Below are 50,614 nucleotides of genomic sequence, written 5' to 3' on the forward strand. Positions count from 1 at the left end.
GTAATAATTTTTTAAGGATCGCCTCTTTACGTTCTGGTGAATACCGAGCCATATCGTTCTCTTTTGCCGCACCCTGTCTTTAAACATAATGATTATTTAGGGGTGACAACAATCCTGACACAGGGGGAAGAGGGAAATAATGAAAGTCGAAATTGAAAGAACCGAAGATGGAGAGGCTTTTTCAGAATACCTGATGCATATCTTGTTGACCTAAAATGGCAAGATGGCGATGTCATTGACTGGATTGATAATAAAGATGGTAGCTGGACCTTACGAAAGTCCTCGGTAGCAAGTCCTTTGGATTAGCCATGTCCCGAAGTGAGCTACAACGAGGATGATACTTTAATACTCGGTTGTAGCTCATTTCAGACTTAGTAGTCGCAATTAGTATGAATCTTTATTTTTGGTAACGTTTAATCTTAAACGGTTGGAGCAGGGTTAATTGACAGTTTAGTATGAAACTTTATTCCTTTCCTACAACCGAGCAGAGTTAGTCGATTTGCCAAAGTCTGTACAGTCACCGTATTCAAGGGCGCAGCCTTGTCGTAGGCACGGAATACCTATTCCTTCCATTTACTCGTTTATTAGCATTACAAGCCAGAACAAGCACTGCACTAAAAGGTGCTTTGACGCGACGATAGTCACCTAATATCATCCTGGCGAATTTTTCATCGAAAGCCTTTTGCAGTATGATGTAGAATTATCTCACATCACACCATAGGCGCCAGCTTGGTAAGGTTATATGTCAGTCGCACAGCTTGTTGCTAAACGTGTTTCACGGCTTAAAAAAGGCACACCGTTCACCATAGAGAATTTTTATTCTTTAGGCTCGGTGACGTCTGTGCAAAAAGCATTTAGCCGACTTGCTAAGGAAGGCACCGTTGAACGCGTTGCTAAAGGAATATATAGCCGGCCTGTCCGCATTGCTGGACTACCCAATATCACTTTTGCAGCGGAAGCTGAAGCCGTGGCAAGAGCTTGGGCCAAGACCCACCATTATAAAATCGCGCCTCAGAGCTTACAGTCAGCCTATCGACTTGGCCTGCAAACCCAAGCACCAATGAAAACGATCCTATGGACGACCGGCCCTAGTCGCGAGTTCAGAATTGGAAATCAAGTCGCGACAGTCAAACACACGAGTGAAGCGAAACTCCGCTGGCCTGAAAGGCCCGAAGGAGAATTGTTTCGTGGCTTACTGGCTATCTCAGAATCGGCAAAACACGCACCAGTACACGAAATCTTGACTGCCATTAAACGACTCAAACTGACGCCAGTTGAAGCCTGCAATGTACTGCAAAAAGTTGCGTCTATCCCCGAAATGACTAACTGGCGGGCCGCCCTTGAAAGTGCATCCGAGCTACAAAAAGCCCATGAATATTTTTGATAAATAAGCCCAAAAGCAACACGCCGAACTCACCGCCCTGTTTAACGCTGCTTCCCTGCAACATCCACATGGACTTCCAGCTTGTTATTTAGAAAAAGATGTTTGGGTCACAGAGATCCTTTGCTTGCTCTTTGATGAAAAGCTGTTGGGTGATTGTTCCGTTGCGTTTAAGGGCGGTACCGCGCTCAGCAAGTGTTGGAATGCGATTAATCGTTTCTCTGAAGATATAGACCTTTCGATCCATTGAGCGGATCTCTCAGGGCTTACTGAAGAGCAAGCAGCAGCCTAGCAAGCGAGTATCGCTAATAAAAGCCAAGCTAGCAAGTTTCGTAAACAACAAGGTGAAAAGCTGCGAGGCTGGACAGCTGATCTACTCGACAGGTTAAACCAACGTCTTGCTGTGTACAAAATCGAAGGCCTGTATGCTGAATTTGAGTTGGACAAAGATGATAGAGCTTCAGGTGAGAAAATTGACATTCATTTCCCTCGAACCACCCTGAGCGGTAATGATTATCAACTCGACCATATTCTGTTGGAGTTCGGTGGTCGCAACCGTGGCAAACCAACCAAAGGAATCCAAGTTGAGACTTATATCGCTAACATCCCTGGTCTTGAGTCCCTGGGCTTACCTAAAGCGACGGTTATGGTCTACCACTAGGAGTACATTCTTTGGGAAAAGCTCACCGCTCTGTATCAGTTCTCAACCCAAGAACATGATCCGACCCTGCGCGGCTAGCCCGCCAATGGTACGATGTTGATTGCATTTTGACGGCACAATTTGCTGATCCTTACGACTCTCAGCAAGCTATGGACGATGTCATCACTATGAAACAAGCCCGCTGGCTGTGGGAGAGTAATAAAGTCTCTTACCAAAATGGCAGCGCTCACATAGGTACGCTGCCATTTCTAAATCCCTTATGCCCCATTGTAAGTTTGCAAAGGTTTATATGGATATTCGTAGTAAAATTACACTTATCACTAGAGTTATTTTGGGATTTCTTATTTGTCAGACTATGGGTAGATTTTATGTCAATGTATGGGTATATGATTTAGCTAAGTAGTTGTTCTTAGGCACTCTGCTATGTCATGGTATGGTTTCAGCGACAGTAATTTAGCAGGGCCTATTATTGGGCTGATGTCGCTATAATCTGATGTATTTCACTTTATTCTATGTATTTTATTTGTGATTTGCTTTCAGCAGAAACCTTTGCTGAAAGCATGCTTTGACATTCTCTATCCGAACCCTTGTCTTCATTGTGGAATTACTTCTTACCGTATGAGTATCGACTCTGATACTATTTCTATCTAAACCTAGATATGAACTTATCAGTCCAAAACATGATAGAACTCGATTCTCCAACGCTAATCATCGCACAAGCTATTGTTCAATGGCTGCTTGCAATATTACTGATGGCTGAGAGGGGAATGGATAAAGGGACAAAATACTGGGTTATTGCACTGTTTATTCACGGGATTGCTAATTTACTGCTGTTTTCTCGTCCTTATTTACCTCCCGTTGTTGCGGTTATTTTTTATAATTTTTGCGTCACTACTGCGTTTTCATTCAGTTATCTGGCGTTTGCTCGCTTAGTGGGTAAACAAGCGCCGCTTTGGCTCGTTTTATTCCCCATATTCGTGATGATCCTGACTATGTCTATTTATATTGATGACATAGCCATGCGAGTTATTTTTGCAAGTATTATTACGGGTACTCAATTGATCTTAATGGCATTTGTTTTAACGAGAGGCAACTGGTCTGGAAGTGAAAAGCTAAAGGGCTGGTTGATGTATTCTACTGGCTTATTTGGGGTAGGCTTTATCGTAAGAGCCTTATTTTGTTATGTAAAACCAGAATTATTTATTCATTTAGTCGCCAAAAGTTCTTTTCAGAGTGGTTTAGTGATTGCTGGAATGATTTATATCATTTTCAGCACGGTTGTCATTCTGTTAGTTAGATTGGATAGATTAAACAAAGAGTTATCCACATTAGCTTCGCAGGATAGTTTGACGGGTTTATTTAACCGAAGGGCTTTTATGCATAATGCGACGAGTATCATCGCCAGTGAAAACTTTCCCGTTAGTGTGCTTATGTTAGATCTTGATAATTTTAAGAAAATTAATGACGTACACGGACATAATGTCGGCGATACTGTGCTTAAGCTTTGTGCTGATGCTTTGCAAGATGGACTAAAGCAATATGGCATTATTGGCCGTTTCGGTGGCGAAGAGTTCGCCGCCATTTTACCCAGAGCAGATAGCGAACAAGCATTAGCTGTATCCGAAAAACTTCGATTAGCTATTGAAACAATTAATGTAAATCCAGATATACGGTTATCAATTAGTATTGGTGTGGCGACGTCTAGTAGTGTTTCGAGTATTGAGCCTTTGCTTATTCGGGCCGATAAGGCTTTGTATGAGGCTAAATCTAAAGGTCGCAATCAGGTAATTCATGCAGATCTGTTAGCACTTAATTAGTTTTTTATTCAATGGCTTATTTATTCTGTTATTTCATGTATTCAGCCTTTATACGACCAAGTTACTTGGGAACAAGCTAAAAGTGGTTTGAAACATTGTTTACTTCTATCTTTAAATCATAACGTTATAAAAGATCTAACAAAAAAACGGCGAGCACTGAGGCCCGCCGTTTGAGTTAACCGTTAATGGTTCGTATTAGTTAGTTTTAGGCTCGAAGCTAAAGGCTTGACCCGCAAGCGCTGCTTCAAACATCAAACCGCCTTTCGCTGCAGTAAATACCGCCATGCCGTTAATGTACGAGCCACTGGCCGAGCGATTTCCTCCCGATTGGCCTGCGCCTGCTGAGTTGCCTGTGGTTCCCGCTTGAGCGCTTGCGCCCATGTTGATGGCAACCGCCGAGGCTTGGGCATCAAACTCGAAACTGCCGCTTGTGAAGGCTTCATAGGCTTTAGCATCTTTAAAGAAGATGATCTCGCTGTAGGCTTGTCCACCTAATTGAAAACCGATGGATAATTGAGTCAGGCTCGAATCACCCATATAAACACCGCCTTGATAGACTCGGCCCTTGCCATAGGCAGCGCCAATGCCTATGCCGCCTTTACCCACAGTCGGGAATAACGCATAGCCATAGGCTGTGTCGAAAAACTTACTGGTTTCTTTCGCTTTTTGGAAATTGACTACCGCCTGATCATAGCTTTCATCCGCATGTGCAGTGGGCGCCGCAAATAGGCTCACGATAAGGCATGTCGATGCCGCAATGGCAGTTAAAAATGATTTCATGGTAACGCCTCTTCAAGTCTTCGGTTGCTCCAGACTAGCCTTTATCGACACAAATGACAGCCAAAAGTGACATATGTGTCAGCTTAGGTTCAGTGTTCGGCTTAATGCTTGGAGTGATATTGGTGGTGATGATTGGAGTATGGTTTCGCTAATTAGTTCTTAGGTGGTGAAGAAGCTTGGGGATTTTCTGCGTCGTCCTGCTGAATTTGATGCAAGAATTCATACTCCTCAGGAGTGAGCACATTTTCAATCGCGATTGGGCGTGGTTGTGATTGGGGTTTCGCCATGCGACCTTTTAGATAGGCTGAGCGGGTGATTTGTTTCAGGCCGTATACGGCCAACATATACATGCTCAGCAGTAAGGTGAGTCTAGGTAACGCATGGGATAGCAATGACAAGTTATCACCTAGATAGAAGGGTAAAATCACCACAAATACGCGGATCAACCAGTTCAACAACATGGCCAAGGTCAAACCTATCAGCCAACGAAATCGAATGGTACCGAGCGCCTCTTGGGTGAGTGTGACATCAGTTTGATTGCGTTTATGCCGACGAAACAGTACCCACAACGCGACAAAGTAACAACAGGTTTGTACCGATAGCAGTGCGGGTAGTATGGCGCCCCATTGGCTAATGCTAATTTCCTTCAGCATTTGGGCTAAAGGTTGCCACTCCCCGTTGGGGTGTGCGCTTAATCTTAGGGCGATATCTAAAATGGCGAAAACTAAGGTGAATGCCGACGGCCAGTAATGTTTTGAAAACCCTAGCGGTTTATGGGGCGGAACTAAACTGCGTTTGCAATAGAGATAGAGCAAAGGCATAAGCAAAAAATAGATAGGGTTAATCAGGTTGAATAGAATATGGATCGGAATTGGACTGTTATCGCGGTTCAATAAACCCGTTAGGAAGTACAGGGCGATGAGACTTAAGAAAGCTGCGAGGAGTTTTTGGTTACCGTCTGGGTGATAAAAATAGCGAATATAAATAGCTAACGCGAGGCAATGTACGCCTCCGAATAACGACAACCACCAGTAAGCTTGAGCGAAAAAAGTATTAAAATCGTTCATATGCGATACCTCGAGCCCTGTTATATCAGGGAAATCGGCTCGGTAAAAGTATCGCTGTTAGTTTTTCTGCTGGCTTGCTATGCGCCGATGACGATTTGAAGCCGCCTCGGGCACAGCGCTGGGAACGGGAATGCGTTCCGCAAGTAAGTGTTTGATTGCACGAATGGGATGCGGTAACAGCATCCGAGGACCGGAGAAGATCATGATCTCTTTAACGATTTGTTTCTGCGCTGGTTTGTAGCAATGTACAGGGCATTTATTACAGGTGGGTTTGCTTTGTCCGTAGGGGCAGCGATCTAGGCGCGTTGCGGCATAATCCAATAACTCAATGCAATCTGCACATAGGCCTGTCGCGCCTTGGCCTTGGTGTTTCGCCTTGCAATAAATCGTCACCATAGCGGCAATGGTCTGGTGCTCGTACAGGAGTTTGCCCGTAAGCAGTGTGGCTGTGCCCATTGGAATACCTTAGCTTGTCACTCGGATATCCCATCATAGGCAGTGAAATTGGCGCTGACAAAACGAAAGCGCCAATTTATGAAGGTGCGCACAAAATGGGGCTTTAAATAATCCAACCATCTTAATCCACACCTAAAAGTAAACCTTAGATATGCATCACTTTGTCGGCAGCCAGTGTCCAGCGAGTTAAATCTTGCAGCGTACCTATGTGCGCGCCTTCGATAATCATTTCCGCCGTGACGCCTCGCGCTTGAGCGCAGGTCTTACAAAGCAGGATAGGCACTTGCTGCGCTGAGAGGATCTCGAACATCTGTTGTAGGTTATAGCTTAAGTCGGGTGTGGTTTGATTTTTGAGTGCGCCAAACACGGCATCAGACATGAGAAAGAGTTTAAGATCGACGGCTTGTTCATCCTGATCCTTCAGTGCTAATGCGATGCGTAGGCTGTTAAATAGCTTTTCTGTCCCGTAGGGGCTAGCGTGGGCCACGATGAGAATACTTTGCATCAGGTTTTCCTTATATTTGTCGTAAACTGGGCGATTGGGGTGATAAGGCAACGCGGTTCCGTCAGTCTAGCGCAATTGGCTATAACTATTTGAGCGCAAGATCGTATAAAAAGGCATAAATACTTGATTTACACCGACACAATGGACTTTAATAGCGGTTAATCTCTGCTCAATTTTTAGCTAGACTCGGTTGCCATGGACACTGTCCTAATGGATTTTGGCAAACCAATTGACACGGCTTCTGACGAGAAGCGGCCATCAAAGGTGAACAAGAATGAAGATCATAGTCGTATTTATACTAATTGCTGTCGGGGTGTTTTTATTTCTTCGCGCGCAGCGATTGGCGAAAGAAGAACAAGAGGCGATGAAACCTAAATCGACCACGGTAAAACCTGTTGTTCCTACCGAAGAGGCACCTATTTCCTCCGCTGCTGAACCCGAGCGCGTAGAGCCTGAACCAGTTGAGCAGGCAGAAGACACTCGCGTGGTGGAAGTTGAGCCTGTCATCGAAGTAGAAGCCGAATTGATGCCCCGTGAGACGAATGAGCCGGCGAACATTTCGGTGGAACTAGACACAGATATCATCGAAGTCGATATTCCTGCGGCCCATAATGAAGAGGCGGTGATCATTTTAGGCACCACGCCAACAGATGAACAAGCTGACGTTAAGACTGAGGCTGAGCCAGCATCGAGCACGCGTTCAGAGGTCGGTGCGCCAGGGGCTTGGGCGAATGTAACCTTAGTTCGTGCCTTTGAAGAATATCAAGGGGCAACGTCAGCCAGTGCTCGCTATACCGCGCTGCAAAATATGGTCGCAGAGTGCTACAAGCAGCGTAAATCGGCGGATTATCTTAACTATGGCGCTCAGTTAGCTGAAGAATATGTCGCACTGTTCCAAGCGGCTAGCGCCGAGCAAGGCAAAGATACTGAGCTTAAGTCTTCCGGTTTCTTGCATTTAGCCACCTTGCTAAATGATACCCAAGCCTTCGATGCCGCCATTGTCATTTGTCGTAAAGCATTAGAGCTTGGGCTGAGCGATGGCACTGTCACTGGCTTTGAGGGCCGGATCAATCGGATTGAGAAAGCACAGGCTAAAGCAACTACGGCTTAACACTTTGGTTGGGAGCGCTTAGCGGGTAAACCCTTAAACGAAAAGCGGTTATTTCCCTCGTCTAAGCAGTGTAGAATCCCTGCTAACTGGATGCGCAAAAGGCGAACTAAGGTTCGCTTTTTTTATGGGCTTGATAGGGGAAAAATGAAACTAAGCTACGCCTTACCGAATGTCTTATTCGGGCTTGGATTATTGCTACTCAGTGGCTGTACTAAAACCCCAGAATGGACCCTATTTTATTATCCCGATGTGAGTGCCATTCCGGTGACGCCTTTGCAGGCCGAGGATATTAATGGCTACTACGACACCCTAGCGCAATGCCAGAGCAAGGCCCACGGCATGCAGCGTCTAAGCAGCTCTGGTGTGAGTGGCTTTGGCCTTGGTGTGTATCAATGTGGGCACCTATGTGAGTTCGACGATAAGTCGGTGCTGGTTTGCAAGACCATGAGCCAATAGGTGGACAAGATGAAGTTTAAACAGGATTTTTTTACGCAGTTACCTGAGTTTTACTCGCAAGTTTACCCGCAAGGGATTACTAAGCCTGAATGGCTGGCATGGAGTAATGACGCTGCGCAATTGATTGGCTTAAGCCAACCCACAAATGAGCTGTTATTGGGCTTGTCTGGCAATGCCGCCGTCGATGGCGCAACTTATTATGCTCAAGTGTATAGCGGCCACCAATTTGGCGGTTACACGCCGCGCTTAGGGGATGGACGCTCGATCATTTTAGGTGAAGCGATTGGCCCAAATGGCGCATGGGATGTCGCCCTTAAAGGCGGCGGTCCGACGCCTTATTCGCGCCGTGGTGATGGTCGAGCTATGATGCGCTCTGCCGTGCGTGAGTTTTTAGTCTCTGAAGCGTTGCATCATTTGCACGTGCCGACGACCCGCGCTTTGGCCGTGATTGGCTCTGACTTACCCGTATGGCGTGAGAGCCAAGAAACCGCAGCTATTACCGTGCGTTTAGCCCGTAGCCATATTCGTTTCGGTCATTTCGAGTTTTTCTGCCACAGTGAGCGCGGCCGTGCCGATAAGCTGATTCAATTACTCAACTTCACTATTACTCAGCATTATCCCCATTTGAGTTGTGATGCCGAAGGTTATAAAGCGTGGTTTTTACAGGTAGTGCAAGATACCGCCAAGATGATTGCCCACTGGCAAGCGGTCGGTTTTGCCCATGGCGTGATGAATACAGACAATATGTCGATTCTGGGTGACAGTTTTGACTTCGGCCCCTTTGCGTTCCTCGATACGTTCCAAGAGGATTTTATCTGTAATCATTCGGATCCCGAAGGTCGTTATGCCTTTGGTCAACAGCCGGGCGTTGGTTTGTGGAACTTGCAACGCTTAGCGCAGGCGCTCACACCTGTGATCCCATCCGATGACTTAATTGCCATTCTTAATCAATACCAAGAGGCGCTAGTGCAGCCTTATTTGCGCTTGATGCGGGCGAAATTAGGTCTCTCTGCAGTTGATGTTCCGTCGGCGGAGCAGGACAAACAGGATCTCGACCTCATAGGTCGATTCACTGTGCTGATGGAGAAAAATCAGCTTGATTACACTCAGACTTGGCGCCAATTAGGCAAGTTAGATCCGACCAGCAAACACAGTGCGCTACGGGATGACTTTATTGATGTAAGTCAGTTTGATATTTGGTATCAAGCCTACCAACAACGATTGGGCGCAGTAGCGGATATTCCCGCGTGGCAAACTGAGCGCAATAGTGTGAATCCCAAATATATTTTGCGTAACTATTTAGCCCAAGAGGCGATAATCGCGGTGGAAGAGGGTAATCTTGCGCCGCTGCATTTGCTGCAAAAAATCTTAACTCAGCCCTTTGCCGAACACGCAGAGCATGAAGACTTGGCCAAGCGTCCACCGGATTGGGGCCAAGGTTTGATCATGTCATGTAGTAGTTGATTGGATAACAAGCATGAAATTACCAAGCACGCACCTAAAAGCCATTAGCTTAAATACCATTCGCTTAGATAGAAGCGCCTTAAGTTTAGCGGTCAGTGCGGATATCGATTTTGATCGTTTCGCCGACTTTGCCGAACCTTTAGCCGCGGCGCTCGATTGCACTGTGCGCGAGCGTCAGTGGGGCGCCGACAGGCATCAATGGTTATTAGAATTTGAAGGCAGCCAGTTATGGCTCAATTATGAGTTTTACGGCAACATTTGCTGGCTCTCGACCGAACGAGAAGCCGATTTTGAGGTGCTGGAATACTTAGCCACTTTGCTACAACCTCACCTAAGAGTGAACTGAATATGAGTCAGAATATGACGCCATCAACCACGAGTTCTAGCGGCGCTGAGTTCCATTTTCAAGCCCTAACGCCGGATTTGATCTTAGATGCGATCGAAAGTCTGGGCGTGTACCCGGAAACAGGCTTGCTCGCGCTAAACAGCTACGAGAACCGCGTGTATCAGTTCCGCAGCGATGAAGGGCTGCGTTATGTGGTGAAATTCTATCGCCCCGACCGTTGGAGCGACGCGCAGATCCAAGAGGAACATGATTATGCGCTCGCACTCGCGGCAGAAGATATCCCGATTGCCGTGCCTGTGATCATCGAAGGTCATACGTTACACAAGTACCAAGGCTATCGATTTACCCTGTTCCCTTCCTTGGGTGGCCGCGCCTTTGAAGTCGATAATTTAGAACAGCTGGAATTAGTTGGCCGATTCATCGGTCGTATACATCAGTACGCGGCGCAAACTGTATTTGCTGAACGTGAACCGCTGAATCCGCAGATTCTAGGCGCCGAGCCGCTCGCGTGGTTAAAGCAATCTAATCTAGTGCCTAACAGCCTACGCTTGCCGTTTTTTACCGTCGTTGAGCAAGTGTTGGCTAAGGCGAATGCGATTTGGGATCGCCAAGATTTTGCGGCCATTCGTTTGCATGGCGATTTACACCCAGGCAATATTTTGTGGACGCCAGATGGTCCCGGATTCGTCGATTTAGACGATGCTCGCATGGGGCCGGCGATTCAAGATTTATGGATGATGTTAACGGGTGATAGAGCGCAGCAGTTGATGCAGCTCGAGATATTACTCGAAGCCTATGAAGAGTTTTGTGAGTTTGATACCAGACAGTTAGCCTTGATTGAACCGCTGCGGGCGCTGCGTATGGTGCACTACAACGCGTGGATTGGTCGTCGCTGGGACGATCCTGCTTTCCCGATGAACTTCCCGTGGTTTGGGGATGAAAAGTATTGGGAACAGCAGATCTTGGCATTTAAGGAGCAACTTTTTGCCCTTGGCGAGCCACCACTGAGCCTAGTGCCTTATTAGTATTGAGCAAAATATGATGTCACAGACGTATCTTGTGACATTAGATTGAACTCTTAAGCTTGAGTTACACTCAAAAAATGGAATATGTTAGTCTCCAGCCAATTTATCAAAAATGATTTAAGGAATGTTCATGAAAAAAGTATTACTTATGGCCGCGGCTTTGTTACTGGCGCCACTGGCTGTATCGGCTGTGGAATACCAAGAAGGTGTGCATTACACAGTGATTAACGATGGCCCAGCAACCGCTAAGCCAGAGATCACCGAGTTTTTCTCTTTCTATTGCCCACACTGCTTTAATTTCTCTAAAACGGTAGTGCCAAAAATTCTCGCCGAAAAGCCTGAAGGCGTAGCGTTTAACCAAGCACACGTTGATTTTATTGGTAAAGAAATGGGCGTTGAAATGTCACGCGCATTCGCAGTTGCGCATCAGTTAAACGTCGATGATAAAATGGATGCGGCGTTATTCTCTGCCATTCATGAGAAAAAAGAACACTTCACTAGCCTTGCCGATATTCGCGCTCTTTTCGTGGCTAATGGTGTTGATGGTAAAACCTTCGATGCGGCCGCTGAGTCTTTCATGGTGAAGGCGCAAATGGCGAAAATGAAGCGTGATACTGAAAACGCTAAGCTGACTGGCGTACCTGCTCTAGTCGTTAACGGTAAGTATCGTGTTGAAACCGGTGCGATTAAATCCTACGACGAACTGTTAGATATCGCTTTCTACCTAGCGAAAAAATAGTTCGGGTGACCTTATCACACCGCTGTCATGTGAGCGGTTGATAATACTGCACGTACAGCGTTTTAAAGGGAGCCTTAAGGCTCCTTTTTTATTGCGGCAAAGAACAACAGTAAGGTGAAACGAGCAGAGACAGCTGCTGTAAGGCATACGGTAGGCTGTTAGAGAGGTTAGTCGTTTGAACTCATTGAATAAAGACGAGGTAAAAAATGGGCAAAAAAAACCGTACTTCTTATAACGGAAAGTACGGACTTGAGCCAGAGGACTCATTTTTACCCTGAGTAACGCTGCTAATTTAACAGAGCGTCAAAAAATTGGCAAGTGACATTATTGTGGCGCTTTGTTTTTTTGGTTTGCAGCATGGCATATTGGTAAGTTAACTAAATCAGATGATTAACAGTGTTGGGCAATCAAATATGAAAAAAAGCCCCCGAAAGATGAACTCAAGTGGTAAAGCTTCTGTCAAACAACTGTAATCAATAACAACAAGAATGCTTGTAGGTGGTCATATGAGAGTTTTTCCTGTCTACGCACCTAAGCTTATCGTTAAGCACGCGCGTATTTTTCTCACTGGTGTTATTTGGGTTAAAGACTTAGGACGATTGGAATTTGAGAAGGGGCGGTTTTTACTGCCAAGAAAAAGCCTGCCAAAAGTGAAGCAGGCTATTTTAGAATTGAACGAACTGATCGAAGCGCAGCATCATCAAACAAATGCTGTTTAGATTTCGCTGTTTAACAAGCCAACAAGGCCAGTAACTTTTTCGTTCCAAGAAGTGAGTTCTTCTTGTAGTTGCTGGTTTTGCGCATTCAATTGTTGATTGTGCTCACTCAGCGTAGACGCTTTTTGCTTCTCTTCTTCAAGCTCCATTTTTAGAAGCTCGATCGTTTCGAGTGCAGCCTGGATTTTGGTTTCCAGTTTGGACAGTAATTCAAGGCTCATCTGGAGAGTCCTATGGTTTCTGGATGGGACTGTGATTCTAGCAGTGCCTAGAACTTAAGGAATAGCGATTCTTATCGTTTGGTTAAAAAACACCCTATTACTGGGTTCTAAATTAAGTTTTTTTGCATTTGTTATTAACTCGTTAGTATTCTTGGTTTTATTTTTTATCGGAATGGTCCATGTCGCCTAGTCTGCTCGCCATACTCCCGTTACTGTTGACCTTAACCTTAGCCCTGTTTTTACGCCGCACGCTGGTGGCGTTAGGCGTTGGTATCTTCTCTGGCGCCCTATTGATCGCCCAATTTGACCCGCTGCAAACTGGGCGGTATTTGCTTGATATCGGTGTTAAACAATTTTATGCCCAAGGCGCGTGGCAAGCGTGGCACCTCAACGTGCTATTGGCCATGTTGCTGCTAGGTAGCATGACGCAATTGTTAGCACGTGGCGGCGCCGTGGGTCAGTTTGGCGATTGGCTATATAGCCGTATCCGCACTGAGCGTCAGGCGCGTCTGGGAGTGGTGTTCCTCGGTTGGTTAGTGTTCATTGATGGGATTTTCAGTTGCCTGGCCGTCGGTCATGTTTGTCAGCCACTGAGCCAGCGTTATGGCATTCGCCATGAGCAGCTCGCTTATTTGGTTGATTCCAATGCTTCGCCTTTATGCGCGCTATTGCCTTTCTCCAGTTGGGGCCCCTATGTGATGGCGCTTATCGCGGGGATCAGCTTTTTGCCCATGTCGCCGCTGGAAGCCTTCATCGATGTGGCCTTATTTAACTTTTACGCCATAGTGACCTTAGGTTTGTCCGTGCTTGTCGCTTGGTATGGCGTGGGTTTTCGCTCTTTTGTCGCCGCTACCGTGGTGGAATCTTCTAGTACAGTCGAGGCCAAGGGCAATCCTTGGCTACTCGCTATTCCTATGCTGACTCTGTTATTGGCTTCGGTGGGATTAACTTTGTGGTCTGGTGCCCAGCAGGTCTCTTCTTGGGATGTGTCGCTCTGGCTGGCTAAGGCCGATATTGGCGCCTCTATGCGCGATGCTTGTTTGTTGGCGACCTTGGTCACTCTGATTATGTTGGGCTTGTCTGGGCGACGCTTAACGGCTTTAGTGGGGGATTTGAGCCACGGTGTGCGCATGATCGCCTTCGCCATTGCGATCTTGCTCTGCACTTGGATGATTGGCGCTGTTATCCAAGATCTTGGCGTGGCGAAATTGTTGGCCGCTTGGGCTAAATCTTATCTTTCTCCACACTTGCTGGTGGCGGGAATGTTTTTACTCTGCGCGATAATGGCTTTTGCGACGGGTTCAAGCTGGGGCACATTTGCGATTATGATCCCGATTGGCGCTGAGATTGCCCATAATTTAGATCCTCATCTGTTATTGCCAGTATTGAGCGCTGTGATGGCGGGGTCAGTTTTTGGCGATCACTGCTCGCCCATTTCAGATACCAGCGTGCTCAGTGCGACCAGTTCAGGTTGCGCTCCCCATGACCACGTGGTGACTCAGTTGCCCTTTGCGTTAATCGCGGCGTGTTCGGCCTTGGTTGGATTCCAATTAGTGAATTTAGAAGTGGCGACGCCGTTAGTGTGGTTGGCCGTGGTGAGCTGTGGTCTCGGTTTATTTGCCTTGATGGCGCGCTTCTATTCGCCTTGGCCTAAGTTAGCGGCGCAGACATAACGCCTGTTTATCGTTAAAATGGCCTATTCAGTTTGAGTTAAACCAATTATTTAAATGTACTGATTTAAGAGATGATCAATATGAGCATTACCCGTTTAGACGTTGGCACCCGCATGAGCAGCATAGTCATTCACCAAGGTACTGTGTATCTGTGTGGTCAAGTGGCCAAGGATAAGTATCAAGATATCACTGAACAAACCGTCACTATGCTTGAAGAAGTCGATACCTTGTTGGCGCAGGCGGGGAGTTCGCGTGAGCATGTATTGTCAGCGACTATCTATCTGAAAGACATGGGTGATTACGATGCGATGAATGCCGTATGGGATGCTTGGGTGCCTAAAGGCCATGCGCCAGCCCGCGCTTGCGTGCAAGCTGCTATTGCTGAGCCGGAATATTTGGTTGAAGTGTCTGTAATAGCGGCGGTCGCTGTTTAAGCGCGGAGCTATTTTTCGTCCAGTATAGAATCCTGTCACCGAGTGTCATGACTCGGTGAAGCTTTTCCGCAATACACCTCGCTATCTAAACCTGCATTATTCAGCACGTTCACTCCCTTCTAGCGAAACCCTTCAGCTTTAACCTAATAAGTATTCCATTAAATGTGCAGGCACAAGCGGGGGATGATCCACATATTGGATTGAGAGTGCCGCGGCGATCGTATCCATATTCTGTTGTGCTAAGCCCTGTTCGATAATGGCAAACGCCCAAGGAGCCTCGGTTTTAAGTTTAAGGAAATAAGGCGTGGCGACAAATTGTGCGAGTGAGTAAGCCGCGCCACCTAAACCATGACCCCAACCCTCGCTGACCTGAAAGGGTCTATCAAGATGCGCCGTATCAAACTCAATCAGCTGGGGATATTGGCCATTATGCCCACCGGTCCAGTGACCGATTTCAACTGCTAACATTATCTTTGCCATGTGTTGTCCTTGCTAACCTTGTTTAGTGGCAATCTGCATCCTGCCAAATTCAGCATTCACATCGACAGGCGTGATGGCGACGATATGGTCGAGCCTAAGGGATTGTTTATTTTGTTGTAGCTGGATAATCAGCCACTCGGTTTTGTCGGCCCTTGTCTGCGTGGTGATGGCTTGGCCTTGGCACTGCGTGCCATCAATCAACTCAATCTTGAGCTGATAACCGCGCAGGCAGGCAAGTTCGAGGTAATCGTAGTGCTCGCAGGGGATCATCTTATAGTCAGACATAGGTTTATCTCATCGGGAGTTCGACCCCATTGTGGCAAAAATACTTGCCATTGGCATTATGTGTGACCCAATGCGGATTGTTTTATCTTGTATCTAAGGCAGTGTGAAAGGCTGAGCCAAGCATGTTAGCGAGTTTTTTATTGCTTAGACCTTTATACCCAAGCTACCTGAAGATACGAGTTTCAGAGCGCATAGGGTGCTTCAATTCAAGGCGCATCAATGACAGAATGTCGGTCACCTTTTGAATTGATGCAACACGGAAGTGGAGTTCCCTAGGCGCTCCGTCCCGGCGGGTTTTAATGCACTTTATGCTGTGTTGGTTATTTTTAACTTAGCCCACTAGGTCCGCAAATAACCGCAATCGCCATGGATGGCGTGAATGCCATTTATGCAGGAGCAATAAAGGGCCTTGCCTAAAGTGCGTTACCATTCCGTTAACATCAGCCGCTGAATCCTGCATCTTCAGATTGTTTGGGTATAGATATGCGCGCCCCTCTTGACTTTATTCCTGTCGCTCCCTAGTCTGCTTGTTCAGTAATCAAGGTGGTATGCGATGGAAATAACTTACAATTTAAAACCTGCGTCCGAGCGCCGTACTGAGCAATTCAAGCCCGAGGGGAATGTGGGCTTTGGTAGCCTCAGAACCGATCATATGTTTTTGATGGATTATCATGACGGACAATGGTGCGATCCGCGCATCGTTCCTTATGGTCCATTTGAAATGGCACCGGGTGCAATGGCGTTGCATTATGGCCAGTCGATCTTCGAAGGCGCGAAAGCCTTTATGCACGAAGATGGCGAGATTTATACTTTCCGTATTAATAAGAATGCCGAGCGGATGAATCGCTCCGCCGATATCGTCTGTATTCCTAATATCGATGAACAAGTGCAGATGGATGCGATCAATGCGTTGATCGATGTCGATCGCCTGTGGTTCCCGATGCAAGAAGGTGCGTGTCTGTATATTCGCCCCTTTATTTTTGCGACCGAAGACCGTCTCTCTGTTAGCCCAAGCACGCGTTATACCTTCTGTGTGGTATTAAGCCCAAGTGGTGCTTATTACGCAGCGGGTGTCAACAAAGGCATACGCTTACTGATCAGCAAAACTTTCCATCGCGCGGTATCGGGCGGCACTGGCGCCTCAAAAGCGGCGGGTAACTATGCGGCTTCGTTGCGTGCGGGTAAAGCCGCGGCAGCCTTTGGTGCATCGCAAGTGTTATATCTCGACTCGACCAATCAACAGATTGAAGAAGCGGGCGCGATGAACCATTTCCACATCTTAAAAGATGGCACTGTGATTATTCCTACCTTCACAGATACCATTCTTAAGTCGATCACCTCGCAATCCATCATGGAATTGGGTGAGATGCTCGGATGTGAAGTGCGCCAAGAGACTGTCATGCTTGATCAATTTATCGCCGATATCGAATCGGGTGAAATTATCGAGGCGGGTGGTTTTGGTACGGCAGCCGTGGTTTCAGCCGTGGGCTCCTACATTTTTGAAGATGGCCACATAGTCACAGTTGGTAATGGTGAAGTGGGCGAGCATATTCAGCGCATCTACAAACTGTATACCGAAATCCAAAAGGGCCACATTCAAGGTCCTGAAGGCTGGGTTAAGCGTGTTGAACGTTTAGCAAAGTAAGGAATTTGTGGTGATGTTTAAAGGCTCCTAGGAGCCTTTTTTATTGGCTGAATTTTGCGATGACATTGGTAGACTTCGCCTCAAATCAAATCAAAGTGGCTGTGGTTTAGAGTGATTCTTGAGTAAAGTTAAAAAGTCCGCGGCACTTAAGGGTTTACTGAGTAAGAAACCTTGTACTTGATCGCAACCTTGCATCGCCAAGAAGTTGAGTTGTTCTTGGGTCTCTACGCCTTCGGCGACGACATTCAGTTCTAAGCTGTGAGCGAGGGCAATAATGGCGCTGGTGATGGCGGCATCGTCGGGATCGTTGGTGATGTCTCTGACAAATTCTCTATCGATTTTGAGTGTGTCTATCGGGAAGCGTTTGAGATAGCTTAGGCTCGAATAACCCGTACCAAAATCATCCACGGCTATGGTCAATCCTAGGGCCTTGAGTTTAGATAGGATGCTGACCGATTCCTGCGGATTGCCCATGATCATTGATTCAGTAAGCTCAAGCTCAAGGGATTGAGCCGGGAGACCTGATACGGCTAAAGCAACTTCGATGGTGGAGATAATGTCCGCTTTCAGTTGGCGAGCCGATAGGTTGACGGCGACAGTGATACCATTGAATCCTAGGCTATTCCATTCGGCTAATTGCTGGCAGGCGTGGTTGATCACCCAGTGGCCAATTTGGGTGATGATGCCAGTTTCTTCCGCCAGCGGAATAAACTCGACGGGGGAGATGGGGCCAAGTTCAGTGTGATGCCAACGTAAAAGCGCTTCTATCCCAGTCAGCGAGCCATCTTTTAAACAGAACTTAGGCTGATAAACTAAGCTCAACTCGTTGCGCTGAATCGCCTGTTTTAACCCACTTTCGAGTTGCACATGGCGTGTGGCAATTTCATTTAACTTAGAGGTGTAAAACTGGAAGTTATTCCTGCCTGACGATTTTGCGTGGTACATGGCAGTATCGGCAAATTTAATCAGCGAGTCGGCGTTGTCGGCATCGTTTGGATAGAGACTGATACCGATGGAGGTCGAAATGGTCAGCGTTTTATCGTCCAATAAGAAGGGCGTTTGGAATGCTCTGAGCACTTTTTCTGAGATCAAAGTAGCGGCTTTGGTTTTGGCCACTCCTTCTAAAATAATGGTAAATTCGTCACCGCCTAAGCGTGCAACCGTATCGCCATCGCGCACTGCATTTTGTAGTCTTCTGGCAACGGCTTTGAGCAGTAAATCGCCGACATGGTGACCCATGGAGTCGTTGATATGTTTAAAGCGGTCGAGATCTAAAAACAGTAAGGCGACGATATTATTCGCTCTGTGCGCTTGGGTTATCGCGTGATTAAGCCTGTCTTGGAACAAGGTTCGGTTGGGTAGGCCAGTTAACGTGTCGAAACTGGCGAGGAAACGCAGATCTTCTTCGGCTTTTTTTCGCTCTGTAATGTCGGTAAATACCGCAACGAAGTGGCTGGTTTCACCTTTAATGTCGATAACTTGGTTGATCTCTAGCCAGACTAGAATTGCCTGCCGTTGTTTATTGCGGATCCACAGTTCCCCAACCCAATGTTTATGACGCAGCAGCTGCTGTTCAATGGTATTGAACAATTCACGCTGTTGGCGGCCAAAGGCTAAGTGAGTAAAATGTCTGTCGCTGATTTGGCGTTCTGTGTAGCCTGTTATCGTGCAAAATGCAGGGTTTACTGAGCGAATGCGATAGTCTAGGCCCGCTACGACAACGGCTTCATTCATGCTGTTGAGCACTTGTGAGGACAAGACCAACTCGTTCTCAATCAGCTTACGAGAGGTGATGTTACGGTTAGTCCCTGTCATGCGGATCGGGTTATCTAAACTATCTTTTTCAACCACTTTGCCACGATCTAAAATCCATACCCAATTACCCGGTGAGCGTTCGACACGGTACTCGGCTTCGAAGAAAGGTGAGCGGCCTTGAAGATGCTCGTTTAGCTCAAGTTTGAATCTCTCTCTGTCTTCTGAGTGCATGCTCTCATGGGCAATATTGCTGCTATTCCAATGGGGAATCGAAGCATCCATATTGGTACGATAGACTCGATTTTCGGGTATGTTCCAGTCCCACATGCCATCGCCAGATGCCCACAGTGCCAGCTTTAGTCGCTCCTCAGAGGCGCGGATACTGGTTTCAAATTCACTTTGTATGTGACGTTTCTTTTTACGCCAGCGAATAATCCAAACCAGTAAGCCTAATGTGAGTAAGAAATAAAGGGCGTAGGCGAAATGAGTGCGATAGAAGGGCGCTTGTACATGAAGATCGACAGAAAGGGCGTAGTCACCTTGAGTGTTATATTGCAGCCCATGGCGAACATGCAGTTGGTAGTGACCAGGGTTAATATTGGTAAAGGTAATTTCATTACCTGTGGGGAGCTCATGCCACTCGTTATCAAATCCCTCAAGAAAATAGCTGAAGCGGTTTTTACCCGTGTAGCTGAAATCCAATGAGGTCACCTCAAAACTGATCAGCTGATCGCTATAGTCCATTACTATGCTAGGTGGATGGCTCAAATCGAGAATAGTGTGGTCTTTTCCTGCAATGCTATAGCCTGTGAGCGCGACTTTAACATCGGGTCGTTGATCCGGAATCAACTTGGGATTAAAACGATTGATACCATTAATGCCACCAAACCAGAGATCGCCATCGCTGTCTTGCAGTTTTACACCACCGTTAAACTCCAGCGCCTGTAATCCCTCTTGCTCGTTGAAAATGATGACACGATTGGTTTTAGGATTTAGTTTGCCTATGCCCGCATTACTGCTAAACCAAATATTATGTTGTTGGTCTTCTAATAAGGCGTAGATAGTATCGCTTGGTAATCCCTGATCGCGGGTGTAATGGGTAAAGCCTGCATTGGCATCTTGAGAAGGTAATATACTGATGCCACCATGGGTGGCGAACCACACCTCGCCCGCCTGAGTCACTAAAATATCGCGGACACGGTTATTGATTAAGCTTTTCTTATTAGCAGCTTGATGGAAGTAAGATTTCCCTATACCCGTCTGCATGTCCAGTTTCAACAAACCATCGAGTGTACCAATCCATAGCGTATCTTTATGTGCTCTTAGGATTAAAAGTTGGTTTTGTGCTGGAGAGAAATGGTCAATATTCGCCAATGAGATAAAAGTGAACTCATCGTTATCTATAGCCTTGCGATAGAGGGCGTGAGTCGTTGCTACCCAGAGATGGCCTTGATCATCAATTTCTAGATTACGAATATAATTGGCTTCAGAGCCTTGGTCCGTACTTGCAGTGACCTTGAGTAATTGGAATTCTCCCTCTGGCGATAGCCGACCAAGTCCATAGTTAGTCGCAAACCAGAGCACGCCTGCTTTGTCTTGATCAATATCTCGCAGGGTGAGATTTAAATTGCGTTGATGCATCCCTAAGGCGTTCGCAAATCGCTCCGTAAAGTGCTCATATTGCCCGTTCGTTAACATGCGCTTAAGCCCTGCGCCTTCAGTACCTATCCAGAGGGCATCATCTTTACTGCGGAACAAGGTGCGAATATTGTTACTCTGTTGCGACAGATCTGGAGTGTATTCGAAAATATGCTGAAAATACTGGCGGCGGGTATTTATTTTATCTAAGCCCGAATAACTGGCGCCTAACCATAAATTACCAAAGGGATCTTGTAGCAAACTCAGTATGTTGTTTTCACTGATACTGTTGGTGCGCTTAGGATCATACCTGTGGTAAGTCGCATTAAATGCTTTGTTGTTTCTCTCCAGTTGAATAAGACCCGCTTCAGGCCCGACGACCCAAAAATCACCCTGTTCAGTTTGGATAAAATCCTTGATATAAGGCACGTTATCGTCGGTCTGCCAAAGGATTTCGCCCTGTTGCGAGGCTAAGTTGTAGTGCCATAGTTGTCCACCGAGCGCTAAGCTGATCGAGTAGGCCGAGTTCGCTTTAATTTGATAGGCCGTGACATTTTGCGGCACGTTCAAGCGGGTGATGGTATTTGCACTGACAGCAAAGGTGCCGCTATCTTGGGTTCCAGCTAACAGATAAGTGTTTTCAACATTGGCTAGGCTTGTGATATGGGGTTCGACACTATTACCTAAACTTACTTGGGTAATACGTTTAGTTTTGATCGATAGGGAAAATAGTCCTGCTTTAGTACCAATCCAGAGTGTATTACCCACTATGCTGAGTTTGGTGGTGCGGGGCTCGGTTAAGCCTTGTTCTCGGCCAAAGTGTTCAAAGGTTCCAGTGCTCAAATCGAGTCGATTGACTCCTTGGCTGAACGTGGAAACCCAGATGTAGCCTTCTGAATCTTGAATAATGTCAGAGACATAGCTATCAGAAATACTCCTCTGATCATTGGGTGAGTGGGGGAAAATATTGAAGCTGTGGCCGTTATAAGCATGCAAACCATCTTGAGTGCCAATCCATAACATACCTGCATTATCCATAAACAGGCTAGTAATCGTATTTTGGGTAAGGCCATCTTCACTGCGAATATGTTCAAATTTGAGCTGTGTAGAAGCCGCGCTCAATGGTTGAGCTAATCCATTGCACGAGATCCCCCACAAACTTAGGATAAAAAGCGTACTTAGCATTAGCTTGTGGATTAGTTGACTCAAATTTTCCCCTACCAAAAACGGACCCATCCTGATTAGGTTTCTATTTAGTTTAGTTCTTAGCCTAGACCTTACATGCCATTTTGTTGTAAAAATTTAGCTTAAATAACTGACTTGGTTTAAAAACAACCAAAATCGATGGGCGCGATTCTATCACCGATCATGCGATAGCTTAAATATACTGTTTCAGTGTCTTTGTGCTGATTATGCCGAGTTTGTTTTCTGGCGTTTTTGCTAAAGGAGCTTAGCATTGTTTCTGGTATGTCAACATATCATGCTAAGACAAATACGGGTGAAGAAGATTAACATGATGGGCGAGAATAGAAAAAGACCTTGCCGGAAGGGGGAAAAGCAAGGTCTTTGGTTGAACGGTTTTACTTAGATAAAGTTACGCAGCGGGCACTCGCACAAAACCTTCCATCAGTACGCGGGCGCTGCGGCTCATAATGGCTTTAACAACTGTCCATTCGCCGTTGACCATTGACGCCTCAGCCCCAACACGCAGCGTGCCTGAGGGATGACCAAAACGCACCGCATCTATTTTGTCCTTAGTGTCGCCGCCAGCGGCTAAGTTAACTAAGGTGCCGGGGATCGCTGCTGCTGTGCCAATTGCCACTGCTGCTGTGCCCATCATGGCGTGGTGCAGTTTGCCCATCGACAGTGCGCGCACGAGCAAGTCGATATCATCGGTATTGACGGTTTTACCGCTCGATGACACATAGGCTTTGGGTTTAGCAACAAAGGCAACCTTAGGCGTGTGTTGGCGTGCAACAGCTTCATCAATATGCGAAATCAACCCCATACGCACGGCGCCATAGGCGCGAATGGTTTCAAATTTGGCAAGGGCGGCATTGTCGCTATTAATATCATCCTGTAGCTCAGTGCCTGTGTAGCCTAAGTCTTCTGCGTTGATAAAAATGGTGGGAATGCCCGCGTTGATCATAGTAGCGTTAAAGCTGCCAATCCCCGGCACGTCTAGCACATCGACGACATTGCCCGTAGGGAACATGCTGCCACCGTCTCCATCCTCGTCAGCAGCCGGATTCATAAACTCGATTTGTACTTCGGCGGCGGGAAAGGTTACACCATCGAGCTCAAAATCACCGGTTTCTTGCACTTCACCGTTGGTGATAGGCACATGGGCGATAATGGTTTTGCTTATGTTGGCTTGCCAAATTCGCACTGTGCAGATGCCATTTTGTGGAATACGGGCAGAGTCAATTAAGCCATTGCTGATCGCGAAAGCACCGACGGCGGCGGTTAAGTTGCCACAGTTACCGCTCCAATCGACAAAGGGTTTGTCGATAGCCACTTGGCCAAAGAGGTAATCCACATCGTGATCGGCCTGAGTGCTTTTGGATAAAATCACGGTTTTACTGGTGCTCGAGGTGGCGCCGCCCATGCCATCGATTTGCTTGCCGTAAGCGTCTGGGCTGCCAATCACCCGCAGCAGCAGGGCATTACGGGCGGGGCCGGCCACTTGTGCCGCTGCGGGCAAATCCAGCAAGCGGAAAAACACGCCCTTACTGGTGCCGCCACGCATATAGGTTGCGGCGACTTTGATTTGGGGCGGGAAAAGATGATTACTCATGCTATTAACTCCAAAGGGAATAGCGATACAGGTTAGTGTCGATATCAAAGGTGGCGATTCACGTGTGGAGTCGCCACCTGTTTAAAGCGAGTTTTACTTCAGATTCGACTCTAAAAAGTCCTGAGCAAAACGCTGCAATACGCCGCCCGCCTCGTAGATTGACACTTCTTCGGCGGTATCGAGACGACAGGTGACGGGCACTTCGATGAGCTCACCGTTTTTACGGCTGATAACGACAGTCAAATCCGCTCGTGGCGCTGGCGTGCCTAGGACATCGAACACTTCTGTGCCATCTATTCCATAAGTTGCACGATTGTCACCGGCTTTAAATTCCAGCGGCAACACGCCCATACCGACTAAGTTAGTGCGATGAATGCGCTCGAAACCTTCGGCAACAATGGCCTCAACGCCCGCTAAACGCACGCCTTTGGCAGCCCAGTCGCGGGACGAACCTTGGCCGTAATCAGCGCCCGCTATGATGATCAGCGGCTGCTTACGTTCCATATAGGTTTCAATCGCTTCCCACATACGGGTCACTTGACCTTCTGGCTCGATACGCGTCAGTGAGCCTTGTTGCACTTTGCCATCAACCAGCGCCATTTCGTTTTTAAGCTTAGGATTGGCAAAGGTTGCGCGCTGGGCGGTTAAGTGATCCCCCCTGTGGGTGGCGTAGGAATTAAAGTCTTCCTCCGGCAAGCCCATTTTGTGCAGGTATTCGCCTGCGGCGCTGTCCATCATAATGGCGTTCGACGGCGATAAATGGTCTGTGGTGATGTTGTCACCCAGCACCGCCAGTGGTCGCATACCCTTGAGTGCGCGCTCTCCGGCCAATGCGCCTTCCCAGTAAGGTGGGCGACGAATATATGTAGATTGCGGACGCCAATCGTACAGCGGGCTTATTTGCTCACCGTAATCGACGGCTAAATCGAACATAGGCTCGTACACTTTGCGGAACTGTTCAGGTTTAACGCTTTTGGCAATCACGGCATCGATTTCTTCATCCGATGGCCAAATGTCGATAAGTTTGACTGGGTTACCGTCTTTATCTAATCCCAGCACATCCTTTTCGATATCGAAACGTATGGTGCCAGCAATCGCATAGGCCACCACCAATGGCGGCGATGCTAAGAAGGCTTGTTTAGCATAGGGATGAATACGGCCATCGAAGTTTCGGTTACCGGATAATACGGCAGTGGCGTACAAGTCGCGGTCGATGACTTCTTTTTGAATAACAGGATCCAGTGCGCCGCTCATGCCGTTACAGGTAGTACAGGCAAAGCCGACGATCCCAAAGCCAAGTTGCTCAAGCTCAGGTAATAAATTGGCCTCTTCTAAATAGAGTTGTACCGCTTTGGAGCCGGGGGCCAGTGAGGTTTTGACCCAAGGTTTACGGCTTAAGCCTTTGGCGTTGGCGTTGCGGGCAATCAGGCCGGCGGCAATTACGTTACGTGGATTACTGGTGTTAGTGCAGCTAGTGATGGCGGCGATGATCACTGCGCCATCTGGCATTAGGCCCGGCTCGTTTTCGACTACGCCGCTAATGCCGCGTGCGGCCAATTCTGATGTTGGCACCCGTGCATGTGGATTAGACGGTCCAGCAATGGTGCGCACCACTGACGAGAGGTCAAAGTGTAATACGCGTGGATATTCGGCCTGTTTTAAGTCATCGCTCCACAAACCTGCAGTTTTAGCATAGGTTTCAACCAGTTTGACTTGCTCGGCTTCGCGGCCGGTTAAAGTCAAATAATCCAGCGTTTGTTGATCGATATAGAACATGGCGGCGGTGGCGCCAAATTCAGGCGTCATGTTCGAAATGGTGGCGCGATCGCCCAGTGTCAGCGCCGCGGCGCCTTCGCCGAAGAACTCTAAGTAAGAAGACACAACTTTTTGTGCGCGTAAAAATTCGGTCAGCGCCAGTACGATATCGGTCGCTGTGATGCCAGCTTGCGGCCTGCCCGTGAGCTCGACACCGATAATGTCTGGTAGGCGCATGTAAGAGGCGCGGCCCAGCATGACACTTTCTGCTTCTAGTCCGCCGACACCAATGGCGATAACGCCCAGTGCATCAACGTGTGGGGTGTGGCTGTCGGTGCCGACTAAGGTATCGGGGAAGGCAACACCGTCGCGTGCATGCACTACAGGTGACATACGTTCTAAGTTAATTTGGTGCATGATGCCATTACCCTGAGGGATAACATCGATGTTTTTAAAGGCTTTTTGTGTCCAATTAATAAAGTGGAACCTGTCTTCATTGCGTCTGTCTTCGATAGCGCGGTTTTTCGCAAAAGCGTCTTTATCAAAACCGCCAAATTCCACCGCAAGTGAATGATCGACAATTAATTGAGTTGGCACCACTGGGTTCACTTTGGCGGGATCGCCCCCTTTAGCCGCAATCGCATCACGCAGACCCGCAAGGTCAACGAGGGCGGTTTGCCCCAAAATATCGTGGCACACCACGCGGGCAGGAAACCAAGGAAAATCCAGTTCTTGCTTAGATTCGATAATCTGTTTTAGCGAGTCGGTTAAAACGGCCGGATCGCAGCGACGGACTAAGTTTTCCGCCAGCACGCGCGAGGTATAAGGCAGCTTGGCGTAGCTGCCTGGCGCAATGGCTTCCACGGCTTCGCGGGTATCGAAGTAATCGAGTTTGGTGCCTGGTAAGGGCTTGCGATATTGGGTGTTCATAACAGTGCTCATAACATCATCCATTTCGGAAAATGAAGTTGGCGCGAGCATCACGTTGAGTGAAATCTCGCGCCAAGTGGGGTCAGTTTTGCTTAACGGTTGGCAATCGGTACCACTTTGCGCGGGGCAACACCCACATAATCGGCACTCGGGCGGATGATGCGGTTGTTAGAGCGTTGCTCCATCACGTGCGCCGCCCAGCCTGTTACCCGTGAACACACGAAGATAGGCGTAAACAATTTAGTCGGAATATCCATGTAGTGGTACGCGCTGGCGTGGAAAAAATCTGCATTACAGAAGAGCTTTTTCTGTTCCCACATCAGGGCTTCGCAGGCAACCGATACTCGATATAGGCGGTCGTCACCGTTGGCTGCCGCCAGTTTTTCTGACCATTCTTTGATGATGGCATTACGTGGATCGCTGTCGCGGTAAATCGCATGGCCGAAGCCCATGATTTTATCTTTACGCTCGAGTTTACCCATTAAGATGTCGCGCGCATCGGCTTCATCTTTCATGTCTTGAATGAGTTCCATCGCCGCTTCGTTTGCGCCGCCATGCAGCGGGCCGCGCAGTGAACCAATGGCACCAGTGACGCATGAATGCATGTCTGACAGGGTGGAAGCACAGACGCGAGCGGTAAAGGTTGATGCGTTAAACTCATGTTCTGCATAAAGAATCAAGGATACGTCCATCACTTTTGCATGCAGCTCAGACGGCGCTTTACCGTGTAATAAATGCAGAAAGTGCGCGCCAATTTGGTCGTCATCGGTTTCAGTGTCGATACGTACACCGTCGTGACTAAAGCGATACCAGTAACAGATGATTGATGGAAAGGCGGCTAATAGGCGATCGGTGATTTCACTCTGTTCGCTAAAGTTGTGCTCGGCTTCTAAATTGCCCAGCATAGAGCAACCAGTACGCATCACATCCATAGGATGAGTGTCAGCAGGAATGCGCTCTAACACTTCTTTTAAGGCTTGTGGCAGACCGCGAAGACCTTTGAGTTTGGCTTTGTAAGCATCTAATTGTGCTTGAGTGGGCAACTCGCCGTAAAGAATGAGATAGGCGACTTCTTCGAAGGTGGCGTTTTCACCGAGATCTTTCACATCATAACCGCGGTACGTGAGGCCCGAGCCTGACACGCCCACTGTGCTTAATGCGGTTTCGCCTGCGCTTTGGCCACGTAGTCCTGCGCCGCTTAACTTTTTACCTTCTGACATAATGTAATCCTTCCGTTAACGCTATTTGATTATTGCCAGCGCCGAGCACTGGTGTTTATTGGTTAAGGCTGCTGATGTAGGGCGGCAGCTTGTCGGTTATTTATCTTGGCTAAACAGTTGATCTAACTTGTCTTCAAAGGCGTGGTAGCCTAAGTACTTATACAAGTCTTTACGGGTCTGCATAGTGTCGAGCACGTTACGTTGATGGCCATCATTCATCAGCGCTTGCATCACGTTCAGTGCCGCTTGGTTGGCTGCACGGAAAGTACCGAGTGGATAAAGCACCATGTCGGCGCCCGCCTCGGCGAGTTCTTCTTTATTGAACAATTGGGTTTGGCCAAATTCAGTCATGTTGGCCAAAATCGGTGCTTTGACTTGCGCTTTAAAGTGGCGATATTGGTCTAGCTCAGTTAAGGCTTCGGCGAAGATCATGTCAGCGCCGGCGGCAATATACGCTTTTGCACGTTCGATACCCGCTTCTAAGCCTTCAACGGCAACTGCATCGGTTCGCGCCATGATCACAAAGTTAGGATCGGTACGGGCATCGACGGCCGCTTTAATGCGATCCACCATTTCTTCAATGCTCACGACCGCTTTGTTAGGTCTGTGGCCGCAACGCTTTTGCGACACTTGGTCTTCCATGTGCACTGCGGCGACGCCGATTTTTTCGAATTCTTTGATGGTACGAGCAATGTTGAATGCGCCGCCCCAGCCAGTATCGATATCTACCAATAAAGGCACTTGTGTGGCTGAGGTGATACGACCGGCATCGATCAGCACGTCGTTCATTGAGGTCATACCTAAGTCAGGCAAACCGTAGGAAGCATTGGCAACGCCAGCGCCCGAAAGATACAAGGCTTGGAAGCCAGTTTGCTCTGCCATCAAGGCAAAATAGGCATTGGTGGTGCCAACGATTTGTAACGGTTTAGCCTTAGCAAGAGCTTGGCGAAAACGTAATCCTGCGCTTTGGGTCATGGTCTTATCCTTTTCCATTTATGGGAAGTGGGCATAGTGAGCCGTATAAACTTAGCTAATGTTGGCTAAGGTTTCTTTTGCGGCTGCATTGGCTTGCAATTCAATTAAGCGTAATTCGGTATTTTTACGCCCCTGTTCGATATGGCGGCGCATCAGCAAACTGGCGAGTTCACCATCGCGCTGGGCAATGGCTTCGACTATGCGTCTGTGCTCGGCAATCGCTTTCACGGGACGATTTTTATTAGTGCACTGGTAGCGATACATACGTAGCAGGTGGTACAGGCCGCCGACTAAGGTTTCCTGCAGATGCTTGTTACCGCTGGCTTGAATAATTTGGTAGTGAAAATCGACATCGCCTTCCTCTTGGAAGTAAGTATCTCCCTTGGCGAGCGCCGCTTCTTGTACCGCCAGCAGGTTTTGCAGTTTTTCGAGTTGCTCAGGCGTGATGCGGCTGGCGGCCAGTTCGCAGGCCATGCCTTCGAGTACGCTACGCAGTTGATATAAGTCGTTAAGTTCGCTCACTGTCAGTTGTGCGACGCGGGCGCCAACATGGGGGGCGCGCACCACTAAGCGCTGTCTTTCTAAGGTTTGCAGGGCTTCGCGGGTTGGGCCGCGGCTGATGCCGTATTTTTCGGCCAGCGCTTGCTCGTTAATTTTACTGCCCGCAGGCAGTTCGCCTTTGATGATGCTGGTTTGGATCTGCACCAAAATTTGATCGGCGAGTGTGGTCGACGTTTTATCTGCCGAGGTCGATTTGACCTTATGCAGGTGGGGAACTTGAGTGTCATCAGAAACGAACGTCGTGTCTTGCTTCAACATAGAGCGCATCACTATTAATAGGATTGTCGACAATGGGTAAAAAATAGCCCTCCCTTGGTGGATTGTCAACAATGTGTTTACTTAGACGTAAGTCTACATTGTAGATTGATATTATTTAAATTATTGATTTAAATTGTTTTATTTTTAGGTTGTCGATTTTAATATTTTTAATTACGCATTTTTAAATATTAAATTGTCAACAATGATGTGGTTTTCATTTTCCGACTTCGTTGCGGATGTTGATGGTTTGGGGAAAATCGTCCAAATACATTTGGCATGTTTATCCTTCGCGTTATGCTATGGGCGGAATGAGACATTTGGGGATGACAGAGGAAAAAGTGTTAGTGAGCAGTTGTTTACTCGGGCAAGCGGATTGGACTGCGCATCTTAACTGCCCAAGGTGAGGATGTGACCCACGCTTTTAGTCTAGGAGCCGATCTCGCGCTTAAGCTGGCGCAGCAACACGGGATTAAAGTGGCGATTTTAAAAGCTCGCAGTCCATCCTGTGGTAATAGGCAGATTTACGATGGTCAATTTGTAAAACAGTTAATTGCGGGACAAGGATTAACGGCTGAAAAACTCAGCGCCGCAGGAATAACCGTATTCAATGAATTGGAGTTATCCGCTGCAGCGACATGCGTTGCTGAACTAGAGCAAAGCTAGAGACGAGCTAGCTTGCTTGAGTGTGATTAGTGCTGGTGGCGCTATCCGCGACATTTTGATTTGTTTGCAGTAACGCATGAATTTGTTGATCTTTTTCCGCCCACACTTGGTTTAACCAGCGCTGGAATTCGACGCGATACTCAGACTCAGAGAAATAACGCGTTGGATCGACTTGAGGTACGGGCAGGGCATTGATCCGCACAATAATCTTGCTGACCTTGCCGTTCATCACCCCAAACAGAATATCGTCAGGCGCATCTGGGTAGACAATTGTCATATCCAGCAGGTTAGTAAATTGCTCACCCATGGCCGATAGGGTAAAAGCGATTCCACCTGCTTTAGGACGTAACAAATGTTGATAAGGTGAGTTTTGGCGTTGATGTTTATCACGGGTAAACCGGCTGCCTTCAACATAGTTAATGATCGAGGTGGGCATATTTTTAAATTTTTCGCAGGCGCGGCGTGTGGTCGCTAAATCTTTGCCCTTAAGCTTCGGATTCTTCTTGAGTTTTGCCGGGCTGGTTCTATTCATAAAAGGCATATCCAGCGCCCAACAACCCAGTCCCATAATCGGCACATAGGCGAGTTCTCTTTTGAGGAAGAACTTCAGCATAGGAATATGGTTGCGTAACACATAGGTTTGCGCGGCAATGTCGAATCCACTGAGGTGGTTGCTGATCAGCAAGTACCAGCTGTTTTTATCGAGTCCTTCTAGGCCTTCGACGTCCCACTCAATTTTAGCGATCAAATATAGAATGCCACCGTTGCAGCAGGCCCACGCCCACATAAAACGATTCATGACGGTGGACACCGCATTACGTGTACCTTGCGTAGGCATTACGATTTTCACTAATCCGCCAAGACTGATAAGCGAACTCCACACTAAGGTATTAATAATCAGTAGACTCAAACTGATTATAAACAACACTGGCCCGGGCAAGAAATTCAACATAATGGGGTTACCTTTGTTCTTTATTCACTTGACTAGCGAGTTGGCTTAACACTTGATCTTTAGTTAACCAGAGTTGATTCAACTGTTCTTGGAAGCTAATTTTAAAATCGCGGTCATTCATATAATCGCCGCGCATCGCAGGATCAATATCAGAGACCTTGATGTGTACTTTAACGCTTGGCAACTTGCCTGTCAGGTAGTCCCAATAGCTTGGCACTGTGTCTGGGTAGTAAATGGAGACATCGACGAGCTTGTGGATCTGTTCACCCATGGCTGATAGCGCGAAGGCCATGCCGCCCGCTTTGGGTTTTAACAAATGTTGGAACTGTGAGTTCTGCTTTTGATGTTTAGCTTTGCTGAAGCGCGTGCCTTCGACAAAGTTCATCACACTTACTGGTTTAGCCTTGAACTTAGCACAGGCTTTACGCGTAATTTCAATGTCTTTGCCCTTTAGCTTAGGATTTTTACGCAACTCTGCCGTGCTGTAACGGCGCATAAAAGGAAAATCGAGCGCCCACCAAGCTAAGCCTAAAATCGGCACAAAAATCAGTTCTTGCTTGAGGAAAAACTTCAAGAAAGGGATTTTTCGGTTAAAAACCCGCTGCAGGATCAGGATATCCACCCAAGACTGGTGGTTGGCAATCACCATGTACCACTCCTTAGTGGAAAAGTTGGTGTCACCACTCAGTTCAATCTTAACGGGATGTAAGCAGCGTTCAATTACGCCATTAACACTGATCCAAGCGCTGGCACAAAAGTCGAGTACATGGCTCGTCGCAGTCCTTAATGGACTGATAGGTATCAGTTTTATAAAACTGACCAACAGGATTGGGATAGTCCAAAAGACGGTATTTATAACGTAGCCTAAAAATGCGATACAGCCTTTTATCTGTGAAAACAGCGTTCCCATCCGAGCCCCCTGACAAAAATTGGAGGCCTATGTTACTCGGTGTCGGCGTTTGGCTCAATCTTAGGCACTGCTGGTCGGTGCATTTGTTAACATTTGTTCCCGCGAAAACTCAATATTGCTGAGATAAGCGGGCGAGTAATCTATCCATAGCGCGATAACCCAGTGCTTGGGCAATATGGCGGCGTTCTGTGTTAGGCGCTTGTTCCAGATCGGCAATAGTACGCGCCACCCTTTGTATACGGTGGAAGCTGCGAACCGAGAGGCCAAGTTTTACCACGCTTTGTTCCAAAAACACTAAATCAGCATCACTGATCCCGCTAAAGCGTTTCAATTGTTTCCCTGTGAGTTCGCTATTGAGCACGCCTGAACGGGCGAGTTGCAGCTCACGCGCCCTTTTGACCCGCTTGGCGATATCTTGGCTGGTTTCTGTTTGCGGCGCAGCTTGAGTCAAGGTACCCGCGGGCAGTTTGGGCACTTCAATGGTTAAATCGAAGCGGTCGAGAAATGGGCCAGAAAGCCTTGAGAGATAACGTTGAATCTGTTCGGGGCTCGATCTGTGTTGGCTATCGATATCGCCGCTCGGGCTGGGATTCATCGCCGCGATTAGTTGGAAGCGACTCAAAAATGTCAGCTTTGCGGCGGCGCGGGAAATCACTACTTCGCCGGTCTCCATCGGCTCGCGCAGGCAATCTAAGACTTTACGCGGAAATTCAGCCACTTCATCTAAAAACAGCACGCCACGGTGGGCGAGGGAAATTTCACCGGGTTTTGGAATACTGCCGCCACCCACGAGGGATATCGACGAACTCGTGTGGTGCGGCGAGCGAAAGGGTCGCTGCAAAAAATGCTGCGGTTTAATGTCGAGTCCAGCAACGGAATGAATCGCCGCCACTTCTAATGCTTCCTCATAATTAAGCGCGGGCAATAGCGCCATCATACGGCTGGCAAGCATGGTCTTGCCTGTACCTGGCGGGCCAAGCATCAGGAGGTTATGGTTTCCCGCCGCGGCAATTTCGAGTGCTTGCTTGGCCTGATATTGGCCAATCACATCGCTCAGGCAGGTATGGGACTCAGGCGTCTCTTGGCTGATCCATTCTAATTGCGGCGCTAACGTTGGCAGCTGATTTTGCCCCTGTAAATAAGCGGCTAAGCTCTGAAGGTGCGAGCCAAACAACACATTGGGATAGCCGACTAACTCGGCATCGTGGCGATTATCCAGCGGCAATATCAAGGTATGGTCTTGGCGCTTTGCGGCGATAATCGCCGGTAATAATCCTTGGCAATAACGTATGTGTCCAGACAATGCCAGTTCACCGACAAACTCGAGATTTTTTAGGCTATTAAGGGGGATTTGTTCTGATGCAGCCAATATGCCTACGGCTATGGGTAAGTCGTAGCGGCCACCTTGTTTAGGTAAATCTGCTGGCGCGAGGTTAACGGTTATCCGCCGCATTGGAAACTCGAATCCCGCATTGATCAGCGCGCTGCGTACTCGCTCACGGGCTTCTTTTACCGACGCTTCGGGTAATCCCACCAGATTAAATGCCGGTAAGCCATTGCTGAGATGCACTTCAACTGTGACTTGGGGCGCTTCGACCCCACAACTGGCTCGGGTATTGACGCAGGCAATCGCCATAAACAAATCCTTTTGTTGTTCATTTCGCACAGAATTTGAGTGTAGCAGTAAATGGGATTATGGCTTCGCCATCGATGGGGATTACCGTTTGGTTGCACCAAACGGTGGGCTTTTGAGGTTAAGTTTTAAGTTCGGGTGTTCGTTTTGATTAAAGTTAAAGTTGTGGGGCTTCGCCCCCCTAATTTTTTAATCAAGAGTCGACCAAGAAGGACTGCTCGTCCTACATTCCTTGGATTCTCCATGACGCCCCCAACGAAGTTGAAAGCCCCTTGTGCTCATTGCCAAATGTGCTATTGATTCTGAAGTCCTCACTTTACATCCATGTAAATCACTCCAGTTCGGCAATCCTTAACTCTCGCTCATAAACGCGAAAATCACTGACTTTCATTCGCCCCTACACCTGCGGAAGCTAGCCATCTATCCATGGCTGGACTCACGCAATTTATCTATTCGTCCTGCGTCAACTCCGAGGGGATGGTGAACTCAGCAGTTATGGATTTGAGCAGAAAAGAGTGACTGTCATAAATTTGAATAAGAAAAAGCCAGCGATTACGCTGGCTTTTTCTAACTGTGTATGAGTTCGAAAGGCTCATCTTGATGAAGGTCAGAAGCAAACTTAAAAATTCTTTCCCTGTTCTCAAATGGGGTTACATTCACCCCAAGAGCGCACATTTCATTTGATACTTCTTTAAAGGCTCGAATAATATTATTGTCTTTAGCAGTGGGACTCTCAAATGCAAACATCATGTGTTGAGGCTTAACTTCTTCTGCTTGAATCAGCCTTTTCACTCTACTTATCCACTGCTCACCGTGTTCAATGAGGCCTAAAGGTTTAGATTGATCGAAAGCGATCGGCTTAATAATTTTTATTAAACCGCCAACCATGGCAACTAATGGCATGTTGACTGGAACATAATCAGCAATCAGTGTTCTCTGCTTAAACCTGACATTATCAACGTGTGCCTTAAGTTCATTTCGTAACGCTTTGACCATTTGATTCTCTCGATATTCTTTAGTCGCAAAGCTTCTTCCAATATACCGATTAAAAAGCAATTCTAATTCAACGGCTGGGTTGTCGCATAGCATAGAGCTTGTCTCGCCGAACGTCATCACACCCTCACGGTAGCGAGTGACTTCTTGTATGAAATCAACTAATTTCTTTCCATACATTCCTTTGCCTAAGTCACGAACTCTATCTAATTCGTTCTCGAAATTTTTAACTGCGCAACTATATAGGCCACCGTCAACGTCATCAAAAAAATCTGTAACCCTTGCAAATCGAGTTGGCGCCAACTTGAAATCAACGAACCCTAATTTGGGTGCAAACATCAGTATGCCGACGTTCGCAAACTCTTGTGTTTCAGAGTAAGGCGTAAAGCGGATAATTGCGTATTTACATAAATTGCTCACGATGTATGCCCTCCCAAAAGTCTGCATATTTATATTTTTCTAATACTACTGTGATTTGTTGTTCAATTCTATGAAGATCAAACAATTCAAGCCACTCTTCTGGCAAGCTATTGATTGCGATTCCAAGTGTAGCTATTGAGTTACTGAACTTACCCTCATAAAACTGCTTGTCAAAAAAATTTTGACCTTTATCCCAACAAGAAGTGCCTATATGACCCTGTTTGAACCTATCCAAATTGAAGTCTAGGTCAAAAGATAAATTATGATCGAGAACATAAATCACTTCTGTTTTTGGGTGAATAAACAGATTAGGATTCCCGCCTAAAGGAGATAAACTTCTATCCTCATTTTTGATCCAATAATCAAAAACAAAGAGATCTCGCAAAAGTTGTTCGCTCATTTTGATTTGTTGAGAGAAGGTTACTTCCTGAATGTTCTCTATATATTCTGAGGCAAAACAAATGCCTGAGCCAAGATCTTCATAGCCATACTCTACCAGCAATTGATCCACATAAATGAGTTGGAAGTCAGGAATTGGTAAGCCGAAACCTCGACACAAATGGGCGCATATCCACTCTTTAACGAGACCAGATTTTGTCGCCTTTGCTCCTTTGACGACGTATTTTTGTCCATTATTCGCTTCACATAGAAACGGTCCTGTAACGCCCTGCTTCATTTGCCGAATGATGCTGATGAGTTCAATCATTAGGTTTTCCAGAAATAACAATAATCGCAAATATGCGCTTCTTTGTTCAGTATTGCGGCTTTATGAGTCTTAAATCAATGATTAATGGATCTATGGACAGACTCCTTAAGTGAAGTTGAAGTGAAGTCAGGCGATGAGTTCGGTGCTTAGTGTTATTTGGTCGAGTAATAATAAGGAAGCCTAGGCAAGTATATTGACCAATAATACTAAACTAGAGAATGTCCCAGAACTAGGAAAGTCACACCGAAGCTAGCTAATTAACATTGGTATGTAAGTGACCGTTGACGGCATGGATGCCGTCGTCGAGCCCTCAGGGACGAGTTAATGGCGAGTCACTGGAATAACAATGTGAATTTGCTCATTGAGCAAAGGATTTCAATTCAGTTTGTGACGTCTTGAGGGGCTCATTCAATGAGATTGGGTGAGTAGTCTCATTTGGTCGACTCTATAACTGAAAATCATGGTTTCCCCCCACGACCTTGATTCACCTCGGCCGTTAGGCCGGATTAACGGCTAGAGTGAACTCGTATACCTTGTGACTCTTAATGACGAACCAACAACTTACCCTTTTAGAACGTTTAAATCCCAGTCATTTTCTCAGTGGTTAAGTCGTCAGACTGGCCTATAAGACAGTCTGCAATGACTCATAAACATTCTGCTACTGAGCCACTCGACCCCCCCTATACCGACAGGGTGTCGGAATAAATAGTCAGCATATAAAGTATACTTTGTATCATTTTGTGGTTTAATCGAAACATCTGCTGCCGATTTTAGCAACATTTTGGGCGGCGATGCGGTAACAAGGTTGTGAATCGATAATAATAAAGTGACCTCTTGTGAAGGATGACATTTGAGGGAACATGGTCGAGGAGAACTCGCCTATGCGTTCGTGGATGTTAGCGTGTGTGTTTATCTGTACTGCGGGTTTTGGTGGGGCGGCTTGGGCAAAACTCGATGTGGTTTTCTTTAATCCAGGGGCTGTCGATGACAGTTTTTGGGGGGACGTCGACCAATTGATGTTGGCGGCATCGACGACACTCGATATTAAACTCGATATCATTCATTCCGATCGCAATCACTTCAAGATGATAACCCAACTCGATGAGTTGTTAGCTTCTGCAAAGGCGTTACCTAATTACGTTATTCTGGTTAATGAAAAACAATCCGCGATAAAAATGTTGCAGGCGCTTTATCCTCACCCTGTCTATGTGCAATTGATTTTAAATGATATTTCCCCTGGCGAGCGTGATGCCTTGCTGCAAGATCCCCATTGGCAAGAATATCTGTTACCCGCCATTATTCCCGATAATTACGCTATTGGTTCGGCGACCGCTAAGGCCTTAATGGACGATTTAGAAGGAAAGGCGGCTAAAGTTCTGTTGATTTCGGGCGATAAGTCGACGCCTGCTTCAGTACTTCGTACCCAAGGTGCCAGCGATTATTTCTTTATGCAGCCCAATGCCACTCTGACTCAAACGGTTTATGGCCAATGGAGTGACGCAGTAGCTTATGGTCAAGCGCTCACTCTGCTGAACCGTTATCCCGATCTAAACGTGATTTGGACCGCCAGTGATCGTATGGCAATTGGAGTGCTTAAAGCATTGAAGGAAAAAGGCTTAGTCTCGGGTAAAGATGTATTTGTCAGTACGATCAATACGTCACCTGAGATTTTATAGCTTTGTCGCCAACACGCGGTGAGCATTATTGGTGGCGGGCACTTTATGGCTGGCGCGTTAGCTTTGGTCGAGTTGCAATATTATCAGCAGCATAAGCACTATATTCCCTATGACAATGTCACCTTGTTCGGCGTTTTACTGCCTGATTCGGCATTTTATCAAATGTTAGTTGCTCGGGATTGGCCGCAGATTTTCCAGTCTCAGATTTTGAATAAGTTGCCCTTCAAGGCGTAATAACGGGTGTACATGAAGCATCGAAATCATTCTATTAGTCATAAAATGACGCTGACCATCATCGGGGTGAGCTCATTTTTTGCCGTGTTAACTATGCTGGTGCAGTTGATTTGGAACTATCAGGATAGTATCGACAATGCCACGTCGGATATCCGCGAATATTCAGAATCTATTCTGCCGAGCGTGGCGAAGTCGCTGTGGGATGTCGACCGCAGCCTGCTATCTGATTTGCTCTCAGGTTTAGGGATGATGCCGTTAGTGTCGAGTGTGCATTTAGACAGTATCGACGGCGTTACTATGCAGCTGGGTAAACCGCTGTTAACCGATGATGAGTCGCAAACTCTGTTTAATTATCCGGTGACTTATCAAGACCAGCCGATCGCCACTTTAACCGTAGGCTTAGACACCAACCAGCTTTACTACGAGCTGTGGCGGCAGTTGATTTTTATCGTGCTCGGCAATGGTTTAAAGACCCTGCTGATGATCTATTTGATCTTGACCTTAGTGCGACTCATGGTGACAGATAGACTGTCGGCATTGGAAGATTTTACTAATAAAATCAATCTAAAATCGTTAAAAAAGTTGTCTGTTCCCGAAACAGTGACCGCCAGTCCTGACGAGATTGCTCATGTGGCATTGTCGCTTAAGGCCATGTACCAAAGGATACGCAATGACCTCGCTATCAATAAGCGCCATCAACGTGCGTTACAGCAACAGCAGCATTTATTGTCGGACTTAGTGAAAGAGCGGACCAAAGAACTGGATTGGCAGTCGCAATCGAATCAGCTGTTGGCGGAGATTTCGTTGCAATTTTTGAGTATCGACACCTGCAATGTAGACAAAACCTTAGCTGAGGTGTGCCACAAAATCGGTCAGTTATTTGATGTTGAAAGGGTGAGCATTCTCGAATTTCATCAACAGCATGCTTATTACCGCAGTTTTTGGACCAGCGAGTTACATGCTAACAAGGCCCAAGGGATTTCGGTGGACAACATTACTCAGCTTGCTAAAAAACTCGAGACAGAATCGACCTTAGTGATTGAGGATCTTGAGGCGTTAAAGGACTTCTCACCACAGGAATCTGAGGTAATGAAATCCGTGGGGATATGTTCGATTGCCGCCTTTGCGATTAAAAATGCTGGGGAGTTATTGGGATTGCTCTCGCTGTCGACTGTGTCGCGGCCCTTGAATTGGAACGCCCAGAAAAAGAATATGCTGACTCAGTTTGCCTCCGCATTGAACGAGTTACTGCTGCGCGAGCAAAAAGAGCGGCAGATGATAGTGCTGCAACAAGCGCTGGTTTCTGCTAATACTCAATTGAAAGAAATGGCCGAAACCGATGAGTTAACGGGTTTAGCCAATAGACGCCCCTTCACCGAAAGATTAGAAACCGTACTACAGGCGTATATCCCTGCGGGACTGTTTATGTTGGACGTCGATTATTTTAAATCCTATAACGACACTTATGGTCATATTGAAGGTGACCTGGTGCTTAAGCGTGTGGCGGATGCCTTAGCGCAGTGCGATATTTTGCCGCACAATGCTTTGTTAGCGCGCATCGGGGGCGAAGAGTTTGCCTTAGTCGTTGAGCTCGTCTCACCTGCGCAGTTAACGGCTATTGCCACGCAGCTGTGTTATCTCGTCGAACAACTCAGTATTCCCCATCAAGCATCACCGTTGGCTGTGGTAACGATTAGTATTGGCAGCGTGTTTTTGCCATTAGATAAGGTCTCGGGACTTAAGATGCCCGACGTGTTACGCCGTGCCGATGTTTGTCTCTATCGCGCTAAGGATAAAGGGCGTAATAGGGTCGAAGTTGAAGTGATTTAATGGCATAGGGGCAAGTCAGCCTTGTACCTATACCTATTGCAGTCTTTTGTTGCTCGGCACCAGTTGAGTATTGCTCCATCATTAGGTGCTCTCTGCGCTTAATAATTGGGATTAAGCCTCAAATTGCCCTATCTCCATGCTTAAGTAATGTTTAGGTCATCAGCGTCCGTCATTTAGCCATCCGGCGATATTTAGGCTAAATCAGCTGAGCCTCTTTATGTCACAGACCGCATTCAATCATGCTAACTAATTGATAACATTTGCATGAAACTGTGCTGTAGATCCATCGTTAAGATAAAAATTACTCAAGGTGAGGTAATATTAGGCGGCAAATGAGATATAATCTGTCGCCCATAGTCGATTTAGCGATGCACTCTGAGTGACATCCATGCTGCCATTCTGGACGTATTTCTCGTAACGCAACTAAGCGAAAGCCACGACTGCCTAGTCAATTCCATTGGCTTAAATGTACGTTCTAGCAGCTCAATATCAAAGCCACCGCACTGAGATGTCTTAATGATGTCGAGTCGCGCCTAAGCCGTGAATTTGCAGATATACTCAGAGCAGCCTAAAACGGCAATGTAAGTGCTTTTTATCTTAGGGTAGCAAGGAGCTGGCGCAGCCGTTTGAACGGTTTGTAGGCTGGATAACCCCTAGCAAACTGTGCCCCAATTAAATGAATTCAGCTGACTCGCGAGCCATAAAGCGCGGGTTGGTCCTAGTTAGTCCAGTGTTAAATGAAAGGTGTTACATGAGTCTCTTTGATAACGTGATGATTATATTGTGCCTAATCGGTGCGAGTTGTTTCTTCTCTATGTCAGAAATTGCACTTGCCGCTTCACGTAAAATCCGTTTACGTCAATTGGCCGATGAGGGCGATGCCCGCGCAGAAAAAGTGTTGCAGTTACAAGCCGTTCCCGGCAGCTTTTTTACTGTGGTACAAATCGGGCTTAATGCCGTTGCTATCATGGGCGGTATCGTCGGTGAGTCGGCATTTCGACCTTATTTCTATGAATTACTATCGCCTTTGCTGACCGATCCTTGGTTGAGCCAACTGAGCTTTATTTTATCCTTTGTTGTCGTCACCAGTGCCTTTATTCTGGTGGCCGATTTGATGCCAAAGCGCATTGCGATGGCGATGCCTGAGCCAGTCGCATTAGCCGTTGTTGGGCCTATGTCTTTCTGTATTGTGCTATTGCGTCCATTAGTATGGTTTTTCAATGGCATGGCGAGCGGCATCTTTAAACTGCTACAAATCCCAACCGTGCGTAACGATGCCATCACCTCCGATGACATTTATGCTGTGATGAATGCAGGCGCCGAAGCTGGAGTTTTAGATCGCGGTGAACAACAGATGATGGAAAATGTGTTTGAAATGCAAACCGTTTCTGTAACCTCTGCCATGACTGCCCGTGAAAGCTTAGTGTACTTTTTACTGCAAGACAGCGAAGAAGATATCAAGCGTAAGATTTCTGAAGATCCCCATACTAAGTTCCTCGTCTGCGATGGTCAGTTAGATATGATCAAAGGCTTTGTGGATGCAAAAGAATTGCTGATCCGTGTGATCAACGGTGAGAATATCACCTTAAAAGGCAGTAACTTAGTCCACACTTCGCTGATTATTCCCGATACTTTGAGCCTGTCAGAGGCGATGGAATATTTTAAGAATAGCCGCGCCGATTTTGCCGTGGTAATGAACGAATATGCCTTAGTGGTGGGTATTGTCACGACCAACGATTTACAACGCGCCGTGATGGGGGCTTGGTCATTGCACGAGAGCGAAGAGCAGATCATCGCCCGCGATGGTAACTCTTGGTTAGTCGATGGGGTAACACCGATTACCGACGTGATGCGCGCCTTCGGCATCGAAGAATTCCCGCATAATCAAAACTACGAAACCATTGCCGGTTTTATGATGTATATGCTGCGTAAAATCCCTAAGCGTACCGATTTCGTCAACTATGCGGGCTATAAATTTGAGGTGGTCGATATCGATTCTTACAAGGTCGATCAGCTATTGGTGACCCGTATCGATCCTATCGATAAGCTCAACTCGCCGGATGTTTAAATCACATCCAAAAACGCATTGACTATGGGATCGTCGAGCCGCTTTACTTTGCAGCAGCAACCTAACTCGAAGGGCGGTATTGCAACGGGAGAAGCGAGTAACTGGATACGATCCCGCACTGGGCTGTTATTGATCACCACTTCTGGGCTCATGCTCACGCCGCAGCCCAACGCCACCATTGAGGCGATCGCTTCTTGGCCCGAGACTTGGGCGTAAATATTAGGGCTGATGCCCATTTGTTTGAACCAGTTATCGGCGCGGCGACGTCCGGGCCCGTGGTCGGGAATGATAAAGGGCACACTCGACCAATCAATAGGCGTTTGGCTAATTTGCTGCTGCACCGCGCAGCGGATAGTTGGGGCGATGATCGACAGCGGCACATCGTCGATTTTGGCAAAGTGTAAGCTGCTCGGAAACGGATCGGGCAGGGCGGCGATGGCGATATCGGCGCGATTCTGTTGTACTTCGGCCAGTGCGTTCGCCGCATCTCCCGTGGTTAAGGCTATCTCGACGAAGGGATGTTCTTGGCGGAATAAATCCAATAAACCCGGTAAATGACTGTAGGCAGCAGTGACCGAGCAATACAGATTTAACCGACCGCGCAGTACGTCCTGCTTGAGATCGATACTGTGCTTGAGCGTGCTCCAATGGTTCAAAGTTTGCTCGGCAAACAGCTTAAACTCGCGTCCCGCGTGGGTTAAGGTCACACTGCGATTATCCCGCTCTAACAGCTTAGCGTTCACTTCCTCTTCTAATCTTTGCAGGGCTCGGCTTAAGGTCGATGGGCTCACATGCATCTGCTCCGCGGTCTTGACGAAGTGCAAACTGTCACATAAGTGCAGGTACAATTTGAGGGTACGAATATCCATGAGCTTATCCTGTTTAGTTTGAACTTAAGCCTAGCTTGAGTGACGGCGTGATTCGGTGCTGCATATTGGCGCCGATATTACTGTCAGTGTTCCTGATCCATGATTGCCGTTGACGTTGCGCATAATGCAATATGAAGTTTCGAATATATCATTTTAAGCAATGATAAGCATGGGTTATAGTGATTTCAATCACAACCAAGCCGTAACATTATGTTAGTTTGGTTGCGTCCAAAATTTCTGACTTATAGGTGGTATATCAGATGGCTAACTATTTTAACTCTCTGAATTTACGTCAACAATTAGCACAGCTTGGCCAATGTCGTTTTATGGATCGTTCTGAGTTTAGCGACGGCTGTAACTACATAAAAGATTGGAATATTGTTATTTTAGGTTGTGGTGCTCAAGGTCTTAACCAAGGCTTGAACATGCGTGATTCGGGTCTGAATATCTCTTTTGCCCTACGTCCTGAAGCGATTGAACAGAAACGTGCCTCATGGCAAAAAGCAACCGATAACGGTTTTTGTGTCGGTACCTTTGAAGAATTAATCCCTGCTGCGGATCTGGTCCTTAACCTGACGCCGGACAAACAGCATTCCAACGTGGTTAACGCTGTTATGCCACTGATGAAGCAAGGCTCTACCTTGTCTTACTCACATGGCTTCAACATCGTCGAAGAGGGCATGCAAGTTCGTCCCGATATCACGGTAGTGATGGTTGCGCCTAAGTGTCCAGGCACTGAAGTGCGTGAAGAATACAAACGTGGTTTTGGTGTGCCTACCCTTATCGCAGTTCACCCAGAAAACGATCCAAACGGTGACGGCTTAGAGATTGCTAAAGCCTACGCCAGCGCAACGGGTGGCGACAGAGCCGGTGTGTTACTGTCGTCTTTCATCGCAGAAGTGAAGTCGGATCTGATGGGCGAGCAGACCATTCTGTGCGGTATGTTGCAGACGGGCGCCATCTTAGGCTTTGATAAAATGATCGCCGATGGTGTTGAACCAGGCTACGCGGCCAAGCTTATCCAGCAAGGTTGGGAAACGGTCACTGAAGCGTTGAAACACGGTGGCATCACTAACATGATGGACCGTTTATCTAATCCAGCCAAGATTAAAGCATTTGAAATTGCAGAAGATTTAAAAGAAATCCTCCAGCCATTATTTGAAAAGCACATGGATGACATCATCAGCGGCGAATTCTCTCGCACTATGATGGAAGACTGGGCGAACGATGATGTGAACTTACTGCGTTGGAGAGCCGAAACTGGCGAAACAGGTTTCGAAAATGCACCCGTATCGAGCGAGCATATCGACGAACAAACCTATTTCGACAAAGGTATTTTCCTTGTCGCTATGATCAAAGCGGGTGTGGAACTGGCGTTCGACACTATGGTGTCTGCGGGTATCGTGGAAGAGTCGGCTTATTACGAGTCACTGCATGAAACTCCACTCATCGCCAACACGATTGCCCGTAAGCGTTTGTACGAAATGAACGTGGTAATTTCAGATACCGCCGAATACGGTTGCTACCTGTTCAATCACGCCGCCGTACCTATGCTGCGCGATTACGTTAATGCTATGTCATCTGAGTATTTAGGTGCTGGCCTGAAAGACAGCGCAACCGGTGTCGACAACCTAACGCTCATCGCAGTTAACGAAGCGATTCGTGAAACGGCAGTGGAATATGTTGGCGCAGAGCTTCGCGGTTACATGACTGATATGAAGAGCATTGTTGAGGCTTAATTGATCGTTAGTTAAGCCCAGCATTGGGGGAGAGGGTTGAGACTCAAAGGACTTAGGTCTCAGCTCAGTTCCCAAGCAACCTCAGAGACTGAAACGTGCGTCTTGAGTTTGCTTCGTGATGAATCAGCTTAGTGATAAATCTGTGTAGTGAGAAACAAATTTTTTCCTGTTCAGTGGGTTGTCGAGCGGGCAAAAACGACATAGTTAGTGAGTTAATAGTTAGTGAGTGAATCTTCAGTGAGCGTTCGATGGTGAATGTGCGTTCAGTGAATGAATCCTGCGGTAGGTGAATCGCGCCGACTGAGGATCAACAGTTAACGTTTTACTTTGTTGTTTTGCATTGTCTCGGCAGGGAAGCTGAATTTTTTTTGACAAAAGATATTTTTTATTGTGTTTGGCTGTCGCTTTATGGTAAAGCTAATAGCTCGCGGTAGGGCAAAGTCCAAAGCGAAACTAACTTTCATGCAATATCCCAATTTTAGAAACACCGATTAGGAATCCATATTGATGTTTAACCAAGCTGCCAAGCTCATTCTCGTGATTATTACCGTCGTGATTATTAAATCACAGCGGGGGCGGCGCATGGCGAACTGATAGACCTAAAAGGTTAAAAGTTTCGAAAGAACCCCCCGCTCCGAAAGGACCGGGGGGTTCTTCGTTTCAGGGCCTAGAGTAAGGTCCTAAGCTTCGAAAGAGTAAAAAATTAGCGTCGATTTTCGGCAATTCAGGACTAACGTAGCGAGAGAGAATATGGAACCAGGGCAGATGATCAGAGGCGCAGATGCGGTAATTAAAGTGTTAGCAGCACATGGCGTCACCACAGTGTTTGGTTACCCAGGTGGTGCCATTATGCCAATATACGATGCCCTCTATGGAAGCCCTGTCGAACATCTGCTCAGCCGTCACGAACAAGGCGCCGCCTTTGCCGCCGTAGGATACGCAAGAGCCAGCGGTAAAACTGGCGTGTGCTTTGCGACCTCAGGCCCTGGCGCGACTAACCTGATCACTTCCTTAGCCGATGCGCTGTTAGATTCAGTGCCTATGGTGGCCATCACAGGCCAAGTTTCTACCGCCGTTATCGGCACCGACGCCTTTCAAGAAATCGACGTGCTGGGCATGTCACTGAGCTGCACTAAGCACAGTTTTATGGTGACAGACGTCAACGACCTGATCCCAACCTTGTATCAAGCCTTCGAAATCGCCGCATCCGGTCGCCCTGGCCCTGTGCTGGTCGATATCCCGAAGGATATCCAAATCGCCCAATTGGAATACCGCACACCTTTGCTGGCCGTGATGAACGAACCCCAAGCCGAGATGAGTGATATCGACGCCGCCCGTGCGCTGTTGGCAGAGGCTAAACAGCCTATGTTGTATGTCGGCGGTGGTGTAGGCATGGCGGGCGCGGTCGATCAACTGCGTGAGTTTATCAAAGTGACGGGCATACCTTCGGTCGCAACCTTGAAAGGGCTGGGCAGTATCGCCCACGGCACACCCGGCTACTTAGGCATGTTAGGCATGCATGGCGGCAAGGCCGCTAACTTAGCGGTACAGGATTGCGATTTGCTAATCGTGGTTGGCGCCCGTTTCGACGACCGAGTCACCGGCCGTTTAGCGAACTTTGCCGACAAGGCCAAAGTGATCCATTTAGACATCGACGCCGCCGAACTGGGTAAATTGCGTATGCCTGAGGTGGCAATCGCTGGTGACTTACGCCAAATCTTACCTGCCTTAGCCATGTCGATGAACATCACGCCTTGGCAGGCCGAGGTGGAGCATTTATCCCGTAAGCATCAATGGGATTATCAACACCCCGGCAGTTTGATCTATGCGCCTGCACTGCTGCGCCGCTTAGCCAATAAATTACCCGAAGACAGCGTAGTGTGCTGCGATGTGGGTCAGCACCAAATGTGGGTGGCCCAGCATATGTGGTTCCGCCGTCCAGAAGATCATCTGTCCAGCGCGGGCTTAGGCACTATGGGCTTTGGCTTACCCGCCGCGATTGGTGCGCAAGTGGCCCGTCCCGATGCCACTGTGGTGACTGTGTCTGGCGATGGGTCTTTTATGATGAATGTGCAGGAACTGACCACCATCAAACGCCGCAAGCTGCCAGTGAAGATTGTGCTTATCGACAATCAAAAGCTTGGCATGGTGAAGCAGTGGCAGCAGCTATTTTTTGAAGAACGCTACAGCGAAACGGATTTATCCGATAACCCAGATTTTGTGCAATTGGCCTCCGCCTTCGATATTCCCGGTCGGACGATTTTTTCTTCCGACGAAGTGGAAGAAGCCTTAACCGAAATGTTAGCGGCTAAGGGCCCGTATTTATTACACGTTGCAATCGACGATGCTTTTAACGTTTGGCCACTGGTGCCCCCCGGCGCATCAAACAGCGATATGATGGACGAAATGGAGAAACAAACATGATCCACTCTCTGGAATTAACGGTTCAACAACGCCCCGAAGTGCTTGAGCGTGTTTTGCGCGTGACTCGCCATCGTGGCTTTACAATTACCCAAATGCAGATGCGCATGAACGACGATGCGAGCCTGTCGCTGGATATGGAGGTCGATAGCGAACGTGCCATCGAACTGCTAAGTAATCAGCTGAATAAACTGATTGATGTGACTCAATGTAAGGTATTGTTACCGCTGAGCTTGCAACAAACGGCGAATGCTTAAGGCCTTGCTTGGGTGCATTTTAGTCCCTGATGTTGAGTGACTATGAGTGACTATGAGTGACTATGAGTGACTATGAGTGCCAGATATTGAGACGAATGCGGTAAGTGCAGCATTCGCCATGTGAATGAAAAATACGATTTTCGATTTGAGATAAAGGATACAGTCAATGCCAAAGTTACGATCAGCTACCAGTACCGAAGGCCGCAATATGGCGGGTGCACGTGCGTTATGGCGCGCCACAGGGGTGAAAGACAATGATTTTGGTAAGCCAATTATCGCTATTGCTAACTCCTTTACTCAGTTTGTACCGGGCCACGTGCATTTAAAAGATATGGGTTCACTCGTTGCGAGCGCCATCGAGGAAGCGGGCGGTATCGCCAAAGAATTCAATACCATTGCCGTCGATGACGGTATCGCCATGGGCCACGGCGGCATGCTTTACAGTCTGCCATCGCGTGAGCTTATCGCCGACAGTGTGGAATATATGGTTAACGCCCACTGCGCCGATGCCTTAGTGTGTATCTCCAACTGCGACAAGATCACTCCCGGTATGTTGATGGCGGCGCTGCGCCTTAATATTCCCGTCGTGTTTGTCTCTGGCGGACCGATGGAAGCGGGTAAAACTAAGCTGTCGGATAAACTCATCAAGCTCGACTTAGTCGATGCCATGATTGCGGGCGCCGACTCGAACGTGAGCGATGAAGACAGTGCCAAAATTGAGCGTAGTGCTTGCCCAACCTGTGGCTCTTGCTCTGGCATGTTTACCGCCAACTCAATGAACTGTTTAACCGAAGCTCTAGGATTATCGCTACCGGGTAACGGCTCTATGCTGGCAACCCACGCCGATCGTCGTGAGCTGTTTTTAGAAGCGGGTCGCCGCGTGATGGCGCTGGCAAAACGTTATTATCATCAAGATGATGAATCGGCATTGCCACGCAATATCGCGAACTTTAAAGCCTTCGAAAATGCCATGACCTTAGATATCGCCATGGGCGGCTCATCTAATACCGTTTTGCATTTATTGGCTGCCGCGCAGGAAGCTGATGTTGACTTTACCATGGCGGATATTGACCGTATGTCGCGCCTAGTGCCGCACCTTTGTAAGGTCGCGCCCTCGACGCCTAAATACCATATGGAAGATGTGCACCGCGCGGGTGGTGTGATGGGGATTTTAGGCGAGCTCGACAGAGCCGGATTACTGCATACCGATGTGTTCCATGTGGCGGCTGACAATGATGGTACTTTTGCTGGTGGCGCTGAGGGCGGCGGTACCTTGAAGTCGGTATTGGCGAAATACGATGTGATGCAAACCCAAGATGAAAAAGTAAAACACTTCTTTATGGCGGGGCCTGCGGGGATTCCGACCACTAAAGCCTTTAGCCAAGATTGTCGCTGGCCGTCACTGGATAACGACAGACAAGAAGGTTGTATCCGTAGCCGCGAGTTTGCTTTCAGCCAAGAGGGCGGGCTTGCCGTATTGTCGGGCAACGTGGCCGAGAACGGCTGTATCGTTAAAACGGCGGGCGTGGATGAATCGAATCTGACCTTTGTTGGCTCGGCGCGAGTCTATGAAAGCCAAGATGACGCAGTGGCGGGTATCTTAGGCGGCGAAGTGGTGGCGGGTGATGTGGTTGTTATCCGTTACGAAGGCCCGAAAGGCGGCCCGGGTATGCAAGAAATGTTATACCCAACCAGTTACTTAAAATCACGTGGCTTAGGCAAAGCCTGTGCGCTGATCACCGACGGTCGTTTCTCCGGTGGCACTTCAGGTTTATCTATCGGCCACGTCTCACCCGAAGCGGCAGCGGGCGGCACGATCGCCTTGATTGAAAATGGCGATCGCATCGAAATTGATATACCCAAGCGCAGCATCAAGTTGGCAGTAAGTGATGTTGAACTCAATGCTCGCCGCGAAAAAATGCACAGTCTTGGCCCAATGGCGTGGAAACCTATCGGTCGCCAACGTTATGTATCACTCGCGCTTAAGGCCTACGCCATGCTCGCCACCAGTGCCGACAAGGGCGCGGTACGCGATCGCAGTAAACTGGAGGACTAATATGTTGCCACTTGCCTCTATGTCTACAGCATCGCAAGCTCGGACCGATTTAGCCCATTTTCAGTTGGCACAAAGCTATCTGCAAAAAATCCTGTTGTCATCTGTGTATGACATAGCGAAAGTGACGCCGCTTTCAAGTATGAACAAGTTATCGGCGCGTTTAGGTTGTCAGGTATTTTTGAAGCGCGAAGATATGCAGCCAGTGCATTCCTTCAAGTTACGCGGTGCCTATAACCGTATCGCCCAGCTGACGAAAGAAGAATGTCTGCGCGGCGTGGTGTGCGCTTCGGCAGGCAATCATGCTCAGGGGGTGGCGATGTCGGCGGCGAGTCGCGGTGTGGATGCTGTGATTGTGATGCCAGAGACAACGCCCGATATTAAAGTCGATGCGGTGCGCCGTTTAGGTGGCAACGTGGTATTGCATGGCCAAGCCTTCGATCAAGCCAATGGCTATGCGATGGCGATGGCCAAAGAAGAGGGCCGAGTCTATATCGCGCCCTTTGATGATGAAGCCGTGATCGCAGGCCAAGGCACTATCGCCCAAGAGATGTTGCAGCAGCAGCGCGATCTCGAAGTGGTATTTGTGCCCGTGGGCGGTGGCGGTTTAATCGCGGGTATCGCAGCCTATTACAAGGCGGTGATGCCGCAGGTGAAAATTGTCGGTGTCGAGCCAGAAGACGCGGCCTGTTTAAAGGCGGCGATGGAAGCGGGCGAGCCGGTGACACTGGCGCAAGTCGGTTTATTTGCCGACGGTGTGGCGGTGAAGCGTATAGGTACTGAGCCGTTTCGAGTCGCCAAACTGTATGTCGATGAAGTGGTCACCGTCACCTCGGATGAAATCTGCGCTGCGGTGAAAGATATCTTCGAAGATACACGTGCGATTGCTGAACCAGCTGGGGCTTTGTCCTTGGCTGGGCTTAAAAAATATGTCAGCGCCAATGCCAGTGGCGACAGCGGTAAAGGCGAGAAAGTCGCCGCAATTTTGAGTGGCGCGAATGTGAATTTCCACAGTCTGCGTTATGTGTCGGAACGCTGCGAACTCGGTGAGCAAAAAGAAGCGGTACTGGCAGTGAAAGTCCCTGAACGTCCGGGAAGTTTCTTAAAATTCTGTGAGTTACTCGATAAACGGGTGATGACTGAGTTCAACTATCGTTTCAGTAGTCGCGATCTGGCCGTGGTATTTGCAGGCATTCGCTTAAGCCGAGGCCAAGGCGAGCTTGAACAAATCATCGCTACCTTAGAGGCTAACGATTTTGAAGTGCAGGATTTATCCGGCGATGAAACCGCGAAATTGCATGTGCGCTACATGGTCGGCGGTCATCCACCTGAACCTTTAGAGGAGCGTTTGTTTAGCTTCGAGTTTCCTGAGCATCCCGGTGCGCTGCTGAAGTTTTTAACCACCTTGCAGAGCAAATGGAACATTAGTCTGTTCCATTATCGCAACCACGGCGCGGCCTTTGGCCGAGTGCTGGCGGGTTTTGAAGTGCCCGCGAGTGATGCTTTGCCGTTCCAACAGTTTTTAACTGAGTTGGGTTTCGTCTATCAAGAGGAAACCCAAAGTCCTGCCTATCAGCTGTTTTTAAATGCGGGTAACGGTAACAAAGTCTTATAGGGTTTGCTGTGATGCACATAGCTTAGATCGACGCGATGACATTTTAGGCAAAGTTAGGCACAAGTTAAGTGAAAGTTAGGCTAAAGGAGGGGCGCACATGCGTAATGCCGATCAGTTAAGACAGATCACTTGACGATCTCGCTGAAAAGATCAAAATCCGATGACCTCATATCATCGGATTTTTTTATGCAACTCTCAGAAGCACTCGCCCGCACTCATATTACCCGCCTAACTGAATTTACCTGCTTAGCTGATGTGTTAGAACCTGAGTTAATTCAATCCTGTTTAGACTCTCAGGGCGTTGCGACGTTAAGACGGCGTAAATTGCCGATGGACGCGATGATTTGGGCCGTTATCGGAATGGCTTTGTTCCGAGGGGAGTCTGTTCGGTCACTCATCAACAAACTCGACATTGTTTTGCCGC

General features: G+C 47.7%; 39 protein-coding genes and 3 pseudogenes. 23 read left to right on the plus strand and 19 right to left on the minus strand.

Going from position 1 to position 50,614, the window contains the following annotated elements:
* Positions 1–742: 742 nt before the first annotated feature.
* From MO387_RS17805 to MO387_RS17815, 3 genes and pseudogenes are all read left to right on the plus strand, one after another.
* Entirely contained in the window at positions 743–1,384 is a 642-nt protein-coding gene (locus tag MO387_RS17805) for a DUF6088 family protein (RefSeq protein ID WP_226060098.1), read from the plus strand.
* Between the two features lie 145 nt (positions 1,385–1,529).
* Positions 1,530–2,042, plus strand: a pseudogene (locus tag MO387_RS17810) (nucleotidyl transferase AbiEii/AbiGii toxin family protein).
* Between the two features lie 680 nt (positions 2,043–2,722).
* Positions 2,723–3,859: a GGDEF domain-containing protein gene (locus MO387_RS17815; protein ID WP_234420986.1), complete on the plus strand. Its 1,137-nt coding sequence runs from the start codon at positions 2,723–2,725 to the stop codon at positions 3,857–3,859.
* 195 nt (positions 3,860–4,054) lie between these two features.
* Here the strand turns inward: MO387_RS17815 and MO387_RS17820 are convergent, their stop codons facing one another.
* The 4 genes from MO387_RS17820 to MO387_RS17835 all read right to left on the minus strand — a co-directional run bounded on the left by MO387_RS17820 (position 4,055) and on the right by MO387_RS17835 (position 6,667).
* Complete coding sequence (locus MO387_RS17820; protein WP_107946284.1) at positions 4,055–4,639, minus strand: YSC84-related protein; 585 nt, start codon at positions 4,637–4,639, stop codon at positions 4,055–4,057.
* Between the two features lie 152 nt (positions 4,640–4,791).
* Entirely contained in the window at positions 4,792–5,706 is a 915-nt protein-coding gene (locus MO387_RS17825; protein ID WP_107946285.1) for a hypothetical protein, read from the minus strand.
* 57 nt (positions 5,707–5,763) lie between these two features.
* Positions 5,764–6,162, minus strand: coding sequence for a nitrous oxide-stimulated promoter family protein (locus MO387_RS17830; protein WP_107946286.1), 399 nt, complete (start codon positions 6,160–6,162; stop codon positions 5,764–5,766).
* 145 nt (positions 6,163–6,307) lie between these two features.
* On the minus strand, positions 6,308–6,667 hold the full coding sequence (locus MO387_RS17835) for a DsrE family protein (protein ID WP_006083495.1): 360 nt from the start codon (positions 6,665–6,667) through the stop codon (positions 6,308–6,310).
* A 274-nt stretch (positions 6,668–6,941) separates the two neighbouring features.
* Here MO387_RS17835 and MO387_RS17840 point away from each other — a divergent pair, with 274 nt between their 5' ends.
* The 7 genes from MO387_RS17840 (at position 6,942) to MO387_RS17870 (ending at position 12,527) form a co-directional block, all read left to right on the plus strand.
* Entirely contained in the window at positions 6,942–7,778 is an 837-nt protein-coding gene (locus tag MO387_RS17840; protein WP_107946287.1) for a hypothetical protein, read from the plus strand.
* A gap of 144 nt (positions 7,779–7,922) precedes the next feature.
* Positions 7,923–8,234, plus strand: a complete 312-nt coding sequence (locus MO387_RS17845) for a hypothetical protein (RefSeq protein ID WP_012090451.1) — start codon at positions 7,923–7,925, stop codon at positions 8,232–8,234.
* Between the two features lie 9 nt (positions 8,235–8,243).
* Complete coding sequence (locus MO387_RS17850; protein ID WP_107946288.1) at positions 8,244–9,698, plus strand: protein adenylyltransferase SelO; 1,455 nt, start codon at positions 8,244–8,246, stop codon at positions 9,696–9,698.
* A gap of 13 nt (positions 9,699–9,711) precedes the next feature.
* On the plus strand, positions 9,712–10,044 hold the full coding sequence (locus tag MO387_RS17855; protein ID WP_199908776.1) for a DUF3630 family protein: 333 nt from the start codon (positions 9,712–9,714) through the stop codon (positions 10,042–10,044).
* 2 nt (positions 10,045–10,046) lie between these two features.
* Positions 10,047–11,069 (plus strand): serine/threonine protein kinase, encoded by a 1,023-nt coding sequence (locus MO387_RS17860; RefSeq protein ID WP_107946289.1) that lies wholly within the window; start codon positions 10,047–10,049, stop codon positions 11,067–11,069.
* Between the two features lie 130 nt (positions 11,070–11,199).
* Positions 11,200–11,808: a thiol:disulfide interchange protein DsbA/DsbL gene (locus tag MO387_RS17865; protein ID WP_006083489.1), complete on the plus strand. Its 609-nt coding sequence runs from the start codon at positions 11,200–11,202 to the stop codon at positions 11,806–11,808.
* A gap of 506 nt (positions 11,809–12,314) precedes the next feature.
* Positions 12,315–12,527 (plus strand): DUF1107 domain-containing protein, encoded by a 213-nt coding sequence (locus tag MO387_RS17870; RefSeq protein WP_006083486.1) that lies wholly within the window; start codon positions 12,315–12,317, stop codon positions 12,525–12,527.
* On the opposite strand, the gene MO387_RS17875 is transcribed toward MO387_RS17870, so the two are convergent.
* Positions 12,524–12,745: a cell division protein ZapB gene (locus MO387_RS17875; protein WP_006083484.1), complete on the minus strand. Its 222-nt coding sequence runs from the start codon at positions 12,743–12,745 to the stop codon at positions 12,524–12,526. The genes MO387_RS17870 and MO387_RS17875 overlap by 4 nt on opposite strands.
* Before the next feature lie 179 nt (positions 12,746–12,924).
* Between MO387_RS17875 and MO387_RS17880 the strand changes: the two genes are divergently transcribed.
* Both MO387_RS17880 and MO387_RS17885 read left to right on the plus strand, forming a co-directional pair.
* Positions 12,925–14,418 (plus strand): Na+/H+ antiporter NhaC family protein, encoded by a 1,494-nt coding sequence (locus MO387_RS17880; RefSeq protein WP_107946290.1) that lies wholly within the window; start codon positions 12,925–12,927, stop codon positions 14,416–14,418.
* Positions 14,419–14,498: 80 nt separating this feature from the next.
* On the plus strand, positions 14,499–14,852 hold the full coding sequence (locus tag MO387_RS17885; protein ID WP_063884647.1) for a RidA family protein: 354 nt from the start codon (positions 14,499–14,501) through the stop codon (positions 14,850–14,852).
* 138 nt (positions 14,853–14,990) lie between these two features.
* Here the strand turns inward: MO387_RS17885 and MO387_RS17890 are convergent, their stop codons facing one another.
* A complete protein-coding gene (locus MO387_RS17890; protein WP_107946291.1) occupies positions 14,991–15,332 on the minus strand; it encodes a hypothetical protein in 342 nt (113 codons plus the stop codon).
* Positions 15,333–15,344: 12 nt separating this feature from the next.
* Entirely contained in the window at positions 15,345–15,617 is a 273-nt protein-coding gene (locus tag MO387_RS17895; protein WP_107946292.1) for a Rho-binding antiterminator, read from the minus strand.
* A gap of 553 nt (positions 15,618–16,170) precedes the next feature.
* Between MO387_RS17895 and MO387_RS17900 the strand changes: the two genes are divergently transcribed.
* Positions 16,171–17,262, plus strand: coding sequence for a branched-chain amino acid aminotransferase (locus MO387_RS17900; RefSeq protein WP_106649153.1), 1,092 nt, complete (start codon positions 16,171–16,173; stop codon positions 17,260–17,262).
* Between the two features lie 90 nt (positions 17,263–17,352).
* On the opposite strand, the gene MO387_RS17905 is transcribed toward MO387_RS17900, so the two are convergent.
* From MO387_RS17905 to MO387_RS17930, 6 genes are all read right to left on the minus strand, one after another.
* Complete coding sequence (locus MO387_RS17905) at positions 17,353–21,879, minus strand: EAL domain-containing protein (RefSeq protein WP_199908777.1); 4,527 nt, start codon at positions 21,877–21,879, stop codon at positions 17,353–17,355.
* 370 nt (positions 21,880–22,249) lie between these two features.
* The gene (gene prpF, locus MO387_RS17910; RefSeq protein ID WP_107946294.1) at positions 22,250–23,452 is read right to left on the minus strand and encodes a 2-methylaconitate cis-trans isomerase PrpF; all 1,203 of its coding nucleotides are present in this window, start codon (positions 23,450–23,452) and stop codon (positions 22,250–22,252) included.
* Positions 23,453–23,545: 93 nt separating this feature from the next.
* A complete protein-coding gene (gene acnD, locus MO387_RS17915) occupies positions 23,546–26,149 on the minus strand; it encodes a Fe/S-dependent 2-methylisocitrate dehydratase AcnD (protein ID WP_107946295.1) in 2,604 nt (867 codons plus the stop codon).
* An 80-nt stretch (positions 26,150–26,229) separates the two neighbouring features.
* Positions 26,230–27,357: a 2-methylcitrate synthase gene (prpC, locus tag MO387_RS17920; RefSeq protein WP_107946296.1), complete on the minus strand. Its 1,128-nt coding sequence runs from the start codon at positions 27,355–27,357 to the stop codon at positions 26,230–26,232.
* 96 nt (positions 27,358–27,453) lie between these two features.
* Positions 27,454–28,332, minus strand: coding sequence for a methylisocitrate lyase (gene prpB, locus MO387_RS17925; RefSeq protein ID WP_107946297.1), 879 nt, complete (start codon positions 28,330–28,332; stop codon positions 27,454–27,456).
* 51 nt (positions 28,333–28,383) lie between these two features.
* Positions 28,384–29,151 (minus strand): GntR family transcriptional regulator, encoded by a 768-nt coding sequence (locus MO387_RS17930; protein WP_107946298.1) that lies wholly within the window; start codon positions 29,149–29,151, stop codon positions 28,384–28,386.
* Positions 29,152–29,474: 323 nt separating this feature from the next.
* Here MO387_RS17930 and MO387_RS17935 point away from each other — a divergent pair.
* Positions 29,475–29,814: pseudogene (locus MO387_RS17935) on the plus strand (DUF523 domain-containing protein).
* A 7-nt stretch (positions 29,815–29,821) separates the two neighbouring features.
* Here MO387_RS17935 and MO387_RS17940 read toward each other — a convergent pair.
* The 5 genes from MO387_RS17940 to MO387_RS17960 all read right to left on the minus strand — a co-directional run bounded on the left by MO387_RS17940 (position 29,822) and on the right by MO387_RS17960 (position 35,428).
* Positions 29,822–30,766, minus strand: a complete 945-nt coding sequence (locus MO387_RS17940) for an acyltransferase (RefSeq protein WP_107946299.1) — start codon at positions 30,764–30,766, stop codon at positions 29,822–29,824.
* Between the two features lie 7 nt (positions 30,767–30,773).
* Positions 30,774–31,676: an acyltransferase gene (locus MO387_RS17945; RefSeq protein ID WP_107946300.1), complete on the minus strand. Its 903-nt coding sequence runs from the start codon at positions 31,674–31,676 to the stop codon at positions 30,774–30,776.
* Between the two features lie 109 nt (positions 31,677–31,785).
* On the minus strand, positions 31,786–33,312 hold the full coding sequence (locus MO387_RS17950; protein ID WP_107946301.1) for a YifB family Mg chelatase-like AAA ATPase: 1,527 nt from the start codon (positions 33,310–33,312) through the stop codon (positions 31,786–31,788).
* Between the two features lie 564 nt (positions 33,313–33,876).
* Positions 33,877–34,722 (minus strand): DUF3037 domain-containing protein, encoded by an 846-nt coding sequence (locus tag MO387_RS17955; protein ID WP_234420987.1) that lies wholly within the window; start codon positions 34,720–34,722, stop codon positions 33,877–33,879.
* Positions 34,706–35,428, minus strand: coding sequence for a HipA family kinase (locus tag MO387_RS17960; protein ID WP_107946303.1), 723 nt, complete (start codon positions 35,426–35,428; stop codon positions 34,706–34,708). The genes MO387_RS17955 and MO387_RS17960 overlap by 17 nt, the downstream gene beginning before the upstream one ends.
* An 881-nt stretch (positions 35,429–36,309) precedes the next feature.
* On the opposite strand from MO387_RS17960, the pseudogene MO387_RS17965 reads away from it, so the two are divergent.
* From MO387_RS17965 to MO387_RS17980, 3 genes and pseudogenes are all read left to right on the plus strand, one after another.
* Positions 36,310–37,338, plus strand: a pseudogene (locus MO387_RS17965) (ABC transporter substrate-binding protein).
* Positions 37,339–37,383: 45 nt separating this feature from the next.
* Positions 37,384–39,168, plus strand: a complete 1,785-nt coding sequence (locus tag MO387_RS17975; protein ID WP_107950109.1) for a GGDEF domain-containing protein — start codon at positions 37,384–37,386, stop codon at positions 39,166–39,168.
* Positions 39,169–39,919: 751 nt separating this feature from the next.
* Positions 39,920–41,236 (plus strand): hemolysin family protein, encoded by a 1,317-nt coding sequence (locus MO387_RS17980; protein ID WP_107946304.1) that lies wholly within the window; start codon positions 39,920–39,922, stop codon positions 41,234–41,236.
* Here MO387_RS17980 and ilvY read toward each other — a convergent pair.
* Positions 41,233–42,105, minus strand: coding sequence for an HTH-type transcriptional activator IlvY (gene ilvY / locus MO387_RS17985; protein ID WP_107946305.1), 873 nt, complete (start codon positions 42,103–42,105; stop codon positions 41,233–41,235). The genes MO387_RS17980 and ilvY overlap by 4 nt on opposite strands.
* A 260-nt stretch (positions 42,106–42,365) precedes the next feature.
* Here ilvY and ilvC point away from each other — a divergent pair, with 260 nt between their 5' ends.
* The 6 genes from ilvC to MO387_RS18015 form a co-directional block, all read left to right on the plus strand.
* Positions 42,366–43,844, plus strand: a complete 1,479-nt coding sequence (gene ilvC / locus MO387_RS17990) for a ketol-acid reductoisomerase (RefSeq protein ID WP_107946306.1) — start codon at positions 42,366–42,368, stop codon at positions 43,842–43,844.
* 750 nt (positions 43,845–44,594) lie between these two features.
* Positions 44,595–46,268: an acetolactate synthase 2 catalytic subunit gene (ilvG, locus tag MO387_RS17995; RefSeq protein WP_199908778.1), complete on the plus strand. Its 1,674-nt coding sequence runs from the start codon at positions 44,595–44,597 to the stop codon at positions 46,266–46,268.
* The gene (gene ilvM / locus MO387_RS18000; protein WP_006083459.1) at positions 46,265–46,522 is read left to right on the plus strand and encodes an acetolactate synthase 2 small subunit; all 258 of its coding nucleotides are present in this window, start codon (positions 46,265–46,267) and stop codon (positions 46,520–46,522) included. Before ilvG ends, ilvM begins: the two co-directional genes overlap by 4 nt.
* A gap of 166 nt (positions 46,523–46,688) precedes the next feature.
* Positions 46,689–48,578, plus strand: a complete 1,890-nt coding sequence (ilvD, locus tag MO387_RS18005; RefSeq protein ID WP_107946308.1) for a dihydroxy-acid dehydratase — start codon at positions 46,689–46,691, stop codon at positions 48,576–48,578.
* Between the two features lies 1 nt (position 48,579).
* Positions 48,580–50,190: a threonine ammonia-lyase, biosynthetic gene (ilvA, locus tag MO387_RS18010; protein WP_107946309.1), complete on the plus strand. Its 1,611-nt coding sequence runs from the start codon at positions 48,580–48,582 to the stop codon at positions 50,188–50,190.
* A 186-nt stretch (positions 50,191–50,376) separates the two neighbouring features.
* Positions 50,377–50,614 (plus strand): transposase domain-containing protein (locus tag MO387_RS18015; protein ID WP_242326438.1); only part of this gene is annotated, 238 nt, incomplete at its 3' end.

Origin of the sequence: Shewanella sp. N2AIL (genome assembly GCF_022690845.1) — a bacterium.
Classification (GTDB): domain Bacteria; phylum Pseudomonadota; class Gammaproteobacteria; order Enterobacterales; family Shewanellaceae; genus Shewanella; species Shewanella baltica.

Coding starts and splice junctions, on each gene's coding strand:
- MO387_RS17805 (WP_226060098.1), top strand. CDS start 743: ATGTCAGTCGCACAGCTTGTTGCTAAACGTGTTTCACGGCTTAAAAAA.
- MO387_RS17815 (WP_234420986.1), top strand. CDS start 2,723: ATGATAGAACTCGATTCTCCAACGCTAATCATCGCACAAGCTATTGTT.
- MO387_RS17820 (WP_107946284.1), bottom strand. CDS start 4,639: ATGAAATCATTTTTAACTGCCATTGCGGCATCGACATGCCTTATCGTG.
- MO387_RS17825 (WP_107946285.1), bottom strand. CDS start 5,706: ATGAACGATTTTAATACTTTTTTCGCTCAAGCTTACTGGTGGTTGTCG.
- MO387_RS17830 (WP_107946286.1), bottom strand. CDS start 6,162: ATGGGCACAGCCACACTGCTTACGGGCAAACTCCTGTACGAGCACCAG.
- MO387_RS17835 (WP_006083495.1), bottom strand. CDS start 6,667: ATGCAAAGTATTCTCATCGTGGCCCACGCTAGCCCCTACGGGACAGAA.
- MO387_RS17840 (WP_107946287.1), top strand. CDS start 6,942: ATGAAGATCATAGTCGTATTTATACTAATTGCTGTCGGGGTGTTTTTA.
- MO387_RS17845 (WP_012090451.1), top strand. CDS start 7,923: ATGAAACTAAGCTACGCCTTACCGAATGTCTTATTCGGGCTTGGATTA.
- MO387_RS17850 (WP_107946288.1), top strand. CDS start 8,244: ATGAAGTTTAAACAGGATTTTTTTACGCAGTTACCTGAGTTTTACTCG.
- MO387_RS17855 (WP_199908776.1), top strand. CDS start 9,712: ATGAAATTACCAAGCACGCACCTAAAAGCCATTAGCTTAAATACCATT.
- MO387_RS17860 (WP_107946289.1), top strand. CDS start 10,047: ATGAGTCAGAATATGACGCCATCAACCACGAGTTCTAGCGGCGCTGAG.
- MO387_RS17865 (WP_006083489.1), top strand. CDS start 11,200: ATGAAAAAAGTATTACTTATGGCCGCGGCTTTGTTACTGGCGCCACTG.
- MO387_RS17870 (WP_006083486.1), top strand. CDS start 12,315: ATGAGAGTTTTTCCTGTCTACGCACCTAAGCTTATCGTTAAGCACGCG.
- MO387_RS17875 (WP_006083484.1), bottom strand. CDS start 12,745: ATGAGCCTTGAATTACTGTCCAAACTGGAAACCAAAATCCAGGCTGCA.
- MO387_RS17880 (WP_107946290.1), top strand. CDS start 12,925: ATGTCGCCTAGTCTGCTCGCCATACTCCCGTTACTGTTGACCTTAACC.
- MO387_RS17885 (WP_063884647.1), top strand. CDS start 14,499: ATGAGCATTACCCGTTTAGACGTTGGCACCCGCATGAGCAGCATAGTC.
- MO387_RS17890 (WP_107946291.1), bottom strand. CDS start 15,332: ATGGCAAAGATAATGTTAGCAGTTGAAATCGGTCACTGGACCGGTGGG.
- MO387_RS17895 (WP_107946292.1), bottom strand. CDS start 15,617: ATGTCTGACTATAAGATGATCCCCTGCGAGCACTACGATTACCTCGAA.
- MO387_RS17900 (WP_106649153.1), top strand. CDS start 16,171: ATGGAAATAACTTACAATTTAAAACCTGCGTCCGAGCGCCGTACTGAG.
- prpF (WP_107946294.1), bottom strand. CDS start 23,452: ATGAGTAATCATCTTTTCCCGCCCCAAATCAAAGTCGCCGCAACCTAT.
- acnD (WP_107946295.1), bottom strand. CDS start 26,149: ATGAGCACTGTTATGAACACCCAATATCGCAAGCCCTTACCAGGCACC.
- prpC (WP_107946296.1), bottom strand. CDS start 27,357: ATGTCAGAAGGTAAAAAGTTAAGCGGCGCAGGACTACGTGGCCAAAGC.
- prpB (WP_107946297.1), bottom strand. CDS start 28,332: ATGACCCAAAGCGCAGGATTACGTTTTCGCCAAGCTCTTGCTAAGGCT.
- MO387_RS17930 (WP_107946298.1), bottom strand. CDS start 29,151: ATGTTGAAGCAAGACACGACGTTCGTTTCTGATGACACTCAAGTTCCC.
- MO387_RS17940 (WP_107946299.1), bottom strand. CDS start 30,766: ATGTTGAATTTCTTGCCCGGGCCAGTGTTGTTTATAATCAGTTTGAGT.
- MO387_RS17945 (WP_107946300.1), bottom strand. CDS start 31,676: ATGGGAACGCTGTTTTCACAGATAAAAGGCTGTATCGCATTTTTAGGC.
- MO387_RS17950 (WP_107946301.1), bottom strand. CDS start 33,312: ATGGCGATTGCCTGCGTCAATACCCGAGCCAGTTGTGGGGTCGAAGCG.
- MO387_RS17960 (WP_107946303.1), bottom strand. CDS start 35,428: ATGATTGAACTCATCAGCATCATTCGGCAAATGAAGCAGGGCGTTACA.
- MO387_RS17975 (WP_107950109.1), top strand. CDS start 37,384: ATGACGCTGACCATCATCGGGGTGAGCTCATTTTTTGCCGTGTTAACT.
- MO387_RS17980 (WP_107946304.1), top strand. CDS start 39,920: ATGAGTCTCTTTGATAACGTGATGATTATATTGTGCCTAATCGGTGCG.
- ilvY (WP_107946305.1), bottom strand. CDS start 42,105: ATGGATATTCGTACCCTCAAATTGTACCTGCACTTATGTGACAGTTTG.
- ilvC (WP_107946306.1), top strand. CDS start 42,366: ATGGCTAACTATTTTAACTCTCTGAATTTACGTCAACAATTAGCACAG.
- ilvG (WP_199908778.1), top strand. CDS start 44,595: ATGGAACCAGGGCAGATGATCAGAGGCGCAGATGCGGTAATTAAAGTG.
- ilvM (WP_006083459.1), top strand. CDS start 46,265: ATGATCCACTCTCTGGAATTAACGGTTCAACAACGCCCCGAAGTGCTT.
- ilvD (WP_107946308.1), top strand. CDS start 46,689: ATGCCAAAGTTACGATCAGCTACCAGTACCGAAGGCCGCAATATGGCG.
- ilvA (WP_107946309.1), top strand. CDS start 48,580: ATGTTGCCACTTGCCTCTATGTCTACAGCATCGCAAGCTCGGACCGAT.